43 protein-coding genes and 1 pseudogene are annotated in these 53,239 nt (G+C 45.8%); 21 read left to right on the forward strand and 23 right to left on the reverse strand.

Going from position 1 to position 53,239, the window contains the following annotated elements; genetic code table 11:
* The 3 genes from H6F74_RS03990 to H6F74_RS04000 all read right to left on the reverse strand — a co-directional run.
* The coding region (locus tag H6F74_RS03990; protein WP_190436659.1) for a hypothetical protein at positions 1 to 183 on the reverse strand (183 nt) is incomplete at its 3' end.
* Positions 184 to 186: 3 nt separating this feature from the next.
* A complete protein-coding gene (locus H6F74_RS03995) occupies positions 187 to 1,014 on the reverse strand; it encodes a DUF2232 domain-containing protein (RefSeq protein WP_242021786.1) in 828 nt (275 codons plus the stop codon).
* A gap of 191 nt (positions 1,015 to 1,205) precedes the next feature.
* On the reverse strand, positions 1,206 to 1,913 hold the full coding sequence (locus H6F74_RS04000; RefSeq protein ID WP_190436765.1) for a Crp/Fnr family transcriptional regulator: 708 nt from the start codon (positions 1,911 to 1,913) through the stop codon (positions 1,206 to 1,208).
* A 537-nt stretch (positions 1,914 to 2,450) separates the two neighbouring features.
* Here H6F74_RS04000 and H6F74_RS04005 point away from each other — a divergent pair.
* Positions 2,451 to 7,649 carry a hypothetical protein gene (locus H6F74_RS04005; RefSeq protein WP_190436662.1) on the forward strand — a complete coding sequence of 1,733 codons (5,199 nt, stop codon included), beginning with the start codon at positions 2,451 to 2,453 and terminating at the stop codon, positions 7,647 to 7,649.
* On the opposite strand, the gene H6F74_RS04010 is transcribed toward H6F74_RS04005, so the two are convergent.
* Positions 7,629 to 7,850: a hypothetical protein gene (locus H6F74_RS04010; RefSeq protein ID WP_190436666.1), complete on the reverse strand. Its 222-nt coding sequence runs from the start codon at positions 7,848 to 7,850 to the stop codon at positions 7,629 to 7,631. The two genes, H6F74_RS04005 and H6F74_RS04010, sit on opposite strands and share 21 nt — an antisense overlap.
* A gap of 209 nt (positions 7,851 to 8,059) precedes the next feature.
* Here H6F74_RS04010 and H6F74_RS04015 point away from each other — a divergent pair, with 209 nt between their 5' ends.
* Together H6F74_RS04015 and pgsA are read left to right on the forward strand one after the other, a co-directional pair.
* The gene (locus H6F74_RS04015; RefSeq protein WP_190426816.1) at positions 8,060 to 8,710 is read left to right on the forward strand and encodes a sugar transferase; all 651 of its coding nucleotides are present in this window, start codon (positions 8,060 to 8,062) and stop codon (positions 8,708 to 8,710) included.
* A 98-nt stretch (positions 8,711 to 8,808) separates the two neighbouring features.
* Complete coding sequence (gene pgsA, locus H6F74_RS04020) at positions 8,809 to 9,330, forward strand: CDP-diacylglycerol--glycerol-3-phosphate 3-phosphatidyltransferase (RefSeq protein ID WP_190436670.1); 522 nt, start codon at positions 8,809 to 8,811, stop codon at positions 9,328 to 9,330.
* Between the two features lie 41 nt (positions 9,331 to 9,371).
* Here the strand turns inward: pgsA and H6F74_RS04025 are convergent, their stop codons facing one another.
* The 4 genes from H6F74_RS04025 to surE are packed head-to-tail and all read right to left on the reverse strand — an operon-like array spanning position 9,372 to position 11,467.
* The gene (locus H6F74_RS04025) at positions 9,372 to 10,304 is read right to left on the reverse strand and encodes an NAD-dependent epimerase/dehydratase family protein (protein WP_190436673.1); all 933 of its coding nucleotides are present in this window, start codon (positions 10,302 to 10,304) and stop codon (positions 9,372 to 9,374) included.
* A complete protein-coding gene (locus H6F74_RS04030) occupies positions 10,292 to 10,573 on the reverse strand; it encodes a hypothetical protein (RefSeq protein WP_190436675.1) in 282 nt (93 codons plus the stop codon). Before H6F74_RS04030 ends, H6F74_RS04025 begins: the two co-directional genes overlap by 13 nt.
* Positions 10,570 to 10,755, reverse strand: a complete 186-nt coding sequence (locus H6F74_RS04035) for a hypothetical protein (RefSeq protein WP_190436680.1) — start codon at positions 10,753 to 10,755, stop codon at positions 10,570 to 10,572. Before H6F74_RS04035 ends, H6F74_RS04030 begins: the two co-directional genes overlap by 4 nt.
* 34 nt (positions 10,756 to 10,789) lie before the next feature.
* Positions 10,790 to 11,467 carry a 5'/3'-nucleotidase SurE gene (surE, locus tag H6F74_RS04040; protein ID WP_190426733.1) on the reverse strand — a complete coding sequence of 226 codons (678 nt, stop codon included), beginning with the start codon at positions 11,465 to 11,467 and terminating at the stop codon, positions 10,790 to 10,792.
* A gap of 146 nt (positions 11,468 to 11,613) precedes the next feature.
* Between surE and H6F74_RS04045 the strand changes: the two genes are divergently transcribed.
* Entirely contained in the window at positions 11,614 to 12,528 is a 915-nt protein-coding gene (locus H6F74_RS04045) for a branched-chain amino acid transaminase (protein ID WP_190436681.1), read from the forward strand.
* 40 nt (positions 12,529 to 12,568) lie between these two features.
* Here the strand turns inward: H6F74_RS04045 and H6F74_RS04050 are convergent, their stop codons facing one another.
* Positions 12,569 to 12,973 (reverse strand): NIL domain-containing protein, encoded by a 405-nt coding sequence (locus tag H6F74_RS04050; protein WP_190426728.1) that lies wholly within the window; start codon positions 12,971 to 12,973, stop codon positions 12,569 to 12,571.
* A 71-nt stretch (positions 12,974 to 13,044) separates the two neighbouring features.
* Between H6F74_RS04050 and H6F74_RS04055 the strand changes: the two genes are divergently transcribed.
* Positions 13,045 to 13,644, forward strand: coding sequence for a thioredoxin family protein (locus tag H6F74_RS04055; protein ID WP_190436685.1), 600 nt, complete (start codon positions 13,045 to 13,047; stop codon positions 13,642 to 13,644).
* Positions 13,645 to 13,731: 87 nt separating this feature from the next.
* The gene (locus H6F74_RS04060) at positions 13,732 to 14,742 is read left to right on the forward strand and encodes an S-layer homology domain-containing protein (RefSeq protein ID WP_190436689.1); all 1,011 of its coding nucleotides are present in this window, start codon (positions 13,732 to 13,734) and stop codon (positions 14,740 to 14,742) included.
* Between the two features lie 77 nt (positions 14,743 to 14,819).
* On the opposite strand, the gene H6F74_RS04065 is transcribed toward H6F74_RS04060, so the two are convergent.
* The 3 genes from H6F74_RS04065 to H6F74_RS04075 all read right to left on the reverse strand — a co-directional run bounded on the left by H6F74_RS04065 (position 14,820) and on the right by H6F74_RS04075 (position 17,603).
* Positions 14,820 to 15,263, reverse strand: coding sequence for a hypothetical protein (locus H6F74_RS04065; RefSeq protein WP_190436692.1), 444 nt, complete (start codon positions 15,261 to 15,263; stop codon positions 14,820 to 14,822).
* 191 nt (positions 15,264 to 15,454) lie between these two features.
* On the reverse strand, positions 15,455 to 16,528 hold the full coding sequence (locus H6F74_RS04070; RefSeq protein ID WP_190436695.1) for a peptidoglycan-binding protein: 1,074 nt from the start codon (positions 16,526 to 16,528) through the stop codon (positions 15,455 to 15,457).
* Between the two features lie 148 nt (positions 16,529 to 16,676).
* Positions 16,677 to 17,603, reverse strand: a complete 927-nt coding sequence (locus H6F74_RS04075) for an N-acetylmuramoyl-L-alanine amidase (protein WP_190436698.1) — start codon at positions 17,601 to 17,603, stop codon at positions 16,677 to 16,679.
* Between the two features lie 311 nt (positions 17,604 to 17,914).
* Here H6F74_RS04075 and H6F74_RS04080 point away from each other — a divergent pair, with 311 nt between their 5' ends.
* The 4 genes from H6F74_RS04080 (at position 17,915) to H6F74_RS04095 (ending at position 24,279) form a co-directional block, all read left to right on the forward strand.
* A complete protein-coding gene (locus H6F74_RS04080; RefSeq protein ID WP_190436701.1) occupies positions 17,915 to 19,552 on the forward strand; it encodes a hypothetical protein in 1,638 nt (545 codons plus the stop codon).
* A gap of 90 nt (positions 19,553 to 19,642) precedes the next feature.
* Complete coding sequence (gene bchH, locus H6F74_RS04085) at positions 19,643 to 23,419, forward strand: magnesium chelatase subunit H (RefSeq protein WP_190436704.1); 3,777 nt, start codon at positions 19,643 to 19,645, stop codon at positions 23,417 to 23,419.
* Positions 23,420 to 23,669: 250 nt separating this feature from the next.
* Entirely contained in the window at positions 23,670 to 23,900 is a 231-nt protein-coding gene (locus H6F74_RS04090; RefSeq protein ID WP_242021788.1) for a hypothetical protein, read from the forward strand.
* Positions 23,890 to 24,279 (forward strand): type II toxin-antitoxin system VapC family toxin, encoded by a 390-nt coding sequence (locus H6F74_RS04095; protein ID WP_190436705.1) that lies wholly within the window; start codon positions 23,890 to 23,892, stop codon positions 24,277 to 24,279. Before H6F74_RS04090 ends, H6F74_RS04095 begins: the two co-directional genes overlap by 11 nt.
* Before the next feature lie 206 nt (positions 24,280 to 24,485).
* Here H6F74_RS04095 and H6F74_RS04100 read toward each other — a convergent pair whose 3' ends face one another.
* The 3 genes from H6F74_RS04100 to H6F74_RS04110 form a co-directional block, all read right to left on the reverse strand.
* The gene (locus tag H6F74_RS04100) at positions 24,486 to 24,749 is read right to left on the reverse strand and encodes a hypothetical protein (RefSeq protein ID WP_190436708.1); all 264 of its coding nucleotides are present in this window, start codon (positions 24,747 to 24,749) and stop codon (positions 24,486 to 24,488) included.
* A 62-nt stretch (positions 24,750 to 24,811) separates the two neighbouring features.
* A complete protein-coding gene (locus H6F74_RS04105) occupies positions 24,812 to 25,402 on the reverse strand; it encodes a hypothetical protein (RefSeq protein ID WP_190436711.1) in 591 nt (196 codons plus the stop codon).
* Between the two features lie 83 nt (positions 25,403 to 25,485).
* Positions 25,486 to 26,526, reverse strand: coding sequence for a zinc-binding dehydrogenase (locus H6F74_RS04110; protein WP_190436714.1), 1,041 nt, complete (start codon positions 26,524 to 26,526; stop codon positions 25,486 to 25,488).
* A 766-nt stretch (positions 26,527 to 27,292) separates the two neighbouring features.
* Here H6F74_RS04110 and H6F74_RS04115 point away from each other — a divergent pair.
* Positions 27,293 to 29,521, forward strand: a complete 2,229-nt coding sequence (locus H6F74_RS04115; protein ID WP_190436717.1) for a PAS domain S-box protein — start codon at positions 27,293 to 27,295, stop codon at positions 29,519 to 29,521.
* 241 nt (positions 29,522 to 29,762) lie between these two features.
* On the forward strand, positions 29,763 to 32,771 hold the full coding sequence (locus H6F74_RS04120) for a response regulator (protein WP_190436720.1): 3,009 nt from the start codon (positions 29,763 to 29,765) through the stop codon (positions 32,769 to 32,771).
* A gap of 39 nt (positions 32,772 to 32,810) precedes the next feature.
* Here H6F74_RS04120 and H6F74_RS04125 read toward each other — a convergent pair whose 3' ends face one another.
* The 7 genes from H6F74_RS04125 to H6F74_RS04155 all read right to left on the reverse strand — a co-directional run bounded on the left by H6F74_RS04125 (position 32,811) and on the right by H6F74_RS04155 (position 46,076).
* On the reverse strand, positions 32,811 to 35,462 hold the full coding sequence (locus tag H6F74_RS04125; protein ID WP_347269474.1) for a glycosyltransferase family 39 protein: 2,652 nt from the start codon (positions 35,460 to 35,462) through the stop codon (positions 32,811 to 32,813).
* Between the two features lie 73 nt (positions 35,463 to 35,535).
* The gene (locus H6F74_RS04130; RefSeq protein ID WP_190436723.1) at positions 35,536 to 37,149 is read right to left on the reverse strand and encodes a glycosyltransferase family 39 protein; all 1,614 of its coding nucleotides are present in this window, start codon (positions 37,147 to 37,149) and stop codon (positions 35,536 to 35,538) included.
* A 426-nt stretch (positions 37,150 to 37,575) separates the two neighbouring features.
* Positions 37,576 to 40,557: an L-glutamate gamma-semialdehyde dehydrogenase gene (gene pruA, locus H6F74_RS04135; protein ID WP_190436726.1), complete on the reverse strand. Its 2,982-nt coding sequence runs from the start codon at positions 40,555 to 40,557 to the stop codon at positions 37,576 to 37,578.
* A gap of 276 nt (positions 40,558 to 40,833) precedes the next feature.
* Complete coding sequence (locus H6F74_RS04140) at positions 40,834 to 42,180, reverse strand: serpin family protein (RefSeq protein WP_190436729.1); 1,347 nt, start codon at positions 42,178 to 42,180, stop codon at positions 40,834 to 40,836.
* A gap of 871 nt (positions 42,181 to 43,051) precedes the next feature.
* Positions 43,052 to 44,452, reverse strand: a complete 1,401-nt coding sequence (locus H6F74_RS04145; RefSeq protein ID WP_190436734.1) for an NAD(P)(+) transhydrogenase (Re/Si-specific) subunit beta — start codon at positions 44,450 to 44,452, stop codon at positions 43,052 to 43,054.
* 61 nt (positions 44,453 to 44,513) lie between these two features.
* A complete protein-coding gene (locus H6F74_RS04150) occupies positions 44,514 to 44,804 on the reverse strand; it encodes an NAD(P) transhydrogenase subunit alpha (protein ID WP_190436737.1) in 291 nt (96 codons plus the stop codon).
* A 126-nt stretch (positions 44,805 to 44,930) separates the two neighbouring features.
* Positions 44,931 to 46,076: a Re/Si-specific NAD(P)(+) transhydrogenase subunit alpha gene (locus tag H6F74_RS04155; RefSeq protein ID WP_190436739.1), complete on the reverse strand. Its 1,146-nt coding sequence runs from the start codon at positions 46,074 to 46,076 to the stop codon at positions 44,931 to 44,933.
* A gap of 561 nt (positions 46,077 to 46,637) precedes the next feature.
* On the opposite strand from H6F74_RS04155, the gene H6F74_RS04160 reads away from it, so the two are divergent.
* The 9 genes from H6F74_RS04160 to H6F74_RS04200 all read left to right on the forward strand — a co-directional run bounded on the left by H6F74_RS04160 (position 46,638) and on the right by H6F74_RS04200 (position 52,863).
* A complete protein-coding gene (locus H6F74_RS04160) occupies positions 46,638 to 47,171 on the forward strand; it encodes a DUF2808 domain-containing protein (protein ID WP_190436742.1) in 534 nt (177 codons plus the stop codon).
* Positions 47,172 to 47,362: 191 nt separating this feature from the next.
* Positions 47,363 to 47,500: a 50S ribosomal protein L34 gene (rpmH, locus tag H6F74_RS04165; protein WP_190426639.1), complete on the forward strand. Its 138-nt coding sequence runs from the start codon at positions 47,363 to 47,365 to the stop codon at positions 47,498 to 47,500.
* 73 nt (positions 47,501 to 47,573) lie between these two features.
* On the forward strand, positions 47,574 to 47,954 hold the full coding sequence (rnpA, locus tag H6F74_RS04170; RefSeq protein WP_190436746.1) for a ribonuclease P protein component: 381 nt from the start codon (positions 47,574 to 47,576) through the stop codon (positions 47,952 to 47,954).
* The gene (locus tag H6F74_RS04175; RefSeq protein ID WP_190436749.1) at positions 47,944 to 48,342 is read left to right on the forward strand and encodes a PH domain-containing protein; all 399 of its coding nucleotides are present in this window, start codon (positions 47,944 to 47,946) and stop codon (positions 48,340 to 48,342) included. The genes rnpA and H6F74_RS04175 overlap by 11 nt, the downstream gene beginning before the upstream one ends.
* A 175-nt stretch (positions 48,343 to 48,517) precedes the next feature.
* Entirely contained in the window at positions 48,518 to 49,681 is a 1,164-nt protein-coding gene (gene yidC, locus H6F74_RS04180) for a membrane protein insertase YidC (RefSeq protein ID WP_190436752.1), read from the forward strand.
* 2 nt (positions 49,682 to 49,683) lie between these two features.
* Positions 49,684 to 50,199: a R3H domain-containing nucleic acid-binding protein gene (locus H6F74_RS04185; RefSeq protein ID WP_190436754.1), complete on the forward strand. Its 516-nt coding sequence runs from the start codon at positions 49,684 to 49,686 to the stop codon at positions 50,197 to 50,199.
* A gap of 78 nt (positions 50,200 to 50,277) precedes the next feature.
* Positions 50,278 to 50,784, forward strand: coding sequence for a YceD family protein (locus H6F74_RS04190; protein ID WP_190436757.1), 507 nt, complete (start codon positions 50,278 to 50,280; stop codon positions 50,782 to 50,784).
* Positions 50,785 to 50,872: 88 nt separating this feature from the next.
* Positions 50,873 to 52,402: an AAA family ATPase gene (locus H6F74_RS04195; RefSeq protein WP_190426621.1), complete on the forward strand. Its 1,530-nt coding sequence runs from the start codon at positions 50,873 to 50,875 to the stop codon at positions 52,400 to 52,402.
* Positions 52,399 to 52,863: an SH3 domain-containing protein gene (locus H6F74_RS04200; protein WP_190436760.1), complete on the forward strand. Its 465-nt coding sequence runs from the start codon at positions 52,399 to 52,401 to the stop codon at positions 52,861 to 52,863. The genes H6F74_RS04195 and H6F74_RS04200 overlap by 4 nt, the downstream gene beginning before the upstream one ends.
* A 270-nt stretch (positions 52,864 to 53,133) precedes the next feature.
* On the opposite strand, the pseudogene H6F74_RS04205 reads toward H6F74_RS04200, so the two are convergent.
* Positions 53,134 to 53,239, reverse strand: a pseudogene (locus H6F74_RS04205) (IS1 family transposase); the annotation flags it as partial.

A 53,239-nucleotide genomic window follows, 5' to 3' on the forward strand; every position in this document is an offset into this window, starting at 1 on the left:
ATTGGGGATTGGGGATTGGGGATTGGGGATTGGGGATTGGGGATTGGGGATTGGGGATTGGGGATTGGGGATTGGGGATTGGGGATTGGGGATTGGGGATTGGGGATTGGGACTCCCTTGTCTCTCTTCCCCAGTACCTTGTCCCCAGTCCCCAGTCCCTTGTCTTTCTTCTCCCACCATCATCCTTTATTCCTCGTAATCTAATAAAACTTGTACCCAGTTTGGCGGACGGGGGATTGGGTTGCCTAAGCGATCCAGTAGTACCAAAGCCACCAGATGCACCACGAATAGATAAATGATATTGCTCAGGATGACCATGCCGAATGCGATCGCTTGAACCACATAAAGACTCGGTTGGGCGAGCAACCCTAGCTTGACAAATATCCACTCTGCCAATTCCGTCACCTGGCTTGTCGTGTAAACCCAGAGGTCTTCGCCCAGTAAAATTGACAGCAGCCAAAACCGAAAAAAGAATCCAAACGTGCCAATAATCCCACCTATACCAATCGAGAACAGCCAGTTACTCCCGCGCCTCCACATAGCCCCCAGCTGGACACCCATCAAAGCATAGGGGATAACAAAGAGAATGCTGCGGGTAGGCCCCATCAGCACCGACAACAGCAACCCAGTAACCAACGCCGCCATCCAAGCAGCGCGGTATCCCCAGCGCAAGTATGCCAAAGCAATTGGCACCGGGAAAAACATTCGCAACAGCGGCCCCAAGGGAAAGTAATAATTAATCAGCCAAATCAAGCTAGAGGTACTAGCTAAAAAGGCAGTTTCCACCAATATCAGGGGAGACTTCGCACTCACCTTAACTTCAGAAAAATTGTCTGGTGAGGCGCTGGTTGTCCCTGTTGTTTCGCTTCTATCCGTGTCCCCAGACATTTGTGGATTAAAGCTTTCAGGGCCAGTTGTACTTTGTCTTGCTGCGTTCGCCAGTCCGGTCGGCTGATTTTCCGTTTCCAGATCGCTGGGGCGATCGCCTTCACCGTCTTTAAAAGGATCGCTCATGCAAATTTTAAAACAGGCAGATTTTAATTTAACCTTTATCTAACTTTGAGGCGGATCGTTCCCTGGCACCATTGATGATTTTGCCGAAAAGCCAGATTTTTTATTGATAAATAGGGGATTGGGAACAAAGTTATGAGTTGTAAGTTATTTATTTCCAACTTTTCGCCTCACTCCCCACGCCTAAGTTTCCCTTACACGATTAGTCGTTCCAAGGCTCCCATATCGGGAATACAGAGGATATCGTGATCGCGCATAATCAGCCCTTTTTTCTCCAACTTTGTCAGTACCCGCGTCACTGTTTCCCGCGCCAGTCCGCTGAGACTACTCAACTCGCGATGAGGCAAATTCGGGATATTAATTCCTTTTTGTGCAGTTTTTCCCTGCCCTTCCGCGAGAAATAACAACGTATCGGCTACACGCGACATACTGTCCGATTCTCGCAACCGGAGACGACGGTTAACTTGACGCAGACGTTTTGCCATCAGCTGAGCCAACCGCACGCCTGCTAGGGGTTCATTATTAATTAACTGAACGAAATCAGCAGCGGGCATACTGCCAATCGTTGTGGGAGTTAATGTGATCACATCCGTAGAACGAGGCACCTCATCGAGTGCTGCCATTTCGCCAAAGAGTTCTCCTTTCCCAAGAATGTTGAGAGTAACTTCTTTGCCATCGAGGTTGTAGGTACGAATTTTCGCCCAACCCTCCAAAATAAAATATACTGAGCCGCCCCAGTCGTTTTCCAGCAAAATCACCTGATTTGCTGGATGAGTACGAGTAACGACATGAGACGTTGCCTTCTGCACAACAATGTCTGGTAAGCCAGTAAACAAAGGAGCGGAGACAATCAACGAATTGAGATTAGAATTTGATTCGCGGGAGTTGTATCTGTCTTCCATCGGGCCATCGCAAAAGTAAACGCTTTTAAACGGATAATTAGTGGCCCACTTCATCGGGGCTAGCTGGTAGCGTTTTAACGCAGAGCAATAATAAGAGCTGGACTTTTCAGCAATACTGCCAGAATAGTACAGCAGGTGGCGTTGCCCCACTCGAAGACAATTTTGCTGGACAAGAGGCACCAAGGTGCCAATCCATTCCCAAGCAAGAGGCACCTATTTAGAAATGACTCTACCGTTATTATCCTCTCTACGGTAAACTCACTACCAGTTGCCGATCGTTCAAAAGCAAAACTCACATTCTACTCCAAACGCTTTATTTTATGGCGATCGCGTACTTGTTACGCGGTTAGCGGCACTTGAGGGCGATCGCTCCTGAATATATCTACATTTATAATTACCCGTTTTGAAATACTTCACCCGGTAGATGTAGAACTCTGTGAAATTTAGTTGTTGTCGCTCACGCAGTCTAACATTATAGCCAGTAGCAGTATAGTAGCTTTTGATAACTGGGCAATCGTTCTAGGCGGGGGTTCCCTTGTGACTCACGAAACAGATTCAATTTCAACAATCATCGCTGACATTGACAGCATCCTCCAAAAGGCCAGCTCCCGTCGTCCTTGGCTCAGATCGGTCGATGTCCAAGAGCAGCGGCGGCTTTTGGAGCAAGTTCGTAATTATTTAGCCGCACAACAGCAATCCAATGCTGTAGTTGAAGAGCAGCACCTCCAGCGATCGCAGGAAACGGGGCGGCAAATTGTGCAAGCGGTTGAGAAAGAGATGCACTCGTTGCGCTCTGGCTTAATTGGGCCTTTACAGGCGGAAATGGAGCGGCTGCGCCAGCAACGGGAGTCGCTAATTTCAGAAATTCGGCAGATGGAGAGTTCCCGGCTGCACTATCGAACTCTTACGCAGCAACAGGCATCCCAGCAGCAAATGATTTCCGAATTTTTGCAGGCGCTTTCTGGTCGCTTGCAGGAAACTCTGACGCAACAGATGGCTCAAAGCCTGACGAATCTAGAAGCCCAATTTATGAATTTGGCGTATACATCCCAACAAACGCCACCATCCGCCTCTGGCCCCGCTTACGACCGCAGCCAGATAAACAATCCAGCACCGCTACACCCACGCGAGCGCCTAGAACAGCTGCAAATGCTACAGGCGCGATCTGATCAACTGTTGATAACCCTGGATTCTACTATTTGTTCCGTCTTCGAGACGCTACAGCGCAATATTCACAGCTATCAAGAGTCTTTGTTCCAAGGACTGGAGAAGATTCACAATTTGGGGCAGCAGAGTGAGGTCAGGTTTACCGAGTTGGTAAATCAGCTTAGCGAGCAGTTACAGCAAGAAGCCTCTACCATAATGCAATCCTCCTCTAGGCGGATTTCTGAATTGCAGTCACCGCCAGACGCGACGACAAGGCCGCAAAACCCAGGCAATCTGGAACCCAGGCAATCTGGAACCCAGCCACCTTGGAGAGAGGCAAATATTGCTCCGTTCTCGCCTTCACAAAATTACAGAAGCTTCTCGCCTAATGCTGACAATCCTCCCACGCAACTACCGTATCCGGGTATTGAATTGCCAGCAAGATCGGTGGAACTGGTAGAGGAGCCAAGTGCGGAGGCGAATCCGACTATTAGCACTTGGGTTGTACAGGGACAGGAGCGATCGCCATCCGCAGCAGCCAACAGTGATGAAGGACTGAATCTAGAGACTCTGGATATATCCGCTCTAAATTTGGATAGTCTGGATGACGAGAATATGACAACCCTCCTACAGCTGAATGCTGTAATTCCCGTGCCTCCTGAAACACGGGAAGACGAACTAGACGATTTTTTTAATAGTTTGTTTGGTGCGGAACCTGTGAGTGACGCTGGGGTGGAAAAGTCACAACATACGGCCCAGGAAGAAGGGGATAGGGGGAGACTGGAAGCAACAGAAAAATCCCCCGAATCTATTACAGAGCCTACAACACAGTCTTTAGAGGATGCTTTGTTTGCCGGACTGATAGATTCCTCTGATGAGGCGACATTTGTACAGCCACAGACAAGACCCTGGGAAAATGCTTTGTTTCCGGAAGATTGGGAAGCAACGGTTTTTCAGATGGACACAGAAGCGATCGCACCCATCACGGCCGATGAGCAAGAGCAACCCTCCAAAATTGCTAGCCGTTTGGGTGAAGAAATCTTTGCCGCCGAAACAAATTTAGCCGCCAATAGTGATGTTGAACCAGGGGATCTGGTCATCTCGTCGCTGGCTGATTTATTTCCGGAGGCGCTGACAGATGAATCCCTGACTTCTGCTATAGAAACTACCCTTCAAGAAACAACTCAAATTCAGGAAATAGAGCCAACTATACCTCAGCAAGCAATAGAGACAGAGACACCTAGTCTGCTTCTACCAGAAGATACCTACATTCCAGCTTCGCCAGACGAGGATCTGCTGGCAATAGATGCTTCTGCTAGCCAAACAGAAGAATTTTGGCTGGATCAAGAGACTTTGCAACTGCTGAGTGAAGACCTTTTTAGCTTCGAGACACCTACTAGCCGCCGAGAGCAACAAACAGAAATTCTGGAAACAGCTCAGCAGATCGGTGAAAATCTGTATAGATTAGAGGCACCTGATAGCGATTTCCTCCAACAAGAGGAGATTTTTGGAACCGAGTTAACCGGGGAATTGATGGCGCAGGAGCCTTTTACTCAAGAGGAACTGGCACTAGACGAAATCCAAAGGAGTGAAAATCAAGAAATTCACTTATTTGAAGAAACTGTGGCAGACACAGCACTGGATGAAGTGTTGATGGAGGATTGGGACGATCTAAACTTGGATAGTTTTCCAGAGGATGTGTCTGCTGGTGTGCCAGATGAGCAGGCGCAGCCTCAAACTGAAGCGTTACACCAAGAAGATTCCCCCAAACAGCCGGAGAAAACAGAACCATCTGTGTCCGAATGGGATGCGTCATTATACACCTGGGAACCGCTCTATCCACCTCCAGACACGGTGATTGGTCTGCTTCCTCCAGCTAAGGAATTAACACCGGAGGAAGAACAGACAGCAGTACCAGAAAATGCGATCGCTGCTGGGGAGTTGCCAGAAACACCTGAATCAAATTCCAGCCAGCAAACATTCAATGAGTGGGATGAAGCGGTGGAATTATCTTTACAAGAATTGAGCCGGGTGGAAACAGAAAACGCAATTCCTTCTGATGATGAATACTTAGCCTCCTGGGAGTTGTCAGAAACGCCTGAATCAAATTCCAGCCAGCAAACATTCAATGAGTGGGATGAAGCGGTGGAATTATCTTTACAAGAATTGAGCCGGGTGGAAACAGAAAACGCAATTCCTTCTGATTCTGATGATGAATACTTAGCCTCCTGGGATTGGGAAGAAACGCCTGAAAGCGATGGGAGAGAAACAACACAATCAGATGATATGGATTGGGAGTTGGAATTGTTACGCTTGGAGGAACTGATCGCACCAGATCAAGCGATCGCATCCCCAGAAGAATCCTTTGACGAAGCCTTTAACGAAGCTTTTGATAATGAGGCAACTCTAACGTCCGACGATTTGATAGATATACCCCCATCGTCAGATTCTGAAAAAAAAAAACAAATAGTGACTCCGAATGAGGAAGCGGTAACTAGGGAGGATGAAACAGATTTCTCGGTGGAAGCGATATTTGGATCTCAGATTTTTACCGAAAATTTCATCCATCCTTCGTCCTTCAACCCCGTTCCTTTGACACCGCTTGCGGAACCAGCATTTCTGAAGAACCTCACTTTGCCAGATAGTGTCCCTCCGCCTCCCGTGGGGACAAACTCAGAGGGGTTCGGGGTAAAGTGTTTTAATGATGGAGAATTAACCGGATTTGATCTTAAAAGTCCTTCATCCTTAATCCTTCATCCTTTAAAAAAAGCCGCCTCGGAGGATGTCAGCAACTATACCTGGTATTTAGGAATTGACTTTGGGACAACTGGTGTTTCCGCAGTTTTGTTAAATTGCTCCACTGGCGAAAGATATCCTATCTATTGGATGAAATCCCAACAGCCAGAGTCAAACGAAACCAGCTTTCGTTTACCGTCTGTAACCTACATAGGGCCAGAGGGGAATATTCCGGGATCATCGGTAGCAGCGATCGCTGTTGCTCCCACATCCGTTGCCAATAGTAAAGAGGGGATATTCATCCAAAACTTTAAGCCATACTTGAAAGTTGGCATTCCTTACTATTCTGTCTCCGGCAAAAACTGGGAGCCAATGTTGCAGTGGTCGCTTGACCAGCCAATTTCTTTGTGCTGGATTGGGCGCTCGTTGAAAGCTTTATTAGCTACTCTGACACCCCAACAAGACGAAGAAAGCCCTCTATTTTCCTCAGAACAAGCTCCTTCATATTTAGTAGGTGCTGCTGGTCTCAAGCCATCTACGCTGAATGCAGCGATGAGCCGCTTAAGCGGTGCAATTGTGGGTTGCCCTGCCCAGTGGGGGGATACCTACCGCTTTAATATTCGGGAAGCCTTGCTGGAGGCGAAGCTGGTGGGGCATCCAGAGCAAATTTTCTTTCTTGAGGATGCGATCGCTACTGTGTTGGCAGGAATTGAAGGTGCGACACTCCCAGAAGTACCCTGGCGAGGCCCCACTTTAGCAATCAATGCTGGTGCCACTACAACAGAACTTGCTTTGGTAAATTTACCGGAAAATCTGGAAGATTTAACTCATTCCGACTTTGCTTGTCAAAGTTTTGCCTATGCGGGTAATGCCATTGACCAAGACATTATCTGTCAATTGCTTTTGCAGGATGAAGGCAGCAAAATCAAAGACAAATTAGAATCTTCATTTATTCTTCATTCTTCATCCCTAATCTTTCCTAAGGCGGGCGAACCAGATTTGGCAACACGCGATCGCTTATCATCGCTGTTGCAAAGTTCCCCTCTAGGACAAAAACTTCTAGAAGCCGCTAGTTATCTAAAACGGATTCTTCAGCACCAAGATAGTTATACCCTGGAACTGGGCGAATATTCCTGCGTGGTGACGCGCCAAGACCTAGAAAACCGGGTGTTCAAACCGTTTATTGAACAACTGAATCAGAAGCTAAATTCGCTGCTAATTCAAACAGGAATACGCGAATCAGGGATTAAGCAAATCATCTGTACTGGCGGAACTGCTGCCATCGGTGAAATCGCCCAATGGCTGCGGCAAAAATTACCAAAAGCAATTTTGATTCGGGACACAGATACAACATTTCGCGTCTGGTCAGGCGAACAAGCAACCCGAAGCTGTAGTCCGGTTGCCTACGGTTTGGCTACTTTACCGTTATATCCCCAACTGTTGGAACAACAAACACAGCAGTACAGCGACTATTTTCTGCTTTTGGAACTTTTACGCGCACTGCCCTCCCAACCGCTTCCGGTTGAGGAAATTATGCAGATACTAGAGTATCGCGGTATTAATACACGGGTTTGCTTTTCTCGCGTGATGGCACTTTTGGACGGTCAGATGCCTGCTGGTCTGGTGCCGTCACAAACCGCTTCGGGTTTACTGACTCCCGCCTCGGCAGAAAATCCTGATTATCAGGCGATCGCTTCCGCACCTCTTTTTGAGAAAGAGGCGACGCAGCTTTATCGCATGAATGGACAGCAAAGCGAGGCTTGGCGGCGTTATTTAAGTAGCGTCCTGGCTGGTACTCAGCAAAAACTGGACGACCCACTAGCCGTCAATTTGTTAGAACTGGCAATAATTTAGGGATTGGGGGCTGGGGGCTGGGGACTGGGGACTAGGGGCTGGGGACTGGGGACTGGGCAAGATTCTTACCGAATTCCAATTCCCAATTCCCAATTCCCAATCCCCAATCCCCAATCCCCAGCCCCTAGTCCCAATTCCCAATCCCCAATTCCCAATCCCCAATCCCCAATCCCCAATCCCCAATTGCAACCCTGCGGTCATATCAATGCAGTTTTGTCAACCGCGTAAACACTAAATATATAAAAGCCGAATATCCTTAAAGATTCGGTGAAATAAGTGGTTTGGACATTCCAAGTGGGAAGGGTGTTGCTTATATTGACATATAGAAAGCCCAAATTATAGAAACCAACTACAGAACTGTGATTACTACTTATCGCTTCCGGGAATCCAAAAAAATTGCTTCGCCAGAAATGGATGAACTCTACTTAGTTGATTGTGAAAAACAAGCCGAACATCATCCATCGGTTACTAGCAAAGCGAAGCGCCTAATTGATATTTTGGGAGGCATGGTAGGTTTAGGGATTACGGCTGCGATCGCAATTCCAGTAGCGATCGCTATGCAACTCGATAACCCCGGCCCAGTATTTTACAGCCAGATTCGTTGCGGTCTGCACGGTCGCCAATTCCGCATCTGGAAATTTCGTTCTATGGTTGTTGGCGCAGAAAAGCTTCAGCATCTGGTGAAGAACCAGGCAAAAGGGCATATCTTTAAAAATGAAAATGACCCCCGCATTACCCGCGTGGGAAGATTTATGCGCCGCACTAGCTTAGACGAATTTCCTCAGTTTTGGAATGTTCTGATGGGGGATATGAGCCTGGTGGGAACCCGTCCACCCACAGTCAATGAAGTTAAGAACTACGACGGTCATCACTGGGAACGGTTGAATGTTAAGCCGGGAATTACTGGCGAATGGCAAGCTAACGGTCGTTCTACGGTGGAAGACTTTGAAGAAATCGTTCGTATGGACATCGACTACCAACGCAAGTGGTCTGTTATCTACGACATCAGCCTAATTTTCAAGACTGTAATGGCAGTTTTGGATAAGAAAGGCGCTTGCTAAAATTTTTTAGTTATGAATTGTAGAGACGCGATTTATCGCGTCTCTTGTTTTATGATGACGGTAGTAATTAATGGCTACCTCATAACTCATAACTATTGATGAATCTGCCTAACTGGATCACTTTATCTCGTTTGTTATCTCTACCATTTCTGCTCTATTTGCTGCAAAACCCAACAACTGAAACTCGCTGGATCAGTCTGGGAATTTTCCTGGTTGCGGCGGCTACAGATTGGCTGGATGGCTACTTAGCTCGTAAACTAAATCAAATTACAGATTTGGGAAAGTTTCTTGACCCTTTAGTTGATAAATTATTGGTTTTGGCTCCTTTGCTGGCGTTGATTGGGTTAAATCAAGTTCCAGCATGGGGTGTATTTTTGATTTTGGGACGAGAGATCGCGATCGCAGGTTGGCGCGTTAACCAAACTACCATCACTGGTGCTAATATTTGGGGCAAGCTGAAAACAGTGAGTCAGATATTAGCGATCGCACTCCTCATCGCACCCCTACCTAACTCATGGCAAATTTACTCTTTGGTTGCCTTCTGGGTTTCTGTTGTCCTTACCTTGATTTCTGGCGTAATTTATGTATTGCCTCAAAAAAGCGCTCAACCGATAGGGTAGGGTTCTCATTCCCAGACCGCAGCCCAGGAACAAGAAATAAATCAGGCTGCTTTTAAAATCTCATCATCAACTGAGAAATCTACCTCAGCTTTGTCGCGACCAGAGGCGAGATAATCATTGAGGAACGAGTCTTTCAGCCCAGAAATCAAGTCATATTCTGGATGCCAACCTAGTTCAGTCTTGGCTTTATCAACTGAGGCAAAGAAATGCTGAGTTCTCATAGGAAAAGCCTTGCGTTTCCCAAAATCAAACTTTTTCGCGTCGTAATGGACAATTTGCACTTGGTCTGACTTCCCAGCAGCAATAGCGCAAGCACGCGCTAACCCATCAAAGGTGACGTAGCGATCGCCTGACACATTATAAATCTGCCCGACTGCCTGAGATTTCCCCAAAACTGCTGCCATCGCCGCCGCTAAGTCTTTCACATGACCAAACTGGGTGATATGCAAGCCATTTCCGGGAATTGGAATCGGGCGATTCCGCACAATCCGATCGAAAAACCAAGCTTCCAAATCGTTGTAGTTCTGAGGGCCGTAAATATATGTAGGACGAATAGATGTCACAGGTAATCCCTGTTGGGTGAGGTAAGCTTCTGTTTCAAACTTGCCCTTGTGACGACTTTTTGGATCGACAGCATCGCCTTCTACATGAGGCATTTGGTCTGACTTCAGATAAACACCCGCAGAACTCATGTAGACAAAATGCTGCACCCGGTCTTTAAATATTTCTGCTAAAGGTTGGGTGTCGCTTAATTCCCGCCCGTTGTTATCAAAGATAGCGTCAAAATTTTCTGAAGATAACTTTTCTTTTAGTTGCGAGGCATCAGTGCGATCGCCATGAATTTGTTTTACACCTTCAACTGGTACAGGCTTGTTGCCGCGATTAAAAAGTACGACTTCATGCCCTTGTTCCACCAGCGTTTTTGTTAGATAAACCCCGATAAACCGGGTTCCACCCATCATTAAGATTCGCATTCTGCACCATCCTCATTTTTTGCCAATTTGTCTGAAATTTTCCACGAACGTCCTTCACAGTGAACTTTATCGCCAATGATTTGAACGCCACGTCGTGCAATCGCAAATATTTCTTTTCTCTCTGAATCTGTTAAGTAGTCATCACCTTTACGGCCCATTGGACGCTTTCGAGGATCTCCCCCAGCATCTAGATAGCGTTGCCTAGATCGGGCAAAAAGTTCTTTTAATCTTTCGGACTCTTGTTTCTGGACTTCAGTCAGTTCTTTCATAGTTCCGATCTCCATCTCATAGGAACAATATCGCCATTTTGCAGGAGTCGGGCATAAGGTAATACAGAGCTTGGTGTTTCAATTACCCAAATTCCTGTTTCTTCATCATACACCGCATTGCTAAGTAGTTCTAAGGTGTCCAGAGCGTTAAGAATTAGATACTGTAATTCTGATGGTTCCACAAGTTGTTATTCTAAATTTTTGCCAAAACTCATCTTACAGTCTGAGTTGAGTGACAGCAATTTTGCCGGAAAAACAAACATCAACATCACTTCCGGGAGTGCGATCGCGTTTTTGATATTCTCCTACATAGTAAAAATCATCACCTTCAATTCGGTAATTTACTGGCAACGGTCGCTTACAGGGTTCGCAAAACACCACTTCTGGATCGGGATCTCCTGGTTCCAAATGTGGTAAATTCACGTTCCAAAAGCTTCCCGGTTCAATGGTACGAGTCAGTAAGTCTGCTAAAACTCCAGCTGTCCAACGCGCCGCCACATCCCAATCAACATTCCGCTTCCCTTTGCGATAATGAGAAACGGCAATTCCCGGAACTCGGTGCATCGCCGCTTCGCGCACAGCTGCCACTGTGCCTGAGATGTAAGAGTCAACTCCCAAGTTGCCTCCAGCATTGATGCCTGAAAGTACGAATTTGACATTTGGACATAAATGTGACAAGGCAATGCGAACGCAATCAGCGGGAGTGCCTGCGATCGCATATTCAACATTAGAGCGTCGCTTGAGATGAATCGCTCTAGTCGTCGTCACCTGATGACCGCAACCCGATAGATGGTCACAGGGAGCGACAATTACGCCATTGCCATTCATCGCCTTGTACAGCGCTCGGATACCAGGAGCGTCTATTCCGTCGTCGTTGGTGATAATGAACGTCATAGATTTTTGGAGAGTAGTGTTGTAGTGTTCTGCTAAGCCATACTAAAATCAGAACTATAAAAATAATTCAAGCGCTATTAAAGTAATTTATAGTTAAATTTTGTAAGATTATTCTATAGTGATAACACTCACCAGATACTTTTAGTATGCTTAATTCTTTACCCTTTGCTTACTTCCAAAACAAATTTGTGCCTTTTGCTGAGGCAAATATTTCCATCGCTACCCATGCTTTGCATTATGGAACCGGAGCCTTTGGAGGATTGCGCGGCATCCCCGATCCCCAAAACCCTCAACAAATTTTGCTGTTTAGATTAGACCGTCATTGTCAAAGATTGAGTCAGAGTGCTAAGTTTCTTCGCTACGATTTACCAGCAGATAAAATCGAAAATACTATAGTCGATTTTGTCCGAGTTAATAAGCCAAGTACGTCTTTTTATATTCGACCTTTTATCTATACCTCAGATATAGGTATTGCTCCCAGACTTCATAACATTGAGAAACAGTTTTTCGTTTATGGATTAGAGTTAGGAGATTATATGTCTCCTGAAGGAGTAAGCTGTCGCATTAGTTCTTGGTATCGACAAGAAGATCGCAGCTTTCCCTTGAAAGGTAAAATTACAGGAGCTTATATTACTTCTTCTCTCGCCAAAACTGAAGCTGTAGAATCCGGTTTTGATGAAGGGATTTTAATGAATTCTCAAGGCAAAGTCTGTGAAGCTTCGGGGATGAATATTTTTATTGTGAGAAATGGGCAACTAATTACCCCTGGAGTTGAACAAGATATTTTAGAAGGCATCACTAGAGATAGCATTCTCACAATTGCTCAAGATATGGGAATTAAAACTATAGAAAGACCCGTTGATAAATCTGAACTTTTGATTGCTGACGAAGTGTTTTTAAGTGGAACTGCTGCTAAGATAACCCCAGTAAAAAGAATTGAGAACTACGAGTTATCAACAACTAGACCAATAACTGAAAAACTTAGGGAGAAACTGATAGCAATTACAGAAAATCGAGACGATAATTACCGAGAATGGGTATACACAATTCCCCTTGAATAAACATAAGTATTCAAATGGGGGAGGGTGTGAATAATGGATATTAAAGATTGGTGGAAATTGCTTGAACGGGACAAGTAGGAATACACTGTTCGCAGACAATGCAGCGCGATCGCATAAACGTTAGCCGGAACGTCTGCGGATCTAAAGTAAGGGCTTCGGTAGGGCAAACACCAGTACAAAGTCCGCAGTCAACGCAGACATCTTCATCAATAACAATCTCCCGACTGGCAAAGGAAACGCTGATATCTTGCGATCGCATCCAATCAATCGCCGCATCCAGCGCATCAATATCGCCCAAAAGTTCCACTACCAGCTTACCAATTTGATTCGGTGCCACCTGAGCGCGAATAATATTCGCCGCCACATTAAAATCTTTAGCCAGTCGATAAGTCACTGGCATTTGTATTGCGCGTTTCGGAAAAGTCAGCGTTACTCGTTTTTTCACAGCAAAGGTAGCTTTGGAGAGAGTTGGTAAACTAAAGGAAGCTTATATACAAATCGTAAACAAAATCTTCAATGGCTGTGAATTCACCTGAAACAACTGTAACTCCCCAAACCCAGTCGCCAACGGACGGCGGGAAACGCATCAGAAATTTCTTGATTGCAATGGTAGCAATTATCCTCACAGTTGCCCTATTTTTCGGACTGCGAACCGAGACAAGTTCAGTTTCCCTAGACGCGCAGGCGGAAACATCCACACCGTTAGAAGTGGCTTTGAGTAATGGTAAGCCGACGCTAATGGAATTTTATGCCAACTGGTGTACTAGCTGTCAGGCGATGGCGAAGGATTTGGGCGAACTCAAACAAGAGTACGCGGACGCTGTGAACTTTGTGATGCTGAACGTGGATAATAACAAGTGGTTGCCAGAGATGCTGCGCTACCGAGTCGATGGCATTCCGCATTTCGTGTATTTTGGGAAAAATGGGGAAGCGATCGCTCAAACCCTTGGTGAAATGCCTCGTCCCATCATGCAGGCAAATATTGAAGCCCTAGTTGCTGCCTTACCCCTACCGTATACCCAATCCGGGCAAGTATCCGCCTTTGAAGCGCCCGTCACCCCAGCAAAAGCCACCCCTGACGATCCTCGCAGCCACGGTAGTCAAGTCAAAAATTAAAAATGCAAAATGTTTAATTTTCCTCTAGGAGGATGACTAGGCTTACCGCTTTGGGTTATAAGCTATTTGCTGCATGAAGGATGGCAAATGACGAATCCACCGCCCCCCGATCCAAGATCCTCTCAACTAGGCTTTGATGAGTTGATAGGCATTGTTGTAGCCTTTGCCGCCATTGGCGCGATTTTCTTTTGGGTGATAGGTAGAAAAGATGAAGGGTTGAATCTGACAGGCGTGCCGATTCCTAACGCCACCACGAGTCCCACGCCAGCAGCCCCACTACCGCCCGTATTGCCACAGGAGTCCCCCCTTCCCCAAGCCATAGATCCCTCAACGCCAGAAGCCTCGGAAAACCTCACCCCAGTGGTACCAATACCAGTAGACCCAACAGCGGCTTCGAGAACCATACCCCTAGCTCCCGCCCCAGTGGTCGTAGCTCCTTCCCCAACTGCGTCTGCGACTCCCTCCCCAACACCCACAGCTTCACCCCCAGCCAGGGCGCTCAACTTCACGGATATTCCTGCTAATTACTGGGCGCGTCCTTACATACAGGCAATGGCTCAGCGTAACATCGTCGCCGGTTTTACCGATCGCACTTTTCGCCCGGATAGACCGATAACTAGAGCCGAATTTGCTGCCATTTTGCAGAAGGCTTTTAACAAACAATCGGCTCAAAACGCACCGAATTTTAAAGACGTTCCAAGTGGACTCTGGGCAAACGCAGCCATTAAGCAAGCTGCTACAACGGGTTTTTTAAAAGGGTATCCAAATAATATCTTTCTCCCCAATCAAGAAATTCCCAAAGCGCAAGTCTTCGTTGCCCTTGCCAGTGGCTTAGGGCTGGCACCACCGCCTAATTCTGCCCAAGTTTTACAGGCTTATCAAGATGCTCCGCAGATTCCTAATTACGCCAAGCCAGGGGTAGCAGCCGCTACGGCATCCGGTCTTGTGGTAAATTACCCAAAAACCAACTTGCTAAAACCAACTCAGGCGGCTACGAGAGCTGAGGTTGCGGCTGCGATTTATCAAGCCTTAGCGCAAGCTGGAAGAGTGGAAAAGATTCCTTCTCAGTATCAAGTTCAAGTTCAGCCAAAACAATAATAGCTAATTGCAAGGGAAACATTTCTCGTTCCCAGCCTGAGACTGGGAACGAGGAAAAATGCTGCGAGTTGTGAGATTTAGTTTTTGAAGTTGCGATCGCCTTCATACCCGGATATATCTGCAAGTTTCTGCAAAGCCAGCACACCTGTGTATTGCTTTCCTTGAATTTCCCAGGTGGGATAGCCTTCGATTTGAGCTTTTTTACAGAGGTCTGGGCGCGGATTTTTACCGCCAGCATCGCACTCAATATAGTTTATTTGCTTCACTGCTTCTTCACCAAACATTTGCTTTTGATCAGTGCAGTGAGGACACCAGTAAGCACCGTAAAATTTCGCTCCAATTTTTTTGAGATGTTTGGCTAAACCCACCTCTGCTGAAATGGGAGGCGCGGCGGGTTGGTTTGGCGTAGTTTGTGATGCTACGGGTGGCTCCAGTAGGTCACACCCAGCCACTAGCCCCAGCAGCATTATCGTTGTACTGCGGATGATGATTGAGCGAAGGTTGATTCTTTGAGGTTGCATGGCACGAGAGCGTAGGATGGGATATATTACGTCTTTGCTTTTCGTTAAGAATAATTGTAGCCAACCCCAACAGCAGATAAAGCATTTTTTGTAAATGCGATCGCTAGAAGTAAAAAGGCAAAACTTTCTTGATTTTTGCCTTTTTACTCCTCCTTTTGTAACACGATTAGGGGGAGCGCATGAGAGCCTTTTTAGCGACCGTTATATGACCAATGTGGAGGATCGTTCAATAGCTTATACACACCATAAGAAGCACCAACATTGTGCAAAATAGTATTACTGGCACCATTGGTGGGAGCGCTGATATTAAAGATGGTTCCATCTCGTCTTTTAATTCTTAGGATACCATCCCAGGTAATATTCCAATCAATCGCCAACCTTTCAGTATGAAGAGATTTGAGAGCAACAGGATTACCGCCAATCCCATAAGCATCTACCATCAATTCTGCCGCTTTCACCGACACCGCATTTGTGTAATGTACCCATTGAATGTCAACTCCCGGAAAGCGCGGCACATCCTCTGCCTTAATATTTCCTCGTGAAATTCTAGCAGCATAGTGCATCAAATAAGCTCGTTGCGGAGGTCGATAAGTGGCGGCGATAATTGTTTGAGCGCCTGCGTCAATCATGGCTTTTTGAAATGCCAGTACCCTTTCACGGAATGGAGAAGCTAAATCAGAAATAGACTTGCTTGTTGGAAAAAAGTCATACCAATGTTGTCCACTCAAACGAAATCTAATTCTTTTAGCATAGTTGTTGAGAATATCCATTGCTTCAGTAAAATCTGCTCCCAGTTTCTGTTTAGTGGTTGCAGAAAGCAGATCCTCTAATTCGCTACGCAAGCGCACATCTTTTTGTAGGTAAGCTTGAGCTAAACCCTGCGAACTTCTGGCACCAAAGTCTCCATCTACTCCCAAGTCTGGAACTAAGATAGTATTCAAAGACTTTTGTAAATCTTTTACCTCTGCATCACCAAAGCGCAGGTAAGCTAACAACAATGCCGCTGTAAGATTTGGAACTTTATAAATAAACCCGTCGCTCAAAGCTTTGGTATAAGTTGTATTATCTACAACTCCATTGACGGGCAAATTATTTCTTTGTTGATAGCTGCGGGTAGCTGTATCACTTATTTTCCCAAAGTCTCCATCAACAGTTCCAATCGGATATTGAGCTTCTTTCAAATAGCTCTGCCAAGCACTAACAGCCGAACCATTAGAGCCAATTTTGAGCGTAGGCAGTTTTAGAACACTGATATTGAAAGCCATAGATTTTACCTGAGTTGAACAGTAGTAGGGTGGGCAATACCTTAACTCCCAATTTATGGGCGGTTGGCGGGGCAAAACGTTAGTCGCTTTTTTCTAAGCTACCCCTTGAAAGAAGGGAGGTATTACTCCTGTAAAGTTGTACGCCGCTTTAACCTATTAATTTAACCCAGCCTTGCGGCCCCAGAATGCCATCAGCAGTTAAGCCATTTTGTTTTTGAAATCTCTCAACTGCTGCTTCTGTACCAGGGCCAAAAACGCCATCTGTTTCTGCACCTATCCGGTATTGCAAGTATTTTACAGCTGTACCTCCGGCATGGTTTGCTCTTAATATTGGCTTGGCAAGAATTTGATTAAGTGCAATCCACGTAGTAGGGCCGGCAATTCCATTTTCGGTGATGTCTACAATTGACTGAAACTTTTGGGTAGCTGCTCTAGTTTCATTGTCTATTGTTCCATCTTCTACCAATTTTTTGCCGCTGCTATCTGTTATTTTTAACCTATTTAAGGTTTGCTGTAGTTTGATTACCTCGTTATCTTTAGCTGGGTTTGGAGCGGGAGGCGTTGGAGATTTTCCAGTTAATCCGGTAACAATAGCATTCGCCAAAGCTTCTGGATTGTACCGATTCATATCTTCTTGGTTGTCGCAGAAACAACACTCAACCAGAATGGCAGGCATATTTGTATTTTTTATTACATACAAGTGCGAACCATCTTTAACGCCTCTGTTGAAATATCCCAATTTAACTATATTGTCTAGTATGGGCTGGGCAATCTTTCTGCCTGTATCGCTGGCTGCAAATACTTCCGTTCCCTTAGCTACACGGTTAAAAGCATTAAAGTGAATAGATACAAATAGGTTCACTCTATTAGCGTTAGCTATATTGCATCTTTGCAATAGGGAATTGCCTACACTACTCGCACTTTTAGGCTTGCATTCTACAACTTGATGTCCCTGAGATTTTAACTTAGATATAACTCTAGTTCCCACCTCCATTGTCATCACATCTTCAACTCTAATTCCTCTGGCTCCCGTGTCGGGAGAACAATTATGCCCGATATCAATTCCGTATTCCATTGCAGTTAGCTCCTTTTAGAGATGACAAGTTTTCGGTTAAACTAAACTTCCGAAAGTTTGGGGCAACTTTTATATTAAAACCTTTACCTTATTTTCTGTTCATTACTTTAACATAAAAGTCATATTTTGTTACAAAGAAAAAATTTAATTCGTAGAAATAGGTAGGACGAGAGATATGATCGGCTAATAGGAAACCGCTGTTGGTTCATCAGGAAAAAAACGAATTTAAACTAATATAAGTTCCGGATTTTATCTCATCGGTTGTGGATCATCCGGTAACTGATGTTCGCTTTTTTTAATAAGGAGGCTTTATGGCAGACTCTGGAAAATCTCGGATGCGCGAGTCCACGCCAGACGATGTAATTATTCAGGCACAGGCACGAAAACCCATTACAGACCCCAGCCTGGGCATTTCCGTTGAAGTGAATAGACAAGGCACTCCCAAGCATCGTCTGGTCACGATTGGGGACTCTCTCTCACACGGCTTTCAAAGTGGGGCAATCTTTAATACTAGTCTCTCCTATCCCATGATGATTGCCAAGGAAATGGGCTGGTCTTCCCAGATGCGATATCCTACCTACGACGGGCCAGGAGATGGGCTTCCACTCAACCTAGAAAATCTGGCTCGACAACTCGATCGGGAGTTTGGCGACAATATCAACTGGTTGGATTTCGCCCCGGCGCTGTTGTTTATACGCCACTATATGGACGATGTGGAGGATTATTGGGAACGTGACGCAGGCTCCCGCTTCCCAATTCAACGCGGGATTAATCACAACCTGGCAGTCTATGGCTGGGATTTGCGGAATACCCTGTCGCGCACTGCGGACATTTGCCTAGACATCATTCGGAAAAATCCGCCCAAAGACGATTACCTCCGGCAGGTTGTTGAGTATCATAACGAACGCGCTGCCATCCGAGTTTTAAATTCGGCACGAGATGCACAAGGCAACGCGCTGACGCCACTGCAAGCAGCGGCAGCACTGGGTGCTGAGGGGACGCCAGAAAGTGGTGGAGACGGCATTGAAACGCTGCTTGTTGTCATCGGTGGCAATAATGCGCTGGGTAGTATTCTGACATTCAAGGCGGCTTGGACCAAAGAAGGCTATGACGATATGGCGGTTAACGATCGCTATACTGTCTGGCGTCCGATCCACTTTAAGGCTGAACTGGACAAGTTAGTTGAGGAAGTTAAGCAAATCCGCGCTCGCCATGTAATCTTGGCAACGGTTCCTCACGTCACGATCGTTCCTTTTGCCCGTGGTATCAATAAAAATGATCAGGGAAATAAAGCTGAGCCGGGATCTCGATACTTCCCTTACTATTCCTTGCCTTGGCTTACTGAAGAAGAATTCGATCCAAATAAGCACCCGTACCTGACAGGGGAGGAGGCACGAGCAATTGATAGTGCCATCGACCAGTACAACGACTATATAACCGATGCGGTGCTTCAGGCTCGACAGGAAGGCAGAGATTGGTATCTGTTTGAAATGGCTGGCTTGTTGGATCGCTTGGCATCTAGGCGCTACATTCAAGACCCCGCCGCCAGACCGACTTGGTGGGATGAAGTGGGTGGTCAGTACCAGTTGCCACCTGAGCTTCAGGCACTTTCACCCGTGCCAGATTCCCGATTTTTTAAATCTGATGCAACGGGTCGCACCCAAGGCGGCTTATTCTCTCTGGATGGCATTCATCCCACTACCATTGGCTATGGCATCATGGCGCAGGAGTTAATCAAAATTATGCACAAGAAGGCGGGTGTCAAGTTTTATGAAAGCGATGGGAAAACCGAGCGGACTGGTGACATCAAAGTTGATTTTAATCGCTTGATTGCCCTGGATACGCTGATTTCTAACCCGCCGCGATCGCTCTCTAATGCTCAGAGTTTAATCGGTTTGATTGATAAGAACTTTAATATCTTCAGCCGGATGCTCACAGGTAGTTACTAAAAGCAATCCGAGGGCCGGGGTGGGCTTAGGCGTCCCATCCCCAAGGTTCCTGCTTAAGATCGAAAGTAGGAACCTTTAGGATCTCTGGACATGAAACGTATTGTTCTAATTGCTGGCTTTGAATCATTCAATGCTGACTTGTACCGAAAGGCAGCTCATTTGGCTCAGGCTAGCTGTCCGGAGTTGGATATTCGGGTGTTTAGCGATCGCGCCCTCACGACGGAACCTGAAGCCGTAGAAGCCGCACTCCAGGGGGCAGATGTCTTCTTTGGCAGTCTGCTATTTGATTATGACCAAGTTTTGTGGTTGCGCGATCGCGCACAACACATCCCCATTCGCCTCGTCTTCGAGTCAGCCTTGGAATTAATGAGTCTTACCCAGTTGGGTGCCTTCAAAATTGGCGACAATCCCAAGGGAATGCCCAAACCTGTGAAATTTATTCTCGATAAATTCAGCAACGGGCGAGAAGAAGACAAACTTGCTGGTTATATTAGCTTTTTGAAAGTAGGGCCAAAATTATTAAAATTCGTGCCAGTGCAAAAAGTGCAAGACTTACGCAACTGGCTAATTATCTACGGTTATTGGAACGCTGGAGGAACAGAAAATGTTGCCTCTATGTTCTGGACTATAGCAGAGAAATATTTTGGGCTAAAGGTAGGAGAAATTCCGCCACCAGTTGAAACTCCCAACATGGGATTACTGCATCCAGATTATCAAGGATTTTTTGAATCACCAAAGGCATATTTAGATTGGTATCAACGGGACTGGGGACTGGGGACTAGGAACTGGGGACTGGGGAAGGAAGATTTCCCAATTCCCAATTCCCAATCCCCAGTTGTTGGAATTCTGCTTTATCGCAAACACGTAATTACAAAACAGCCTTACATCCCCCAGTTAATTCGCCAGTTTGAGAAAGCTGGATTAATACCTTTACCAATTTTTATCAACGGAGTTGAAGGCCATGTGGCGGTGCGAGATTGGATGACAACCAATTACGAAATCGCCCAACGAAAACTCGGTAATATTGAAACTCCTTCGCTGTCTGATCAAGCAGTTTCAGTGGATGCCATTGTTTCTACAATTGGTTTTCCCCTCGTAGGTGGCCCTGCGGGGTCGATGGAAGCAGGGCGACAGGTCGAAGTAGCAAAACGCATTCTCACCGCAAAGAATGTACCTTATATTGTTGCCGCGCCGCTACTAATTCAAGATATTCATTCTTGGACGCGGCAGGGTGTTGGCGGATTGCAAAGTGTTGTTTTGTATGCCTTACCAGAACTCGACGGGGCAATTGATCCGGTTCCTCTCGGTGGTTTGGTGGGAGAAGATATTTACTTAATTCCAGAACGAGTCCATCGGTTAATCGGAAGGTTGAAAAAATGGATTTCCTTGCGACAAAAGTCTACCGCTGAACGCAAAATTGCCGTAATTTTGTATGGATTTCCGCCGGGATATGGTGCAACGGGTACAGCAGCTTTGTTGAATGTACCACGTAGTCTCCTTAAATTTCTCCACGCCCTAAAAGACCAAGGTTACAACATTGGGGAATTACCAGAAGACGGCGAAGAATTAATTCGATTGGTGAAAGAAGCGGATGAGAATCCCACCCCAGCCCTCGCCGTTGAAGGGGAGAAGGCAATAAAAGGTTTAGAAGGGGTAAACCCCGTTAACACTAAAACCCTAGAAAGATGGCTAGGATACCTACTCACCACTCGCATCGAAAAACAGTGGAAATCTCTCACTGGAACTGGCATCAAAACTTATGGAGATGAATTTCAAATTGGTGGGATACAACTAGGAAATATTTGGATTGGCGTACAGCCACCATTGGGTATTTCCGGCGACCCGATGCGGCTAATGTTTGAGCGAGATTTGACACCACATCCTCAATATGCTGCTTTCTACAAGTGGTTACAAAATGACTTTCAAGCTGATGCCGTTGTTCACTTTGGAATGCACGGCACGGTTGAATGGTTGCCGGGATCTCCGCTGGGAAATACTGGTTATTCATGGTCAGATATTTTGTTGGGAAATTTGCCGAATCTATATGTATATGCGGCAAATAATCCTTCGGAATCAATTTTGGCGAAACGTCGCGGCTATGGGGTAATAATTTCTCACAATGTACCGCCTTATGGTCGGGCTGGGCTATATAAGGAATTGGTGACGTTGCGAGAATTAATTGCGGAATATCGGGAAGATACAGATAAAAATTACGTTCTCAAAGAAGCCATCTGCAAAAAGATTTTAGATATAGGTTTGGATGCAGATTGTCCCTTTGAGGATGCAAAACGTTTAGGAATTGCCTTTACTCCTGAAAATGCCAGGATGTTTAGTGCTGATGTCTTTAATAGTTATTTGGTGCGGTTGTACGAGTATCTGCAAGTTCTGGAAAATCGGCTTTTTTCATCTGGGTTGCATACGTTGGGGGAAGCACCTAATTCAGAGGAAATGGTGTCATACCTTGAGGCTTATTTTGGGGAGGAGTTCTCAGAGGGTATGCTGAGGGGAATTGTAGAGGGAGAATCGCCCAGACGCGGAGAACGCAGAGAGGAGGAGGTTATACAGATCCGGGATTTATTGATGCAAACTGGGGAGGAATTAAGGAATCTTATCAGAGGGCTTAATGGGGAATATATTCCGCCTGCACCGGGGGGCGATTTGCTAAGAGATGGTGCTGGTGTATTGCCGACTGGGCGCAATATTCATGCTTTAGATCCTTATAGAATGCCTTCACCTGCGGCTTATGAAAGAGGCCGAGAAATTGCTAGAAAAATTATTGACCAACATTTTCAGGAAAATGGTCAATATCCTGAAACCGTGGCGGTTATGTTGTGGGGTTTGGATGCGATTAAAACTAAGGGTGAATCTCTGGGAATTTTGCTGGAATTAGTAGGCGCTGAACCAGTGAAAGAAGGAACTGGCAGAATTGTACGTTACGAATTAAAACCTTTATCCCAACTAAATCATCCTCGTATCGATGTTTTAGGGAATCTTTCTGGCATTTTTCGCGATAGCTTTGTAAATATTATCGAACTTCTTGACGATTTATTTCAACGTGCTGCTGATGCTGATGAACCGGAAGATAAAAACTTTGTTCGCAAGCACGCTTTAGCATTAAAAGCCAAGGGTGTAGAGAATGTAACGGCGAGATTATTTTCTAATCCTGCGGGTGATTTTGGTTCTTTGGTAAACGATCAAGTTGTCGCTTCCAGTTGGGAATCAGGCGATGAGTTGGGCGATACTTGGCAAAGTCGAAATGTTTTTAGTTACGGTAGAAAAGATAAAGGTCAAGCTAGACCAGAGGTTTTAACGCAGTTGTTGGATAAATGCGATCGCATTGTCCAAGAAATCGACTCTGTAGAATATGGTATCACCGATATTCAAGAATATTACGCTAACACTGGCGGCTTGAAAAGGGCCGCAGAAAAACAACAAGGTAAAAAAGTTAACGCCAGTTTTGTCGAAAGTTTCTCGAAAGATACGACACCCCGCAAATTAGAAGACTTGCTGCGAATGGAGTATCGCACTAAGTTACTTAACCCGAAATGGGCGCAAGCAATGGCGAATCAAGGTTCAGGTGGTGCTTACGAAATCTCGCAGCGCATGACAGCACTCATTGGTTGGGGTGCTACTGCTGATTTTAGCGATGATTGGGTTTACGACCAAGCAGCAGATACCTATGCTTTAGATGCAGAAATGGCGAATAAATTGCGAGAAGCCAATCCCGAAGCCTTCCGCAATATTGTCGCCAGAATGATAGAAGCAAATGGTCGCGGTTTTTGGGAAACGGATGCTGATAAGTTGCAGAAATTGCGTGAATTGTATGAATTATCTGATGCAGAAATTGAAGGCGTTAGCGTTGGATAAATTACTGTTTATTACGCAAGTAAGATATGTAGACAATACCAGGGAATTAGTCTCGACCAGTTAGGCTCGTTGAGATGAAATGTTAGTATACCTAATGCAACCCATCCTATCGGCCCAATTACTATAGAGATAGCTCTGGTTAACGTTGTATAAACAACAAACGGCAGAGTTATCCGTAAACTACCAGTCAATGCTCCTAATGTCGTTGTCGCTAATAGATAAATGCGAAATCCACTTACAGGACACATCGATGACTAATCCATCCCTTGAGAAGGAAATTATCAATCACCTAAATAAGCTGAATTCGCAGCAACAGCAGCAAGTGCTGGATTTTGCTCGATTTTTAGCAATGACAAAGCCTGTTGCTGTTCCAGGTAAAGAACTTTTACGTTTTGCAGGCGCTATCCCAGCAGATGATCTAAATCTTATGACACAAGCAATAAAAGAAGGCTGCGAACAGGTAGATTTGAATGAATGGTAGGTTCCTGCTAGATACTAATATTGTCATTGCCCTCTTTGCACAAGACACTTCAGTTCAGCAGCACATAGCCGAGGCTGAGGCTGTATTTGTCGCAAGTATTGTGTTAGGTGAACTTTATTATGGCGCTCGAAAGTCGGCGCGTGTAGCAGCTAACTTGGCAAGAATAGATGAGTTTACAACTAGCAGTGCTGTACTGGTGTGCGACACAGCAACAGCACAACAGTATGGGCAAATAAAAAATGTTTTAAGAGAGAAAGGACGACCTATCCCTGAAAATGATATTTGGATTGCTGCTATTGCCCAGCAATACCAATTAACGTTGGTATCGCGTGATGAGCATTTCAGAGAAGTTGATAGGTTGTCAGTGGAAAGGTGGTGATATTGGTTAGCTGTTGAAGAAGAAATGAAAGAAAGATGCGATCGCATTCTCTTTCTCCCTAAGTAAATTTCCCATTCTCGCCATTGGGTAACATTTGTTATACTCGCATTCGTTTATTCGGAACGGCGAGTAATTAGCTGTATTAAGGAAAGAGGAAATTCTAGAACTAAACTTATGTCTGACGAACCCAAAGCACAAGGATGGTTTCACACGCTTCCGGGCATCATAACTTCAACGGCTGCCATTCTCACTGCTGTAACTGGCTTAGTTGTTGCGCTAAAACCATCTGATACTCCGCAGCCATCGCCAGCAGCGTCAATCTCACCATCGCCAGCAGCGTCAATCTCACCTTCATCAGCAGCGTCAACCCAAACAGTACAGTCACCAATTCCACAGTCATCAACTGTTGAACAAACTACTGATACACCTTCAGAGGGAAAAGGAAAGGGGAAAAAAAAGGATAAGGACAAGTAGTTACAGTTGTTATTTATCGTTAGTCATTAGTTTAAGACTAATGACTAATGACTGGGATTTAGCGATCGCGTAATTCAGTTTCCATCTTATCTAAATCTTCTCTGAGGAAAACTGTCATTTGACCGTTGTAAGCCTTACCTTCCTTGGTGTTGACAATTTCCATCCAGTAAGCAAATCTCTCTCCTAACCGTAATTGTCCCTGCTGCGCTCTCAAAAGCGGCAGTGCCTGACGACGAGATAAGTCTACACTTAGGGGCGTGGGATATTCATACACAAGTCTCGAACGGTCGTAATCTTGATAAATATCTGGGCCATAGATTACCCGCAAAGATTCCTTCAGGCGTTCAGGAGTAACGCCATTTATTTGGTCATAAAAATTAAAGCGTTCGCTGCGAATTGTACCGCGCTCTCTGATAGAAGTAATTCTGCCCGGCGGGAACACAGTTGCTTGAAAAGTAAATCTTTGGGCGGGCGTATTACTCTTTTGCACGATTAGCCCATCACCAACAGCAGGGCGAAGAGTGGGATTAGAATTAATCCATGCAGTCACCTCTTCTGTTCTCTGTCCCGGTAAAGCATCGGCACGACTGGCTCCCAATGCTAGTAAAATTCCCAGGGATAAAACTGATAACAATTTGACGCTTTTCATCTAATCCTTCAAACTTTCCCAGAAAAAAAACAATTCATTAGTAGTACAAGGGCGACTTTAGTCGTTAGGTGTTGTTACTACTTCTAAGATGCCACGCTGGGGTCAATGGCGACCTTAATCACCTTACGATTCTTCATATCTTGGAATACTTGCTCTAAATTCTTTAAAGGCTGATGTTCGCTGATTAGCAACTCAAAGGGAATTGTCCGACTCGCCAACAAGGATAAAGCATCTCGGACATACTTTGGCGTGTTGTGAAAAACGCCTTTTAAAGTAAGTTCGCTGTAGTGTAGCTGTTCTGTATTTACAGTGATGGTGGTATCTCGCGGACAACCGCCGAATAAGTTTACGGTAGCACCGGGACGAGCAGATGCGATCGCGCTCTCCCAAACACTCGGCACACCCGTCGCCTCAATCACCACATCCGCACCCATGCCATCCGTTAGCTCTTTTACCACACTTGCTATATCTGCCTGCTTGTGGTAATTAAACGTTTGAGTTGCCCCCAACTTTTTCCCAATCTGCAACCGCTGGTCATTGCCGCCAAATAGTATGACTTCTCCTGAAGAGTCAGATGCTAATTTGGCTACAAACATCAGCCCAATTGCCCCATCTCCCAACACTACTACCTTATCGCCAGGTTTCACATTAGAACGCGCTACCCCGTGCAGCACGCAAGCTAGAGGTTCAGTCATCGACGCCAGCGCATCCGGCAAGTCTGCGGGAATCGGCAACAGGTTATGCTGCACAATCTGGGCGGGAATTTTTAGATATTCTGCAAAGGTGCCGTTATTCCAAGTTAAATTAGGGCAAAGAGAATACTCTTGACGTTGACAAAAAAAACAATTTATGCAAGGAGCCGAGTTATTAGCAACTACGCGAACTCCTACCTGCCAAGCACTGATACCTTCACCCACTGCCACAATCCGCCCAGCAGCCTCGTGACCAAACAAAGTGGGAGGTTTCAGCATTTTCGCATGACCTCCCCGCCGCCAAACCTTCAGGTCTGTCCCGCAAGTCGTTGCCGCTGCTACTTGAATCACCACCTCACCAGCAGCTGGCGTAGGGTCAGCTACCCGTTCCAGGCGTAAATCCTCTTGTCCGTAAAGTACAGCCGCTAGCATTATGCTCTGCCCCTAACCGTGTCCTAGCTGATTTTATCAGGGCAGATTTAAAAAAGGTAAAAGGTAAAAACAAGAAATCATTCAGCATCAAGGATGAAAAGCATTCTGACCGTTATTGTTCATCCGTATACCTTGTGCCTTTTACCTTTGATTTTTTGCCTTACTTTAAGTATTTACAAGTTTTAAAGTCCGCGATAATTGAACGACCTTGACTTCACTAGAGGGCGTCTTCTCGATAACTACGGGTAGCATTTCTTGACGACATGAGGTACAAAACCAATAAACACCATTTTGCCGCGCATGACGCAGGAGGGGGCTACCGCAACAATGACAAGTATTTAGTCGCATTTTATTAAACTCCCTATTTGAAAAACGTACACCACTGATTCAGTACCAACTCAAGCTAATGTATGATGGGATACCAATTTCAAAATGTTAAATTTATCTTAAGATACCCGACCAGCAAGAGTTTGGTTGACGGTAACATTTTATGGCGAGATACTGATGCCGTTACACAAAAAGTAGGCGGCAAAACTGGTGTCATAAATAAAGATAAAACTAAGCATTAAGTAAGCTCATCTATCCTGGGGATCATTTGGTAATGGGACATTAGGCACTAAGAATGCAGCAAAACACCGAAAGGTCATCGGGATCAGGAAGTTAAATTAGGGTTGGTGGCAGGAGGATTCTAAACCGCCTGCTGGCGATCGCCGGAGACGAGTCGTACCCGTGGGGCATCCCCACCAGATAAAGGAGGCTTTTAGCAGTGCGAACAAGCGACGAAATCAAAGCAGAAATAGAAGGAAAATTCGGTTTTTTCCCCCCGTTTTTTGAACCTGCACTCGATACACCGCAGATTCTGGAAAACCTTTGGCAACAGACTCTATCGGCTTATGTCAATAATCCGTTGCCATCTTTATTCAAGGAAAAGCTTTTTGCTTACTTGTCGCGCTATTGCTCAGTTCCCTACTGCATCGTTTGCCATAGTTGTGCCTTGCGACCTTTAGGAATGACAGCCAAGGAATTGCTAAAACTACTGGAAACGCCACCACCTACGGGAAATCGGGAATCAGAAATCGAGAATACAGAAGAATCTACCGCACTCCTCCAATCTGAGCAAAGCCTTTACGACTATGCGATTTTAATTTTCCTGAAGCCTGAGAGTGCAGCAGCTTATCGGAACCAGTTGCGTCAGTTGCTAGGATCAACTAATTACGCTCACCTGGTGGCGTTTCTGGGTTATATCAAAATGTGCCACCAGTGGGTAGAAAGTTATCCAGAGCTGTCATATAAAGCCGACCTACGAGCTGAGTCTCATCTAACCGCCTTGCTGGAAGAGGAACCTGACTTGGCGGATTTCTTTGCTGACTACAACGAAAAAATTCAGCAGGAAAAACACAGACGAGAAAATTTACTAGCAGCTCAAATTATAGAGTTGCAACAGGTGCAGAAGGCGCTTTTCGAGAGCGAACAGCGTTTTCGCGCTACCTTTGAGCAAGCTGCTGTTGGCATTTCCCATGTGGGGATAGATGGTCGCTGGCTACGAGTTAACCAAAAGCTTTGCGAAATTGTGGGTTATACCCGCGAGGAACTGCTAAAGCTAACTTTTCAGGATATTACTCACCCCGAGGACTTGGAAGCAGACTTGGCATTAGCGCATCAATTGCTGACTGGCGAAATAAAAACTTACTCAATGGAGAAGCGTTATCTTCGTAAAGATGGCTCAATTGTCTGGATTAATTTAACTGGGTCAATAGTAAGGGAATTGGGGGCTGGGGACAAGGGACTGGGTAAGAGTCCTTCCCATCAGCAATTCTCAATTCCCAATCCCCAATCCCCAATCCCCAATTTCCCAACACCAAAATATTTCATTGGTGTGATTGAAGACATCAGCGATCGCATCCAAGCTGAGCAGGAGCTGCGAGAATCGAAAGGGGAACTCCAGGCAATTTATGACGGGATGGTGGATGGACTGCTAATTACCGAGCGAGAGACAACAAAGTTTCTTCGTGCCAATGCAGCCATCTGTAATATGTTGGGATATTCAGAAAGCGAATTATTATCAATGTCTGTACAGGATATTCATCCACCAGATCAGTTAGATTTTGTCTTGGAAAAGTTTCGGGAAAAGGAAAAAGAAACAATTAGACATAGCAAAAATATTCCTTGCTTACGAAAGGACGGTAGTATCTTTTTTGCAGACATTGGATCTAAAGTCATTATTTACAATCAGATTCCCTGCAAGATCGCCTTTTTTAGAGATATTACTGAGCGCAAAGCCGCTGAAGAACAGTTGACGCAACGAGCCGAAGAGTTAGCGATCGCTAATACCCACTTGGAACAGTTTGCTTATATCGCTTCTCACGATTTGCAGGAACCTTTGCGAATGGTTGCCAGCTACACGCAGCTTTTGGCAAGACGCTATAAGGGCAAGCTGGATGATGATGCTGATGATTTCATTAATTATGCGGTTGAAGGTGCTAACCGGATGCAGCAGCTGATTAAAGACTTGCTGGTGTTTTACCAGATAGGGCATCGGGGCGAAACATTTGAGACGGTGAACTGCGAGAAAGTTTTGCTGTTAGCGATCGCAAATCTAACTGCTGCGATCGCCGAAAGTGGTGCAGTCGTGACTCACAATCCCCTGCCAGTGGTGCTAGGTAACGCTGCTGGGCTGACGCAACTGTTGCAAAATCTAATTAGCAATGCTATCAAGTTCTCCCAGCAAAGCCCTTGCATTCATATCGAAGCTCGATTGGGTGACAAGGAATGGGTGTTTTCTGTTAGCGACAACGGCATCGGCATCGATCCTCAGTACGCCTCGCGCATCTTTGTGATCTTTGGGCGCTTGCACACAAAATCTGAGTATCCGGGAAATGGCATAGGGCTGGCAATTTGCCAGAAAATTGTCAACAGGCATCAAGGTAAAATTTGGGTAGAGTCTGAGTTAGGCAAAGGTTCTACTTTCTATTTCACTCTTCCTATAATAAATTAGGGGTAAAAAATTTAAAAAAGGTAGACGCTCACCTCAAACAAATTCCGTTGGTAATGGTTCCTACGTTGTTGACACGCCCAAATATTTAAAATACATAGAATCACCAGGAGAAATGTTACATTACCATCTTGAATATTGTGTAATTAATCTAAAAATTATGCTTGACGATTGTAATGCTGCTTAAAGAATATCTGACCATACCCAGGCTAAAACCCCTAGCAAAGCAAGCGGAGTAAAGCCCATGCAGATCAAAGAACCCATCACCGTTTTGCTGGTGGAGGATAACGTTGGCGATGCCCGTTTGGTTCGGGAAATGTTGCGGGAAATTAATGCTACGCAGATAAAGCTGCTCCATGTAGTCAATCTGGAAGAGTGCCAGGTTTGTCTGGCCAAGCAGCGTATCCCTTGTGACCAAGAGAAGACAACGCCTTGTGTAGGGGTAATTTTGTTGGATTTGTCGCTACCGGATGGCAACGGGTTAGAGACAGTGATGCGAGTCCGCAGTGCAGCACCAGACATCCCGATTGTAGTCATGTCAGGACTAACTGATGAAGCGATCGCCCTCAAAGCTTTGCAAGAGGGAGCGCAAGATTATCTTGTAAAAGGTTATACAGACGGTCATGGGTTGATCCGTGCAGTAAGCTATGCCATTGAAAGACAGCGAATGCAACTACGACTCCAACAAACTCAGCAAGCGTTGCAACAGCAGCTGGAACGGGAAGCCTTAATAAACCGCATTACCACCGCCCTGAATTCCAATCTCGATCCTCAATTTGTCGTGCAGGAAATTGTTCGGCAAACTCTCAAACCGATGGGCGGCGATTTCTGCATGGTAGCCCGCGACTTGCCTGAATCAAAACAATTTTTAATTGAAGCCGAATATTGGTCTGATTTGTCAGAGGGCGATCAAAGGCGAAATTTCCTGGCTTGGCAGGGAAAAACGCTGCTCTTTGAAGGCTGGGAAACGGTGAGGGACGAGTTACTACAAAATCGTCCGGTGACAATTCAAGATGAAAAAATAAAAATAAAAAATGCGGAAATTTTGAATGGTGAATCTTCAGTTTTGAATATTCCAGCTGTCCTGATGGCTCCTATTTTTGTTAGGAACCAATACTACGGCAATCTAGTTGTCGGGTATATTCAGGGGGAAAATTCATTTAGTAACTCACAAATCCAGCTGCTACAACAACTGGCACAGCAGACAGCGATCGCTCTTTACAATGCGCGAGAGCTAGAACAGTTAGAAAACCTGGTGCAGGAGCGCACCGAGCAGCTAGGACGGGAAAAAGCCCTGCTAGAGGCAATCCTCAATTCAATTCAAGAGGGGATTTTTGTCAGTCAACCTGATGGTCAGCTGGCGATGTTGAATCCGGCAGGGTTACAAATATATGGTTTTGTAGGAGAAGTTGAAAAACCTAACCCTAAGACGGAATTAGCGCCTCACGTGGCTGAATATTTAGCTAAATTACAAATTCGCAATCCCGATGGTTCCTGTCCAACTCTTGAGGAACTACCTATCAGTAGAGCAATTCGAGGAGAAATTTTTACCAATCACGAGCTAATTGTAGATTGTCCGAATGGGGAACAGAAGTGGGTGAGTCTTTCTGGATCGGCTATCGTTGATGAAGCTGGAGAAGTTTTGCTGGCGGTGAATACAACGCGAGACATCACCAAAGGCAAACAGGCGGAGAAAGCACTGCGAGAATCAGAAACCAAATTTCGCACACTTTATGAATCAACCAGCGCCGCAGTCATGCTGCTGGATGAAACAGGATTTTTCGATTGCAACAGCGCGACGCTACAGTTATTAGGTTGCTCTGACTTAGAGGAGTTTTGCGGCAAACATCCCAGCGAGTTTTCGCCACCGACTCAACCTGATGGTAACGACTCTTTTAGCCTTGCTTGCGATCGCATAGCCACTGCTTTAAGAGAAGGCAGCTGTCGTTTTGATTGGATTCATCGGCGTAAAGATGGCACAGATTTCCCTACAGAAGTGATGCTAAGTGCAATCGAGTTGGGGAACCAGCAAGTGATACAAGCGGTAGTGTATGACATAAGCGATCGCATCCAGACAGAAATCCAATTGCGTCAAGCGTATGATGCAGCTGAAGCTGGAAGTCGCGCAAAAAGTGAATTTTTGGCAACGATCAGCCACGAACTGCGGACACCCCTCAACTCCATCTTGGGACTGTCTAACCTCCTGCTACAAGAAATATTTGGCACTCTCAATCAAAAACAAAAACAATACACTGCCTGCATTCATAGCAGCGGCGAACATCTCTTGGCGCTGATTAACGATATTCTTGACCTTTCTAAAGTCGAAGCGGGCAAAGAACAACTCACTTTAACCGCTGTGAACGTCGAGAATTTGTGCGAATACGCAGTTACAATTATGCGAGAGCAAGCTTTAGAAAGGGGGCTGCAACTCACCTGCGAAATTGATCCAAATGTTAATATCTGCCTAGCCGATGAGCGGCGTTTGAAGCAGATGTTGCTGAATTTGCTGTCTAATGCGATTAAGTTCACACCAGCAGGATCAGTAAAATTAATTGTACAAAAGCAGCCTGAAGGCATTGCATTTACCGTAGCAGATACGGGCATCGGTATTGCCGCAGAAAAGCTGCCGTTATTGTTTCAGCCATTTCGTCAATTGGACAGTGGACTAAACCGACAGTTTACAGGCACGGGTTTGGGGTTGTCTCTGACTCGCGGTTTAGCCCGACTGCATGGTGGAGATGTGAGAGTTTCCTCAACCCTAGGAAAAGGCAGTACATTTACTATTGATATACCCGATTTGGGCAATGATTCTTCATCTGTCATCCATCCTTACTCATCAATCATCAATCAGGAATCATCAAGTAATGGACAAAAGCTTAAAAGTAACGAGCAAGGAAAAATTTTAATTGTAGAAGATGATAAAAACAGCGGGATGCTGTTGAATGACTATCTAAAATCTATTGGTTATACAGTGGAAGTTTTAATAGATGGTGCAAATTTTATAAGCAGGGTGCGAACATTCAAGCCTCATCTAATTTTGTTGGATTTCAATTTACCAAATGGTATTACTGGGTTGGATCTGCTAACACAATTGCGGCAGGAACCGGATATAGCAGAACTGCCTGTGGTGATAGTGACAGCTATGGCGATGGCAGATGATAAAGAGCGTTGTCTAAATGCTGGGGCCCACGATTATCTCAGCAAGCCAGTTGGTGTCCAACAACTGGAGTTAATTTTAATGCGTTATTTCTAAAGAAGGCAAAAGGAAAAAAAAGTTATATGTTTTTTCCTTTTACTTTCTAATTTCCTGAACGATGTGCCAAGCTTTTAAGAAATCGCCCTGCATGAGCGCTGCAACGCCGCTTAAGGCTTTAATTTCGAGTAGGTTAGGGTTGAGTGCCACAGCTGGCTTCAGCACGTTTTGAGCCTTTTTGGGATGCCATTCGTACAGATGGACAAAGGCAAGATAAGCATAAGCGTAGGGATTTTCAGAGTCTAGTCGCACCACTCGTTCCAGGGATGCGATCGCGTCTTTAGCTTGTCGCTTCAAAACCCTTGACAAAGCCAGCGCATATGCCAAATCTCGGTTTGGCTCCCGTTGCAGTCGATACTCCAAAGCCAACTGCGCTTGCACCAGATAGTCTTGAATCGGGTCATACTGATTAATCCGCCCAGTTTCCGCAAAAATCTGCTCTAGGGCGGCTGTCCCTTGGGGTAAAGTAGCGGCTAAAGTCCGCAACTGAGTCCCCAAATCCAACTCAGGCGCAGGTGTAGCAGCAGCAGCGTCAATCTTGAGAGTCACTGGCGGCACTTGTATGGGGTAAGTTTCACCAGTTTTTCGGTTCAGGTATGTCGCCTCCAGGGTGTAAATCCCAGCAGATGTATCAGCTTTTGGAAGCATTGCAGTCTGTTCAATTACTCGAAAACCTTTAGCTAATAATTTATCCGGCAGAATTTCTGGATATAAATTTCCCATCCCGATAGCGCGATCGTGCAACCACTGAGATTTTGGATTCTCCGTATTCTCTTCGCTTCGCCAAGTTAGCAACACGATGCCTGATTGCAACTGTTCCCAGGAACCTGTCCACTCGTAGGTTATAGGGACAGGCACCCCAGGAGGGGCAATTTCTGGTACTTTTACATTTACTAACTTGACTTTATTTTGTGGTTCCGATAGCGGTTGTACCTGTACGGGTGGCGATTTTTGATGATAAAGTTTCAGACTACTGTTTTCGGATAAATTCCAAGTTTTATGCAGCTGAAAATCTGAACCTTGCTCGACAGTTTGGACAATGGTAGCTTGAGCATCGGGAACAGATCCTTGCTTGCCAGTTTTAGTTAGGAACCAGGAAAGCGATCGCGCATCTTGAGCCACTTGCTTCTTTCTCGTCCCCACCTGCCGTCCGTAAACCTGAAAATTTTGCAGCGCACCGTAATAATTAAAATTGTGCTGATTAATATTGGCAGTCGATGGCAACACTCCCAATGTCGAACGCAAATAAGGCTCAGTTTGAATAATTTCTCTAATTACTTGTGGGTGAGGTAATTCTTTTTCTAAATAAACTGGATGCTGAGCATAAGGGCTGAGGGCTTGCGTGAAATTTTTCCATATCGTACCTTCCTCTGGGAACCAGTTAAGAAACATCAGCAGCACCGCCAAACTAATCGTTCCCCAACGGATGTAATTCCAACGACCAACCCATCGCGTCAAACCATAAGCCAGAAATAGCGCAACCACTGGCAAATAAGGCAACACATAGCGAGAATCTTTATTAATGTTTAGCGAACACAGCAAATAAGATCCCACCCAAAAAATAGCCAGCCAGCCGATTTTAGATTTATTCTCGTTACCAACCTGAGCCTTCTGATTGCTAAGTGCTGCACGACCCCAATAAATCAACAATCCTACAATCGGAACGAGCAACAAAGGCCAGGAAACATGATAAGGCAGAATTTTCCAATAATAAGTCCAAGCTTCTAACGTATTCAGCGCCGGATCTCCTTCTGCGATCGCTGAATCCACCGTCGCCCGCTTCCCCGATGTCAGCATCAGCAACCAATTAGCGCGATACCAAGGGCCAAACACCAACACCGACAGCAACAACGAGAAAACCAGCTGAGCTAAGCGTCCCCATGCTCGGTGCCGAATTACACCAGCACCCACCCACAACACCGGAGCCAACAGAAAAAACAGCGCCGTCTGCTTCACCATCAACGCCAGCCCCAAAGAAAGCCCAAACGCCGCCGCCCAAAACCACTCTCTTCTCTGCGTCCTCTGCGCCTCTGCGGTTCGACTACTCCCACTACTTCTCGGAAGGGGCTGACCTAACGATTCAACCCCGTCCCCTAAAAGGGAAGGGGGGGAAATTGGACTCCCCTCCCTTTTTAGGGGAGAGGTTAAGCGCAAAGTATTGCGACTACTCCTCCACGCCGTCAGACAATAAAAACTCAACGTGACAACAGCCGTCAGCGGAAAATCCAGCAGAAAATCCAGACGATACCGATAAAGACCCGGTAACAACTGGCACAATCCAGCCGCCCATAAACCAATTTGAACGCTAAACAGCTGCACACCCAAACCATATACAGAAGCCAGCAGAATCGCACTAAATAGCAGATTCACCAATGTGGCGCTATCTGGCCCCGTCCCAAAGAGATTCTGAACTATAGCCGTAGCAATATAGGTTAAAGGCGGCACTTTTGAGGAAAGTTGCCAAAAACTCTCCCACCATTCCCCAGAAAACCACTGGGGATGTTGTAAAGCTTTCCAGTAATTTAAAGAGCCTGTCAAGTAATCTGCCTGATCCCAGGATGGCACCGAACGGTCAAGGGCAAACCAAATGCGATCGCATACCGCCCCAACCAGCCAAATGATCCCTAAAATCAGTAGGGGCGACTCTTGTAGTCCCTTGTAAAACGGATTGCGTTTATCTTTATCAGCCACAAAACCTAGGTGGATTAATCTAACATCTTCCTCATATTTACAATAAAAGCCAACTGTTTATAAAGCTCTGTTACTATTTTTCAAGCTTCCAAAGCCAATATTGGCCTTTTTCTAGCAAATTTATTTTATAATTTTGCTCTTTCTCAAGTTTGCTTAGCCATTCTTTAGAAGGATGAAGGACGAACACATCGCTAAAACCATCTGCAATCTTAGGTAGATTGGGTTCAGTTACTAATTGAAGTTTTACTTTTGGTTCGAGTAAATAGCTATACGAGAGGATTTCACTTAGATTATCGTAATGATTGGTGCTAATCAGAAGCGGTTTATTAGCTTTGTTAATTATCGAAACTAGCTGGGGACTGTTAGTCGCCTTATGCCAAGAAGTTTCAGTTATTGGCATAGATGCACACGACACAACTCCAGCTAAAAACAACCCAGTTGTTATCCCCTTCCATAACTGTTGCTGCGAACCAGAAAAAATCTTGTTAGCAAGCAGATAAGCAACAGCTAGTTGAATGCCTAAATAGCAAGGGGTTAGATATCGAGCAATAGCCGAACGCTGTCCCCCAAAAATTAAATCTGGTATAATTAAAGTTAAACCTGTAACGCCTATCAGCGTGAAAATAAATAACCAAACTCGGATTTGAGTTTGACGACATACAAAATATAAAGAATATATTGCCAAACTTAAGAAAGCAATAATAAATGGCATTACCAAATAATTTTCAATTCCAGCAATATTAAAATGCAAATCCAAAAACACGCGCCTAAAAGCACCAATCCACGCTTTAAATAAAGATAGAATAGGCAATTTGTCATCAGTCCAACTGGCGGCATCAACTTCGTGGATTTGAACTAGCCAAGGGATAAAACTTATCGAAGCTACAAGAGATGAAACTAGATATGCGATCGCGGTTTTATTTAAGCGAAAACGTTCAACCGCAATTACATATATCCCATGTCCAGCCGCAATTAAAATAGAAAGCAAATACGTATAAAACCCTAATATCAAAGTTGCTGCATAAATCCCCCAACTAGATTTGGTTTTTAACCGCATTGCTCGCAGCAGTGCCGCACTGGATAATAAAATTGTCACCATCCACATACTGTATTCTCGCGCTTCCTGTGCATAGAGTACGTGAAATGGTGAAACTGCTATCAGTGCCACAGCAATCCATCCTACCAGCGACGAATCAAATAATTCTAGACATAGCCAATAAATACAAGGCAACACCAACAAACTCATCACCGCAGATAAACTCCGCGTCACTGCTACTGAATCACCAAATAAATGTACCCAAAATCTCCCCAGCATTACATACAGTGGCGGATGTTGGGGGTCTTCTTTTATCAAAGATTGAATGCTATCTCCTAAACCTTTTTCAGGATTAATCCGTACATACTTTTGTAAATCTTCAATACTAATTACATTACCAGTAAAGGCTTCCCGAACTACTTCTTCCTTTGTGTAACCAGAAATTTGTAGCGAAGTAATAGTTTCATCTCGCCAGTAAACTTTTTTATCAAGATTAGAAAAGCGAAAGAAGACGCCTAAAATTAATAAGATAATAATTAAAAACCTTAATCCTTTCGGTGGTAGCGCCCAATGCCTCAATTTATCTTTTTCATGAGATTTCCCTGCAACCTGCTTAACGCTTGTTTCGTTGATGCCTGGTTGATAAGCCATAAATAAAATCTCCTAAAGAAACATCAAAAATCTTCCGAAAGTTATTAGTGGTAACCCAATTTAAGCATCTAAATATAAATATTCATCAGACTTTAGATAGATGGTATTTTAAATAAAACTATGCTCTTGGTAGGTCAACTAATTAAATTTAGATAATAAAAAAAGAGCTGAGATTGCTTTAATCTCAGCTCTGACAAAGCTTGTAAGCTTAAGAAAATTTTAAAGGAATTTTTTTTTCTAAGCTACATAATATAGAACCCATTTGACATCTTTTGCTGGGGTGCTTGGCTTTGAAGTAAGCCGTTACTTTGCGATCAATGATAGAGCCTGCTTAAACTCGACTGTTTTTTGCAAGAACAGGGATAAAACCAGCTAGCTGCAAGGCTTTTAGTTTCAGGAATAGATATCAAATGGGTTCTATAAGCCTTAATCTACGCCTTCAATTGGCGCAAAGCCTTGGCGTTGGATATTTTCAGTGATTACGCGAGGTTCGAGAAATTGCAGCAAGTAGTCGGGGCCGCCAGCCTTGGAACCAACACCGGAAAGCTTGAAGCCGCCGAAGGGTTGCCTTGAGACAATCGCGCCAGTGATGCCACGATTAATGTAAAGGTTGCCGACTTCAAACTCAGCTTGCGCTTGTTCAATGTGGGAAGGTGTGCGGGAATACAAGCCACCAGTCAGGGCAAAATTGGTGTTATTGGCAACTGCGATCGCTTCCTCAAAATTCTTCACCCGCATTACTGCCACAACTGGCCCAAAAATTTCTTCTTGGACAATTGTCGCCTCTGGCGGTACTTCCGTGAAAATCGTAGGGCCGACAAAATAGCCGTTATCGGGGGAAGGCATTTCTAAAGCAAGTTTGGCTTCGGCGCGACCTTTCTCGATATAGTCACGAATACGGGCTTGAGCTGTCGCATCAATCACCGGGCCTACTTGCGTACTGGGCAAGTGGGCTTCCCCAACGTTGAGACTTCGCGTTGCTTCCACCAAACGCGCCACAAAAGCCTCATAAACTGGTTCCAGCACAATTACCCGCGAACAAGCTGAACACTTCTGTCCGCTGTAACCAAAAGCTGAATACACCACACCTGCAACAGCTTGGTCTAAATCGGCACTTTCGTCTACGATGATGCCATTCTTGCCGCCCATCTCGGCAATTACCCGCTTCAGGTGTTTCTGCCCTGGTTGTAAAATCGCAGCATCGGCGTAGATCCGACAACCAACTTCTTGAGATCCGGTAAAGGCAATCAGGTGAACGTTGGGATGCTTCACCATGTAAGCACCAGCTTGGGAACCTCTCCCCGGTACGTATTGAAACACACCTTTCGGTATTCCCGCCTCAACCAAGATTTCCGTAATTTTGGCGGCAATTACAGAAGATGTTTCCGCAGGCTTGAGTAAAGTACAATTTCCCGTAACAAGCGCCGCCACCGCCATCCCAGTCGCGATCGCTATCGGGAAATTCCAAGGCGAAATCACCACCGTCACGCCTCGCGGCTGATAAATATAACGGTTGGTTTCCCCAGCAATATCGTAGTTATACCCTTCATCCAGCCGTTCCATTTCGTCGGCGTAGTAGCGACAAAAGTCAATCGCCTCCGAAACTTCCCCATCAGCTTCTCTTACCGCCTTGCCAACTTCCAACACCACCCAAGCTGATAATTCGGCGCGACGGAGTTCCATCAAATCCGCTGCTTTCCGCAACACTCCAGCCCGCTGTCTGACTGGCGTTTTCCGCCAACCGGGGAATGCTGCTTTTGCCGCTTGAATCGCTTGTTCTGCCTGTTCGATGCTAATCAGTCCGACTTTGCCAATAATTTCGCTGGGATTTGACGGGTTGACAGAATCAACTGTTTCTGGTGTGTTTACATATTCGCCATTAATTAGCGGCAAATAAGTTTTACCCAGTTGTGGGCGCACAGTAGCATAAGCTTGTTGCGATCGCGCTCTCGCCTCAATTTCCGCATAATCTGTATCAGCCGCATTCGGGAACGCCCCGTTTGTCCCCCCTACCCCGTTGACGGCAGAGTTAGAGGGGGTAGGCGGCGCTAACAATTCCTCTACTGGGCGTTCTTCCAGATTTTGCCGTAAAAATGAACTATTAGCCGTATTTTCCAGCAAACGGCGAATTAAATAAGCCATTCCCGGCAGCAAGTCGCCATAAGGACAATAAACTCGCACTCGATAGCCTTGATCAACTAAAGATTTTGCCAGTTTATCGCCCATACCATAGAGGACTTGCATTTCAAAGCGACGGCGGGGAACTTTCAGAGTTTCGGCGATCGCGATCGCGCGTGCTTGCGATCGCACGTTATGACTGCCAATTGCCGAATAAAGATACTCGTGATTTTCCAGCAACAATTGGGTAATCTTCTCAAAATTGGCATCAGTTGCCGCTTTGTCGCTGTAAACCGGCACAGGCCAATCCTTCTGCATCGATTTGATTGTCTCTTGATCCCAGTACGCGCCCTTCACCAAGCGCACCGTCAGGGGATAACCGCGTTCTTTTAGCCAGGGAATCAAATCTTTTACATCTTGTTCGCTGTCCCGCAGATACGCCTGAATTGTTATCCCGACATCGGTACGACTGCGAAACTCATCTTCCAGCAACAGTTTTTTCAGGATAGACACAGTAATGTCTTTGTAAGCATACTGTTCCATATCGAAGTGAACAGCAGCGCCCAACTGTGCGGCGCGACGTAATAGGAGGCGGATGCGATCGCTTACTCGCTCTTCACTTCCCTTAGCATCTAACGGGTCAAACTGCGAGTAAAACGCCGTTAACTTAACAGATACTTGAACCTTTGGTAAATCTTCCCCATCGGCCTGGTCAATTGCCTCCACAGTTGACCACGACTTAGCCGCATCCGTCAACTGCGCCATCAATTCCAAATAACGGTCAAGATAAGACTGCGCCTCAGCTTCCGTAATCACCGCCTCACCCAAAAGGTCAATGGTGAAAGCCATTTTTTGCTTCCGCAAACTCTCAACCGTCTTAATTACCTGCTTAATATTTTCCCCAGCAATGTACTTATGCGCCAAAGTTTCAACCGCTGTATTCACAGTTGTCGCCGCAACAGTACCAGGCATAGAATCTGGAGAAGCAAAGTTGAGCATCCCCTTGAGAGCTGTTGGTAGTTCAACCGACTCATCCCCTAGATATTCCTGCAAGTGACGCGCAACTTCTGGTTTGCTACGTAGTGCTGGCAAAGTATCAATAAAGCGAAACAGCTGCACCCGCAAACCAGGGCTAGCCATCGCCCAAGCAAGTAATTTATCATCCCAGCGCATTTGGTCGCGCATTTGGGCAAAAAAGGATTTATTTTCTCTAGTTGCTGCCAACAGCTGTTTGGCAATTTCTTGGGTTTTTAATTCGTAACTACTATCAGAAGATATTTGTACAACCACAGCTGCCAGACTCCTAATTCAAGATATAGCTTCACCTTGGGAAGCCTCTATCTTTTATTTTCTCGGTTTATTGCGTCATTGGCAGCAAATTTAGTTAGTTGTCAGTTGTCGATTGTCAATGACTCATAACTAATGACGCTTAACTGATCAAATATAAAGTTTCAAGGGTTGGGTGGAATATATTGCGGTTATAAAGTTGCCGCCACCTTGGTTGGGACAATGCCATGCCCCAACAGATGTATCCCACCCAAGCATTGAATTGCTACAACAGACTACTTACTCTAGCGGGTTTACCATACGACCCACGAATAGAATGCTCTCAGAGCGATTATCTCGAATCAAAAACACAAACGGATGATCTGCCCGAAACTGCCCAGATCCGCCCCTCGCCATTAAAACACCTGTAGTCGCAGCTGCCTCAGTCCCCAACTCATCCACATCCACAAAAGTTTTGTGAATTATTTTCGAGATCGAGAGTCCTTTCTTGGGGCTGATACCAGAGAAATCGGCTGTTTTACTGAAAGCGATCGCCATTCCCATGCTTGAGAGTACATCGCTCAGCTCAATCCCTGAATCTACCTTGAACTTGGGTAGCCAAATCTTAACATTACCCCCATCTCGAACCGACGATAACCACTTCTGGAGGTTGTCTGGCGTTAGCTGCTGCTCTAGTTGTTCCACCCCATTAGCTTTTTTCGGCAAGAGAATTACCATAGATATATCCGAATCAGCATAGGGCAGCTCCAAGAGTTGCAGCTCCTCTAAATCTGCAAAGGGAACCGCCGCTTCTTGGTACATCATCGGCACCTTGACTTGCTGAGTTGCCGTGACACTGAATGCTTCCTGTTTGGTATCTTTTGGGTTAAACTGACTTGCCCAAGCGCCCTTAAAGTAGATGGCGTTTGTCAGTACCAGCTTCGTATTCGAGGAGAGAATGCCCTGTTCAATCAGGTTTTCAATCTTGTTTTGGGTCTTTTTTGCCACCCAGCTATTGATAGTGCCACGAGCCTGTTCAGTAGCACCAGCGAAGTCTACCTGCTCTAACCCCGCTCCATAGTTATTCTGGCTAGTTTTGAGGAAGGCATCGCTAAAGCCGTATCCCTTCTGACCCCAAAGCCGATTGGCAATGCTTAGTTGATACCCTTGGGGGTTACTAGAGATCAGTTTAGTTATGAGCGTGGCAAAACTCGAATGCAGGTTTTCTGGCTTATTAGTGAAGTGGAGAACCTTAGCCATCTCTGTTGCCGTTGGCCCCCTAGCTCCGGCGTAGGTCATAGCCAGTGCTGTTGAGATGCTGTAGGGAGAGAAAAATAAATTCCCTTGTTGATTACGCAGCTTGTTGTATAAGTCGAAGGCGAAGGCGTTGTTACCCTCTACCACACTATTTACCTCAGCAGGCAGCTCTCTTGTAGCTTGTCCACTTTCCGATGGGTTTTGGCTGATTATTATGGGAGTCCGAGGCTGAGGGCGAAGCTTTAAGGGCAGGGTAGCGGTAGCATCTGCATTGCCAGAGGAGGTTTTATTGCTCAGAGGGATACCAGGCTCACAAGCCAAAGCGGAACCAGCCAAAGTGGTCGTCAAACCTACTAAAGCGGCGGTGAAACCCGCGATGATCTGTTTCATGCTGCTTTCATGCAAAATGCCATATCAGTGCTTTGGAGAATGTAGCAGATGCTTATAGTTAACCTAGCCTAACCTATCTTTCATCCCACTAAACATCTGCCACAGAGGTTTGAAACCCCTGCTGCAAGCTGTTTATACACCTTTGTTGGTTCTGATTGATTTAAAATATATAACTCAAAACTTAAAACGGATATTTCCTTTCTAAGGCGAGTAGGCTTGAGCAACAAGGAGCGGTTTTTGATGCCAGGGTAGGCTGGAGATGAGCCTTTGCTTGCGAACCGGAGGTAGATGCTATTCCCAAGATATGGCTCAAGTCTTAGAATTTAACAACCCACCATAGAAATAGTGGGAAATGATTGAAAAGCGAGCGATCGCACTTCCAAATCATCGCAAACCTTACTCAGAGCAGTCAGTCATCGAATTGATGATAGCTGACTCAAGTGGCGTATCCTTATAGCAATTAAACCCTGATTTTACTTCCTTGGAAGCCGCCGATATTCTCAATGTATCACGCCTATTTCCGATCGAGTTGCATACGTACAGAACTTTATTCTACCTTTATTTTAGCCCTGGTTTCTGTGAAAATTGCTTAATTTCTCTCTTGGCTGAGTTTGGTGCTTTCCCTAAACCACAAAAATAGATTCAATTTAAACTAAAAAATAAGGTTGCAAAAAACGGATTTTTCTACTTCATTTTTATGCTTGCTGTAAAAGTCAAGCAAGCTTATTAACCGCCTGAATATTTTACACCTTGAACGAATCTCCAGCTTTTTTAGCTGCTCTAACAAAAAAAAGGCTTGCTGGCGGCAAGCCTTTTTTACTTCTTCCTTCGCGCTATAGAGCGCGATCGCTAATGTGTCTTTGCGGTGTTCCTAAAGTTGCTTCACCTCAGCAACCAGCTTCGCAACCACATCCCGCGCACTACCAAAAAGCATCATGGTTTTGTCTTTGTAGAAAAGCTCATTATCCACACCAGCAAAACCCGCACTCATCCCCCGCTTAATCACAATCGTGTGCTTCGCCTTATCTACTTCCAAAATCGGCATTCCGTAGATAGGACTTCCAGAATCGTGACGAGCAGATGGATTTACCACATCATTTGCCCCAATAACTAAGGCAACATCAGTCTGCTCAAACTGGGGATTAATATCATCCATGTCGTACAGCTGCGGATAAGGCACATTTGCCTCTGCCAATAGTACGTTCATGTGTCCAGGCATCCGCCCAGCAACTGGGTGAATCGCATACTTCACCTCAACGCCCAGCTTTTCCAAGCCGTCAGCTAATTCGCGGACAGCGTGCTGCGCTTGCGCCACCGCCATACCGTAGCCGGGAACAATCACGACAGAACGAGCATAGCCCAACATCATCGCCCCTTCTTCTGGATCGACGGTGCGGACAGATTTATCGCCCCCTGCTGCTGCACCAGTACCGCCAGACGCGCCAGCTTTGCCAAAGGCACCGAATAGTACGCTGGCTAAAGAGCGGTTCATCGCCTTACACATAATCTCGGTAAGGATTAATCCAGATGCGCCCACCAAGGCACCAGCGATGATCAACATATTGTTCATCACCACAAAACCTGCGGCGGCGGCTGCTACTCCGGATAAGGAGTTCAACAGGGAGATTACTACTGGCATATCGCCGCCGCCGATAGGAATGACGAACAGCACGCCCAATAGTAAGGAGATACCAACCATGCCCACGAATACGGGCAGGTTTTGCGGATCGATTAGCAGATAGGCGGTGGCAACAAAAAAGCCTGCCAAAAGGAGAGCATTAATTGGTTGCTGCAAGGGAAATGTAATTGGGCTACCGCTGATGAGTCCTTGCAATTTGGCAAAGGCAACCATACTGCCAGTGAAGGTGACACCACCGATAAACACACTACTGATGATCGAGATGTTGGCATCGATGGGTATGGCTTGATGTCCCACTAACCGCCCAAATTCTGCCACGGCAACGAGGGCAGATGCAGCACCTCCTAATCCGTTGAGTAAACCGACCATTTGGGGCATATCGGTCATTTCTACTTTATAGGCTGCGATCGCTCCCAACACGGAACCAATCAGTAAACCCACCAAAATCATCTGGTAGTTCAACACTTGCCGATCCAGCAGCGTTGCCACCACCGCCAGCAGCATCCCTATAGCTGCCCATAAGTTGCCTTGACGAGCTGTTGCTGGCGAACCCAGTTTTTTCAACCCTAAAATGAATAAAGATGCTGCGACTAAATAAGTCAGTTGTATTCCAGTTGGCAGAAAATCGGTCATATCAGTTGTTAGTTCTTACTTGAATGATTGCTAATTGCTAATTGCTAATTGTTTTTTTCCATTAGCTAGCCGCTTTTTTCTTAAACATTTGCAACATCCGATCTGTCACCAAGAAACCGCCTACAACGTTAATGGTTGCCAGCACCACAGCTATCAAGCCCAAAATGACGCTGAGATTTGTATCGCGCTCTCCAGAGACGAGCAGCGCCCCAATCACGGCAATTCCAGAAATCGCATTTGCCCCAGACATGAGGGGAGTATGGAGCGTTGGCGGCACTTTGTTGATAATTTCAAATCCAGTAAAAGATGCCAACACAAACACGAACAAAGCGGCAATCAATGCTTCTGTCATCAGTTCCCAAATCCTTTCATTAAACTCACATCTTGCACCAGTCTCAATAAGAGGCTCTAGCCTCTATATTCTGGTTCCCAGCCCCAGGCTGGGAAACCAGAAATTCCTTGTTCCCAGTCCCCATTACTATGCGTTGACTGTTACTTGAGCGATCGCATCCTTTACCCGTTGATTGCGAATCTCTCCAGCATGGGCGACACAAGTGCTGTCGGTGATGTCATCTTCAAAATTTAACTGCAATGTACCGTCTTTAATCAGGTATTGCACCAAAGTCAAAACGTTTTTGGAATACATTTGACTGGCGTTAATTGGCAGAGATGAAGGTAAATTCATCGGCCCAATAATCGTCACGCCGTTGCGCTGGACATCTTTCCCTGCTTGGGTACAAGCGCAGTTTCCGCCTTGTTCGGCTGCCAAATCTACAATTACCGAACCAGGCTTCATCCGAGCTACCATTTCCTCAGTCACAAGTATTGGTGCTTTTCTGCCCGGTACTTGGGCGGTGGTGATTACCACATCCGACTGAGCGACGTGTTCGGCTACGACTTCCTGAGTCCGCTGCTTGGATGCTTCAGAAACTTCTTTAGCATAGCCTCCAGCCGCCACAGTCTCTTCTTCCAGTTTGACTTCGACGAATTTGGCTCCCAAGCTTTGCACTTCTTCCTTCACCGCTGGGCGAATATCAAAAGCTTCTACTACAGCACCAAGTCGTCTAGCGGTAGCGATCGCTTGCAGTCCCGCCACACCTGCGCCCATCACAAACACCTTGGCTGGTGCGATTGTACCTGCTGCTGTCGTCAACATTGGGAAAAACTTCGGCAAAGCCGCCGCCGCAATCAATACCGCCTTATAACCTGCCACCCCCGCCTGAGACGACAAAGCATCCATGCTTTGCGCCCTACTGGTACGGGGAATCATCTCCATACTGAAAGCTGTTACTTTCTGCTCGGCTAAACGTTGCACCAATGTTGGGTTCCCTAGAGGATTCAGAAACCCAACCAAGGCGCTTCCTTCCTTCATCTGGTGAACTTCATGCAATGCAGGCGGATTAACTTTTAGTAGGACATCTGCCTCGCCCCACAAAGCCGCTGTATCGCCGACAATCTTTGCTCCGGCTGCTTCATAGGCTTCATTAGAGAAAAAGGCCTGCTCGCCAGCACCCGCCTCTACCCATACTTCTAAACCCTGTTTTACCAACTTGCCTACAATGTCAGGCACCAGAGCAACGCGATGTTCACCAACTTCAACTTCTTTAGCAACCGATATTCTCATGAATTCTCCCAATCAATTTTTCCAGCCCTTTGGAATCCTATGTTAATTCTTAAATCCCAATCCGTCTCTTTAATTTTGTCTTATGAATTTGGATTGAGCGCGATCGCACATTCTTTGTAATATCCACACACTTCTAGACAATTTTAAAAAACTTTCATCTTAATGATGGAAAAGCTTGCCCTAAAAATTTTCGGTGGCTATTAGCTTCTGTGCCGTCAGTTAAGATTAATTGAAACCTCTGGTTGCTGTTGATTTTGTCAAATTTATTCAAAAAATTAAATAAAAAACTATACAATGGTATACATTAGTCAATAAAAAGATGGCTGTTAAGCGAGATCGGTGATGCAGCAGCTCTCTTCGCCATAGATGCTCATGCGCTTGGCCACCAAACAAAAATCTCCCACGTCCCCGCGTCCCCAACGGGAGGCACTTTTTATAAGCTTTCCGCGTCACAAGCACCGATTCATCAGGTATTGTGAAATACCTGATACAGTCAAAAACAGTAAAGTTTAGTAACGCCCAGCCCACTATCTCACTATCTACAGTTGAGGGAATCAGCCTATGTTGTCCATAAAATCCTCTACACGACGCCTCCTGACTGCTCTGGCGGCGACTGGTTGCTTGCTTGCGGGGTTTTCCACCCTGACTCAGGCGCAGAATCTGCCCGGATTAACCATCTTTAGTGGTGTAGAGCGGCAAAATCAATTGTCCTACTTTTTGGATTTCGGCGGTCAATCGGATAATTGGGATCGCTATCGGCTGAAGATTCCCGGCAAGAAAATGGAATTAGGCGCTGCCCAGTTTATCGTTTCTTATCCGGACTACTACAAAGGCAAGTTTGACACTAAAAGCATGGAGGTGCGTGTCAAAGGTAAAAAGTTTCCCATTCGAGAGGTTAACTGGGACAAAGAGAATCACAAGGTTCTAATTTATATGGAGGAGCCAGTTCCGGCTGGGAACAATGTAGAATTGGTGTTCTCTAACGTGAAGAACCCGCCTTTTGGGGGAGTTTATTATTTCAATGCTGCCATCCTCACTCCCGGTGATGTACCGTTGCCGCGTTACCTCGGCACCTGGATTTTGAGTATTAATTAACAACGAAAAGCAACTTCTCTCACGTCCTTGGCGCAGGCAAGAGGACTGAGAGAGCAAATTATTGTAGGCATTTTGCCTTTACGGAGAGAGCCTTCCAGCCATTGGGTAAAAGGCACTCGCAGCGATTTGGTGCTAAGCTAGAGAATTGTGACTTTTTTTTACAGCATCAATTGCTATAGGAGTAATCACCAATGACTCAGCGGACTCTCGGCGGCACTAACCGCAAACAAAAAAGAACATCCGGTTTTCGGGCGCGGATGCGTACCACAAACGGTCAGAACGTTATCAAAGCCCGGAGAAAAAAAGGACGTTATCGCCTTAGCGTTTAGGAAGATGGAGGATGAAGGATGAATTAATTTCGCCTTCAACCTTCTCCAAGCCACCGAGGTAAGGAAGTTTCCAGTGGCATTATCGAAAGCAAATCGACTCCGGCATCGGCGAGATTTTACAGCCGTGTATCAGAGTGGAATGCGGCGCAATACCACTCACTTAACTTTACGAGCGCTAAGGTCGCCGCTTGGGGGCGCAACTGGTGTGGGAACTGGTAAGGTGCCGGCACGGATAGGAATATCTATCAGCTTAAAAGTCAGCAAACGAGCAGTAATCCGGAACCGCATCAAGCGACGAATTCGAGCAGCTTTTCGCTGTCTGTTGCCCCGACTATCGCCAGGCTGGAGGTTAGTAGTGGTGGTGCGACCGACAGCAGTTGAGTGCGATTATGGTCAAATTTTGCGAGAATTAGAGCAGTTGTTGGCACAAGCAGAGGTACTAGATGGCGATTAAAGAGGAAACCTTTTATGAAGGTGGGCCGCATATTGGCGATTTGATTATAAATATTCTGTTGGGATTCACAGTAATCTGTTTGCCGCTGACAGTAGGAGCGATTGTGCGATCGCTGTGGTTGCGCTACCGGATTACCGACCGCCGGATATCGGTGACAGGTGGTTGGATGGGGCGCGATCGCACCGACATCATCTACTCAGAAATCGTCAAGGCCGTTAAAGTTCCCAGAGGACTCGGACTCTGGGGTGACATGGTGCTAACCCTCAGAGATGGTAGCCGTCTAGAACTCAGATCCCTGCCTAGATTCCGGGAAATTTATGATTACATCACCGAGAATGTAGATGCCAGAACCGGGAAACCGGGTGGTTCCTCCAAGTCGTTAGGGTAGCATTCTTCCTTGCTGAAGAATTTTAGATAGAACAATGGAATTTATGACATTTAAAATCTAAAATCAGCGCCAGGGAAGCTTTTGTGATGCTATACAACCCCCAAAACGAGAAACATTAGATAAATTTAGATTAGATTCACTTCAAGTTACTAGCGCCCTCTTTGACTCAGAACGAATGGACTTTGGTATCGGGTTTCTCTCCAATAATGTCATGCTGCCAATCCTGGATTTCTTCTACGGGATTGTGCCAAGCTATGGTCTCGCCATCGTGGCGCTGACACTTGTGATTCGCTTTGCACTCTATCCACTGAGTGCAGGCTCCATTCGCAATATGCGGCGGATGAAAGTTACTCAACCGCTGATGAAAAAGCGGCAAGAAGAGATTCAGAAACTCTACAAAGACGATCCGGCAAAACAGCAGGAAGAAATGAGCAAGCTGTTCAAAGAGTTTGGCAACCCTTTGGCAGGATGTTTCCCTGTTTTGGTGCAAATGCCAGTTCTGTTTGCCTTGTTCGCCACCTTGCGGGGTTCGCCGTTTTCTGATGTAAACTACTCCGTCAACCTGGAAATATTTCCTCAAGAACAAATTGAACGCATCCAACCGCAAGCTTTTGTAACCAAACCGCAAAACATTTACTTTACCGATGGCGTTCATGCTCCGATTGCAGCTTTGCTGCCTGGGGGCAATCGCCTTGCGATTGGGGAAAAAACCAAAGTAGAATTTCAAAGTGTTGAGGGAAAACCTCTGTCCCAACTACTCACCGACTATCCCGAAACCAAGCTGGTGCCTCATTGGAAGGTGACAAAAGGCGAGGATCGGGTGCGGTTGAATGAAGATGGCACCCTGGAAGCTTTACAGCCTGGGGAAGCAACTATTCAGGGAATAGTTCCGGGACTGGCGGCAGATAAGGGATTCCTATTTATTGATGCGCTTGGTCGTGTGGGCGCTTTTGATGACGACGGAACTATCCACTGGGATATCATCGGAATGGTGCTGTTTTTTGGCATCAGTTTGTATATCAACCAAGTTCTCTCTGGACAGAACAGCGGTTCAGGCGACGCAAACGCGCAGCAAGCTACGGTAAACAAAATCACCCCAGTCCTGTTTTCGGGGATGTTTTTGTTCTTCCCCTTGCCAGCTGGAGTGCTGATGTACATGGTCATTGCCAACATTTTTCAGACCGCTCAGACATTTATTCTGTCGCGGGAACCACTGCCAGAAAATATCCAGAAAATGGTAGAGGTGCAAGAAAAAGAAACAGAAAAAGAAACAAAATCAAAGGAAAGAGAGGCACTTCCCTTTGAACCCGGTCGATCTAAGAAAAAAGCTTCGAGTTAGCCATGAGCGATCACATAATGCAGCGGGGTCAACAGTGGCTGGAAGAACTTCTGCGGTTAGGGAAATTTCCCACAGGCGTTACAGTCGAAAAGCAAGCGATCGCGCCAGCAATTGACTCGCCACCAGAAGAATCAGGAGTAAGCTACTGGTTGACTATCGACGAAACAAAACTAACACCAGCACAAATTCAAGCCTTAATTGGCACTGAAGGTACTGCTCTTGATGCCATCCAGTATCTTGCTAATTCGATTTTGAACCTTGGCCAAGATCGGGAAAATCAGACAGCTTACACCATTGAACTCGACGGCTATCGGCAAAAGCGGCAAGCAGAACTACTGGAAATGGCTGAATATGCCGCAGGGCAGGTGCGCCAAACTGGTCAAGAATATGAAATGAAATCATTGTCTTCAGCCGAACGTCGTCAAGTTCATACCTATTTTCAAGAGAGCGAAGATTTAGAAACCTACAGTCGAGGCCAGGAGCCGGATCGAAGGTTGGTTGTGCGGCTGAGGAGTTAAAAATTAAAAATGAAAAATTAAAAGCTTAAGTTTTTAATTTTTCATTTTTAATTTTGTAAGAAGGATGGCTGAATCATTATGAAGACGATTTATATTCCGGGATTGACAAAAGCGCCAGAGCGCACAGAAGTAATAGAGATTGATGAGTTTTTACCGGAACTGGAAACCTTAACCCCAGTGCGCGGACAGATAAAAGTTACCCATCAAGGAAATTACCTTGAGGTTTCTGCTGTTGCAGAAGCAATTACCACACTCACCTGCCACCGCTGCTTGCAACAGTATAACCACCGCCTAGCCCTTAAGACCTCAGAAATGATTTGGCTAGATGAAGCGGCAGAAAAACCGGATAGCGGGCCTTTGGAACGGGAGACACCGCTAGAAGATTTGGTGGAAATGCTATCGCCATACGGTGATTTTCACCCCGATGTTTGGTTGTACGAACAGCTGTGTCTGGCAATTCCTCCCAGAAATCTCTGTGACAAAAACTGTTCGGGAATTCAAGCAGGCGATAAAAATGCCTCCGAAACGGCCTCAGATCGGCGTTGGGAGGCTTTAGAAGCGCTTAAGAGACAACTGCCCAAATAGTTATTAGTCATTAGTTATTGGCTAATGGCTAATGGATTTTGAACAAACGAGCAATTAGCCATTAGCCATTAGCATTCTTAACAACAATATGAGCTTCAGTGACGAGTTTGAACTGCTCCTACGCGCCCGTTATCCGGCAATTTATATTCCGACTCCCGAAGAGGAGCGAGTAGAAGCGGTGATCGCACAGTGCGCTCAAAGAACAGGCGATCGCGCAGTCTATATCTGGGATTTTGTTGATGGCTACCAAGGCAACCCCAATGATGCCGGGTTCGGTCGTCGTAATCCCCTACAAGCATTAGAATTTGTAGAAAAATTACCCGCCGCCTCCCCTGCAATCTTCCTTTTGAGAGATTTTCACCGCTTTTTAGAAGATATTTCCGTCTCCAGAAAACTTCGGAATTTATCGCGGCGGCTGAAATCCCAGCCAAAAAACATTGTTATTGTGTCGCCGCAAGTTAATATTCCCTCAGACTTGGGCGAAGTTTTGACAGTCATAGAGTTTCCCCTGCCAGCACCAGCAGAAATTAAGAACGAAGTAGAACGTCTGCTGGGTGCGACAGGTAAATCTCTCGGCGGTAAAGTCTTGGATGAACTGGTGCGTTCCTGCCAAGGTTTGTCAATGGATCGGATTCGACGGGTTTTGGCACGGGCGATCGCAACCCACGGCGAACTGCGTCCCGAAGACGTGGAACTGGTGCTAGAAGAAAAGCGTCAGAGCATTCGTCAGACGCAAATATTAGAGTTTTATCCGACAACCGAGAAAATTTCTGATATTGGCGGTTTAGATAACCTGAAAGACTGGCTGCTGCGGCGAGGCGGTGCCTTCTCAGAACGAGCTAGGCAATATGGTTTACCTTATCCCAGAGGTTTACTGCTGGTGGGAATTCAGGGAACTGGGAAATCTCTAACAGCAAAAGCGATCGCCCATCACTGGCACCTACCCCTATTGCGCCTAGACGTTGGGCGACTCTTTGGGGGATTGGTGGGCGAATCAGAATCTCGCACCAGACAGATGATTCAACTCGCAGAAGCCTTGGCTCCCTGTGTACTATGGATAGATGAAATTGACAAAGCCTTCTCTGGAATGGATGGTAAAGGAGATGCCGGAACCAGCAACCGCGTTTTTGGCACCTTTATCACCTGGCTGGCAGAAAAAACCTCACCAGTTTTCGTAGTTGCCACTGCTAACAATATTCAGGCTTTACCGCCGGAAATGCTCCGGAAAGGCAGATTTGATGAAATATTTTTTGTCGGTTTGCCAGAAACAGAGGAACGTCGCGCCATTTTTGCGGTACACTTATCCCGACTGCGGCCTCACAACTTGAATAGCTACGATTTAGATCGGCTGGCATACGAGACACCGGACTTTTCCGGGGCAGAAATTGAGCAAACGCTTATAGAAGCAATGCACATTGGATTTAGCCAGAATCGAGACTTCACCGTAGATGATATTCTAGAAGCCGCCAGCCAGATTGTGCCTCTGGCGCGGACTGCCAGCGAGCAAATCCAGTTTCTGCAAGATTGGGCAGCCGCAGGTAAAGCCCGTATGGCTTCGAGACACTGTAGTTTGAGTAGTCGCTTTCATAAGTTGCAACAACCGGAATCACCGTCATGAGTTTTTCGGGGTTAGTAAAATTTTTAATCGGTTTTTTCCTGGCGATATCCCTGTTGGTGGTGGCTAGTGGTGCTACTGCTTATTACTTCCTGACTAAACTCTCAACACCGCCCGCGAAGCCGATGTATGCAAACGATAAATCGGTGCTGAAAGCCAAGGCGGCGGCGAGCGCGTCCAAAAAGCCAACACCTGCGTCCTCTGCTCAACCCAGTCCCACTCCTACACCCTCGACTCAGCTAGAACCAGGAGCCTACATAGCGAGTGTCACCTGGCCAGAAGGCTTAAGTCTAAGGGAGAACCCCACTCTGGAAGCCAGCCGCGTTGGTGGGGTTGGATTCAATCAGCGAGTTGTGGTTATAAAAGAAAGTGACGATAAAAGGTGGCAGCAGGTACGCCTAGAAAATGGCGAACAACAAGGTTGGATCAAAGCTGGTAACGTTAAGCGAGTTGACTCAGAATAAACGTAGCAACCAGCAAATTTTAAATTTTAAATGGGGATTTTTCTCTCCCGACGTAGTGCACCCAAGATGCCAGTGCTACGCAGGGACATGGCATTGCCGTGTCCCTAAGAAATGAGCAGTATGTTAAGATTAGCTAAATTTTAATTGCCATATTCTGGCAACTTTTCCAGCAGATAAAGAGCGGGTGGTAGGTTGAAAAACCCTTACTTACAGCCATTTTCCACCTTACCGCTGGATAACAAATTATGAATGACAAAAACTTTGGTAGTGCTAAACAGGTAAGGATGCATTGTAGTGGTGAACGAAGTACCAAATTGCCCCGATATGGTTCTCCAACTTCTAAGAATTCGATAACGTCTTCCTCACTAAACGCGAT

This window comes from Trichocoleus sp. FACHB-90, from assembly GCF_014695505.1.
GTDB lineage: Bacteria > Cyanobacteriota > Cyanobacteriia > Cyanobacteriales > FACHB-T130 > Funiculus > Funiculus sociatus.

What these genes read in the sequence shown, in the direction of transcription:
- H6F74_RS03995 (WP_242021786.1), bottom strand. Translation starts at nt 1,014, where the DNA reads ATGAGCGATCCTTTTAAAGACGGTGAAGGCGATCGCCCCAGCGATCTG.
- H6F74_RS04000 (WP_190436765.1), bottom strand. Translation starts at nt 1,913, where the DNA reads ATGGAAGACAGATACAACTCCCGCGAATCAAATTCTAATCTCAATTCG.
- H6F74_RS04010 (WP_190436666.1), bottom strand. Translation starts at nt 7,850, where the DNA reads ATGACCGCAGGGTTGCAATTGGGGATTGGGGATTGGGGATTGGGGATT.
- H6F74_RS04015 (WP_190426816.1), top strand. Translation starts at nt 8,060, where the DNA reads ATGGATGAACTCTACTTAGTTGATTGTGAAAAACAAGCCGAACATCAT.
- pgsA (WP_190436670.1), top strand. Translation starts at nt 8,809, where the DNA reads ATGAATCTGCCTAACTGGATCACTTTATCTCGTTTGTTATCTCTACCA.
- H6F74_RS04025 (WP_190436673.1), bottom strand. Translation starts at nt 10,304, where the DNA reads ATGCGAATCTTAATGATGGGTGGAACCCGGTTTATCGGGGTTTATCTA.
- H6F74_RS04030 (WP_190436675.1), bottom strand. Translation starts at nt 10,573, where the DNA reads ATGAAAGAACTGACTGAAGTCCAGAAACAAGAGTCCGAAAGATTAAAA.
- surE (WP_190426733.1), bottom strand. Translation starts at nt 11,467, where the DNA reads ATGACGTTCATTATCACCAACGACGACGGAATAGACGCTCCTGGTATC.
- H6F74_RS04045 (WP_190436681.1), top strand. Translation starts at nt 11,614, where the DNA reads ATGCTTAATTCTTTACCCTTTGCTTACTTCCAAAACAAATTTGTGCCT.
- H6F74_RS04055 (WP_190436685.1), top strand. Translation starts at nt 13,045, where the DNA reads ATGGCTGTGAATTCACCTGAAACAACTGTAACTCCCCAAACCCAGTCG.
- H6F74_RS04060 (WP_190436689.1), top strand. Translation starts at nt 13,732, where the DNA reads ATGACGAATCCACCGCCCCCCGATCCAAGATCCTCTCAACTAGGCTTT.
- H6F74_RS04065 (WP_190436692.1), bottom strand. Translation starts at nt 15,263, where the DNA reads ATGCAACCTCAAAGAATCAACCTTCGCTCAATCATCATCCGCAGTACA.
- H6F74_RS04070 (WP_190436695.1), bottom strand. Translation starts at nt 16,528, where the DNA reads ATGGCTTTCAATATCAGTGTTCTAAAACTGCCTACGCTCAAAATTGGC.
- H6F74_RS04075 (WP_190436698.1), bottom strand. Translation starts at nt 17,603, where the DNA reads ATGGAATACGGAATTGATATCGGGCATAATTGTTCTCCCGACACGGGA.
- H6F74_RS04080 (WP_190436701.1), top strand. Translation starts at nt 17,915, where the DNA reads ATGGCAGACTCTGGAAAATCTCGGATGCGCGAGTCCACGCCAGACGAT.
- bchH (WP_190436704.1), top strand. Translation starts at nt 19,643, where the DNA reads ATGAAACGTATTGTTCTAATTGCTGGCTTTGAATCATTCAATGCTGAC.
- H6F74_RS04090 (WP_242021788.1), top strand. Translation starts at nt 23,670, where the DNA reads ATGACTAATCCATCCCTTGAGAAGGAAATTATCAATCACCTAAATAAG.
- H6F74_RS04095 (WP_190436705.1), top strand. Translation starts at nt 23,890, where the DNA reads ATGAATGGTAGGTTCCTGCTAGATACTAATATTGTCATTGCCCTCTTT.
- H6F74_RS04105 (WP_190436711.1), bottom strand. Translation starts at nt 25,402, where the DNA reads ATGAAAAGCGTCAAATTGTTATCAGTTTTATCCCTGGGAATTTTACTA.
- H6F74_RS04110 (WP_190436714.1), bottom strand. Translation starts at nt 26,526, where the DNA reads ATGCTAGCGGCTGTACTTTACGGACAAGAGGATTTACGCCTGGAACGG.
- H6F74_RS04120 (WP_190436720.1), top strand. Translation starts at nt 29,763, where the DNA reads ATGCAGATCAAAGAACCCATCACCGTTTTGCTGGTGGAGGATAACGTT.
- H6F74_RS04130 (WP_190436723.1), bottom strand. Translation starts at nt 37,149, where the DNA reads ATGGCTTATCAACCAGGCATCAACGAAACAAGCGTTAAGCAGGTTGCA.
- H6F74_RS04140 (WP_190436729.1), bottom strand. Translation starts at nt 42,180, where the DNA reads ATGAAACAGATCATCGCGGGTTTCACCGCCGCTTTAGTAGGTTTGACG.
- H6F74_RS04145 (WP_190436734.1), bottom strand. Translation starts at nt 44,452, where the DNA reads ATGACCGATTTTCTGCCAACTGGAATACAACTGACTTATTTAGTCGCA.
- H6F74_RS04150 (WP_190436737.1), bottom strand. Translation starts at nt 44,804, where the DNA reads ATGACAGAAGCATTGATTGCCGCTTTGTTCGTGTTTGTGTTGGCATCT.
- H6F74_RS04155 (WP_190436739.1), bottom strand. Translation starts at nt 46,076, where the DNA reads ATGAGAATATCGGTTGCTAAAGAAGTTGAAGTTGGTGAACATCGCGTT.
- H6F74_RS04160 (WP_190436742.1), top strand. Translation starts at nt 46,638, where the DNA reads ATGTTGTCCATAAAATCCTCTACACGACGCCTCCTGACTGCTCTGGCG.
- rpmH (WP_190426639.1), top strand. Translation starts at nt 47,363, where the DNA reads ATGACTCAGCGGACTCTCGGCGGCACTAACCGCAAACAAAAAAGAACA.
- H6F74_RS04175 (WP_190436749.1), top strand. Translation starts at nt 47,944, where the DNA reads ATGGCGATTAAAGAGGAAACCTTTTATGAAGGTGGGCCGCATATTGGC.
- yidC (WP_190436752.1), top strand. Translation starts at nt 48,518, where the DNA reads ATGGACTTTGGTATCGGGTTTCTCTCCAATAATGTCATGCTGCCAATC.
- H6F74_RS04185 (WP_190436754.1), top strand. Translation starts at nt 49,684, where the DNA reads ATGAGCGATCACATAATGCAGCGGGGTCAACAGTGGCTGGAAGAACTT.
- H6F74_RS04190 (WP_190436757.1), top strand. Translation starts at nt 50,278, where the DNA reads ATGAAGACGATTTATATTCCGGGATTGACAAAAGCGCCAGAGCGCACA.
- H6F74_RS04195 (WP_190426621.1), top strand. Translation starts at nt 50,873, where the DNA reads ATGAGCTTCAGTGACGAGTTTGAACTGCTCCTACGCGCCCGTTATCCG.
- H6F74_RS04200 (WP_190436760.1), top strand. Translation starts at nt 52,399, where the DNA reads ATGAGTTTTTCGGGGTTAGTAAAATTTTTAATCGGTTTTTTCCTGGCG.